Genomic DNA, 57,671 nt, shown 5'->3' on the forward strand with positions numbered 1-57,671 from the left:
GCCATGCCGGGCCTTGGGGGCAACACTTCCCTGAGCCGCTGTTCCACGGTGTGTTCCAGTTGGTCGAGCAGCGCGTGGTCGGCGAGCGTCACCTGAAAGTGGTGCTGAAAAGCGAATGCGGCTCGGTGAAACTCGACGGCATTGCGTTCGGTATCGATCGTGATATCTGGCCCAATCCGACGATTCAATGGGTAGAGCTGGCCTACAAACTCGACGTCAACGAGTTCCGCGGCAACGAGACAGTGCAACTGATGATTGCCCACATCGAACCGCGCTGAAGGTCAAAAGATCGCAGCCTTCGGCAGCTCCTACATGGCAATGCGCCCTGTAGGAGCTGCCGAAGGCTGCGATCTTTTCTTGAATTTCCCCCGATCCCCCGTTGTCGACTAGGCTCTAAGCACTGCTTGATTGGCCTTGTGACGTCTTGTCGAATTTTTTGCCCGCGGGGGCGGGTGCTGCACCTTTTCCTGTCACTCGTCGACTTTTCAAACAGAACCCTGGAGCCTGCCCACTGATTTGAGAGGTGCCCCATGAGTCTGCTGCTTGAACCTTTTACCCTTCGCCAACTGACCCTGCCCAACCGCATCGCCGTATCGCCCATGTGCCAATACTCCAGCGTCGACGGCTTGGCCAACGACTGGCATCTGGTGCACCTCGGCAGCCGCGCAGTGGGCGGCGCCGGGCTGATATTCACCGAAGCCACAGCGGTCACGGCCGACGGGCGGATCACCGCCGAAGACCTTGGCCTGTGGAACGACGACCAGATCGAAGCGCTGCAACGCATCACCCGATTCATTACCGCTCAGGGCGCGGTCGCCGGCATTCAACTGGCCCACGCCGGGCGCAAGGCCAGCACTCACCGCCCCTGGATTGGCAAACATGGCAGCGTCAAACCCGATGATGGCGGCTGGACACCGGTTGGCCCTTCACCCATTGCCTTCGACCCGCAACATACCCAACCCAAACAACTGGATGAAGGGCAAATCGCCGACGTCATTCAAGCCTTCGTGGATGCCGCCAAGCGCGCGCTGACTGCGGGTTTCAGTGTGGTCGAAGTGCATGCGGCCCACGGTTATCTGCTGCATCAGTTTCTGTCGCCGCTGAGTAATCAACGGCGGGATCAGTACGGCGGCTCATTCGAAAACCGCATTCGCCTGGTGCTGCAAGTCACCGAAGCCGTTCGCGCTGTCTGGCCGGAAGAGTTGCCAGTGTTTGTCCGCGTGTCGGCTACCGACTGGGTTGAGGATGGCTGGAACCCTGACGAAACCGTGGAGCTGGCGCGTCGCCTGCACACCCTCGGTGTGGACCTGATCGATGTTTCGTCGGGCGGCACCGCAGCCAACGCTGAGATTCCCGTTGGTCCGGGCTATCAAACCCGTTTCGCCGAACGCGTGCGCAAGGAGTCAGGCATCGCCACCGGCACTGTGGGAATGATTACCGAGCCCGCCCAGGCCGAGCATATTCTGCGCACCTGTCAGGCCGACATCATCTTCCTCGCCCGCGAACTGCTGCGTGATCCGTACTGGCCGCTGCACGCCGATGATGACCTGGGGGGGCGCAAAGCCGTATGGCCGGCGCAATATCAGCGCGCGACCCATCGTGATCAGCCGATTCACGAGTCTGATCTGCGTGACTGAGTGAACTGCCAGAAAACAAAAAGCCCCGGCCAGTGATGGTCGGGGCTTTGTTTTTTGTCTTCCGGATTCTGTAGCGCCTCGGGAGCCGCCATCGCTGGCAAGCCAGCTCCCACAGGTTTTGTGGTGAAACACACTTCACATTTCAACTTCGATCCGCGTAGGAGCTGCGGCACGCTGCGATCTTTTGATTTTGACTCAGAAAACCTACAGCAAGATCAGAAAATCGCAGCCTCCGGCAGCTCCTACATGGACCCCGTACAGTCACTAGTTGCCAATGTGAACATAGAATCCATGTGGGGCTGGCTTGCCAGCGATGAGGTCCGTTCAGACGCTATGGAACCATCAAGGGTACTTACGCTTGTCCGGCGCCGGTGGGAAGTACTGGTACAACCAGGTCTCACTCAACGTGCGGTCATTGGTACGGATGAACAACCGCAGCTCAACCGGCTCGACGCTGTCATTGGTTGGATACCAGTCGAACAGGATCCGATAGCCCTTGATGTCATCCAGCACCAGCACGCTGAAGTCCTGAACCTTGCCGTTCGAGCAGGTGATCACCGGCTCAATCCCGGTGCCCTGCGGCAGGCGGTCGAGACCGCCTCCGTTGAAGTCCACGGCGAAACGACGCGCCCAGACTGGCGGATAATGCTCGCCGGGTGCCCAGCCTTCGACGAAACCGCCCATACCGGAGCGCGTGGCGTGCACTCGCGCCAACGGCGTACTCACCGGCGGCAGGGCGCTCCAGTACAGCTTGTAGCCGTAATTCAGCGAATCCCCGGCAGCCACCGGTTTTTTCGGTGTCCAGAACGCCACAATGTTATCGAGGGTCTCGCCGGTTGTAGGAATTTCCAGCAGATCGATAGAGCCTTCGCCCCACGCGGTTGTAGGTTCTACCCACAGGCTCGGGCGCTTGCTGTACCAGTCGACGGTGTCCTGATAGTTGGCGAACTCATGGTCGGTCTGCACCAGGCCAAAGCCCTTCGGATCCGTATCGGCAAACGCGTTGAATTGCAGGGTTGCCGGGTTGTTCAGCGGGCGGCAGATCCACTCGCCGTTGCCACGCCACATCGCCAGGCGATCCGAATCGTGGATTTGCGGGTGAATGGTGTCGCACATACGGCGTTCGTGGGTGCCGCAACTGAACATACTGGTCATCGGCGAGATGCCCAACTGTTCGATGGCAGTACGCGCATTGATGTGTGCGTCGACTTCCATTACCACGCGCTCGGCCTGGCAATCGATGTCGAAACGGTAAGCGCCTGTGGCACTCGGCGAATCGAGCAAGGCGTACACCACAAAACGCGTGGCGTTCTTGTCCGGTGTCTCGAACCAGAACTTGGTGAAGTCAGGGAATTCTTCGCGTTTCTTCGCGTAAGTGTCGATCGCCAGTCCGCGCGCCGAAAGGCCATATTGGCCAGTGGCATCGACTGCACGGAAATAGCTGGCGCCGAGAAACGATAGAACGTCATGCCGATCAAGTTCCGGAGCCTTGAACAACTTGAAACCGGCAAAACCCAGGTCGCCCTTGAGCTGCTGGGTGTCGACCGAGGTGTTTTCATAGTTGAACAGCGCCGGACGGAAATGCACCTCGCGGGCGGTGCGTGTCTTGGCATCGACGCTGTACATGCGCACCGGCTGACGGAAACCCATGCCGACGTGGAAGAACTGCACGTCCAGTTGACCCTTGTTCTCCTTCCACAACGAATGCTCGCCGTCGTAGCGGATCGCGTTGAAGTTTTGCGGGGTCATGGTCGCCAGGGTCGGCGGTAGTACCTGTTTGGTGTCCTGATAGGCGTTGCCAGCGAGTTGCTTGGCTTGACGCTTCAGCGCTTCGAAATCGAAGGCCTGCGCCTCGCCATCGGCGGCGCCACCACTGGGGGCCGCCCAGGCACGACTGGCCAGCAGGCCGGTGGCCGAAAGACCGGTGTAAGCCGCAATGGCCATGGACGCTTTGAGCAAATTCCTGCGGTGCATAAATACAACCTGTCGTGTGCAATCCCGCGCCTTTCCTGGCACGTGCTGGATCATAAATAACGGTTCGGACAAGCCTTCGACCAAACGCAACGGACTATAAACAGATGCCGGATAGCTTAAACCGTTCGATTGTCGAGCAGAAATGATTGATTACAAGGCGCCATCTGGCAATGAAACAAGACATGTCTGTATTTTTTCCGACAGTGCTTTCTGATTTATACGACATATCTGCTTTTATCGACTAATTACTCTAAATAACCCTTTTCAGCACCGATTTAATTTCTATTCTATAGGCATGACCGGCTGCGAACCTTCAGACCGGTGGGGCACTCGACGCTGCTGACAGGGGCAGGGCGATGTGGTGGTTTAGCAGTTCTTTGACGTATTAGAGAAGGACATCGTCCATGGCAAAAATACAAGGCATCACCGACATGTTGGGCATCTTTCCGTGTCTGGGCAGCGGCCGCAGAAGACGCCGGCTAAGCTCCGATGAGCTGAAACTGGTGGAGCGTTATCGAGAGCTTTCGGAGAGTGATCGGATAGCGATGCGCTATCTGGTGGACGCGATGAGGAGTGTTTCGCGGTTTTGAGTTGTGAAATGAAAAAAGGGCGGACTGAACAGTCCGCCCTTTTTTTGCCTGCAGGAAATGCGAGCTAAGCGCGTAGTCACGGGGCTGGGCTTGATAGGGAGGGCGAGCAACATCTGGAAGCACACTTGTAAGTCTGTCCAGGGCACTTTCGAACTAGGCTGAGGGCCTTATAGATCCTGATAACCCCAGTTTGGAGGCGAAACATGAACACCCGTGGCTTGCTCGATCAACTTCTCAAATCCGGCCAGGATCTGTTACAGAACAAGGCCGGCGGATCGCAGAACAAATCGGCTGCCGGTGGCTTGGGCGGCTTGCTTGGCGGGTCTTCCGGCGGCGGAGGCCTCGGCGGTCTGCTCTCAGGCGCGGGTGGTGGTGCATTGGCGGCGGGCGCCATGGGCCTGCTGCTCGGCAGTAAAAAGGCGCGAAATGTCGGCGGCAAAGTGGCTGTCTACGGCGGCCTCGCCGCGCTGGGCGTGTTGGCCTACAAGGCTTACGGCAACTGGAACGCCCAGCAAGGCAAAGCTCCGCAGACAGAACCACAAACCCTCGACCGCTTGCCACCGGCGCAAGTCGAACAACACAGCCAGGCGATCCTCAAGGCTCTGGTCGCCGCCGCCAAAGCTGACGGCCATATCGACGACCGCGAACGCCAACTGATCGAAGGCGAATTCACCAAACTCGACAACGATCAGGAACTGCAACACTGGCTACACGCCGAACTCAACAAACCCCTCGACCCAGCAGACGTCGCCCGCGCCGCTAGCACCCCGGAAATGGCGGCTGAGATGTACATCGCCAGTGTGATGCTGGTGGACGAGGAGAGCTTTATGGAGAAGAGCTACCTGGATGAACTGGCGCGGCAGTTGAAGCTGGAGCCGGGGTTGAAGGTGGAGTTGGAGAAGCAGGTGCGGTTGGCTGCTGTGTAAACGGTACGAAAAAAAAATCGCAGCGTTGGGCTGCGATTTTTTTGCATTTTTGTGGCGATGAAATTACGCGCTTTGCAAATCTACCCTTCAGCGAAACTGCTTAGTAGCCGTAAATGGGGGCATAGTAAGAAAGAGGAGGGTGATTGTTTTCCCATTCTTTAGAAAGTGCGATTCCCTGTTTTATTTCTTCAGGTTGCATTTTTTTTGCAATTTCCACGAGATTCAATCTTGCATCTTCCGGTGCGATTGCTCCGCCTTTGAGGTTTGCTATTAAGTAGGTGAATCCGTAAGCCTTAACCAAATCTAAAGGAAATCCATAAGTGTCAGGAAGATGGGCGATGTTTAGTGCATACCCCCCTAGTGCGTTTATATGTCCGGATTCGGCTGTTTTTTTGAGCCAGGTTCCGATCTCTTCTTTACTGCCATTGTGTTCATATAAATAGTTTGCATACAGGTACATACCCGGGGGGTAACCTCCTTCTGCTGAAGCCTTAAACCATTTTTTAACTGCTTTCTCGCGACTGCCGGGGATCAAGAACCAGCCCTCTCCACTTTTGTAAGCACTAGCGAGTAGTTTTTGAGCATACGTATCACCCGATTCAGCGGCCCTTTCCAGCCATTCCAATCCTTGATTTGCTGTAAACAGCACAACCATTGCCTCAGTGTCACCTTTTTCGGCACGCTCACGAGCAATTCTTAAAGTTTGCTCTCTCCAGTCAATATTACCTTTCCCTGCGCAATCATCTAATAAGTTGCACAGATCCTTTTTACTACTTAGACGTAACATGGCGTATAGGTCGCCCTGATCTGCCGCAGCTACGTACCAGTTTCTGGCTTCCTCCGTCATGTATCGATTACTCAGTCGTATCGCCTCGCCCAGGAAATATTGAGACTTTTTATCGCCAGCCTCGGCCGCAGCTCGCAAAAACGGTTGCGAGGAAGTCCATGCTCCTTGTTGATAAAAAACAATTCCCTTGTCTCTGGTCTTTGCCTCGGACTCTGTCAATTGTCCAGCGGAAGCGTTGGATAAGAAAAGGAATATAAGGAAACTTAAAATTGCTCGATTGATCAATGTTAGATCCGTTGTTAATGGCTTTGAGATCGTTGTTATGGTGTTGAGGCGGGTAAAAAGGGGCAGCAAAATAGGATGGGTTTATTTAATTGTAGTTTTTATTAAATAAACCCATCTCTTTTGTGTTGTTGGTTTTTCTCTGATTGTAGCGGCATGACTAGTAACCGTAAATGGGATCAAAATAAGATAAAGGCGCGTGAGATCTTTCCCAGTCTTTAGAGAACTCCGTTGCTTTTTTTATTTCTTCAGGGCTCATTTTTTTTCTAACTCTGGGAGCAGTCTGTTCGCATCTTCAGGTGCTGTACCTGCCTCGAGTTTCGAAAGTAAAAGCGTCAAGCCATAAGCTTCAGCCAGGTTTTCTGGGTAACCTAGTTCGTTAGATGGGTCTGAAACTTTGTATGCGTAGGTGCCCACTGCATCTATGTGGCTGTGTTCCGCTGCTTTTTTGACCCAGTATGCTATATCTTCTTTACTGCCGTTATGGTCATATAAATAGTTCGCATAGAGGAACATGCCTCTTGGGTTGCCACCTTCAGATGATGCTTTAAACCATTTGATTATTGCTTTTTCTCTACTGCCCGGAATCAAGAACCATCCAGCGCCACTTTTATAAGCGCTAGCCAACAGTTGTTGGGCATAACTGTCACCCGCTTCAGCCGCTTTCTCTAGCCATGACAGACCCTGGCCGGCCGTAAATAGAACAGTCATTGCCTCTGTATCGCCTTTTTTTGCTCTTTCTTGAGCGGTAATCAGAGCATGTTCTCGCCAATCAATCCCGTTTTTATTAGCGCAAGTATCCATGCTTCCGCATAAGTCATTTTTATTGCTTAATCGAAGCATTGCGTATAAGGCTCCTTGTTCGGCTGATGCTTCATACCATTTTTTTGCTTCTGGAGTGGTGTAGCGTTGACTGAGTCTAATCGCTTCTCCCAAATAATATTGGGCGTCACGATCTCCTGCTTCTGCTGCAATTTCCAACAGAGGCTGGGAATCGTACCAGTCACTTTGATGGAAAATGGCGATACCCTTATCCCTAGCATTTTTTTGTGTTGAAGTTAGTTCAGCGCTTGCTGTTCCACACAGCGCCAATGACATGAAAACTAAAAAAGTAAGTTGCTTAATCAATGTTTGGCCCTTTGTAGGTGCTTTTGATTTTTTGGACGGGGGCGAAAGCGGGTCCTTTGTATTCTGTCTGATAACTGCAATGGCCGTTTAAGCGAGCACCCATAGTCGAAACTAGCGATCGATAACGTTTTCTCATTTCGTTTGCACCAACTTGTAAAGACAAAACGCCCTCAGCCATAAAAGTGTCCAGCTTTAGCTTATTTGCACAGTAAACGAACCCAGCCTGACTTGGCCGCGCCCCGTCTCTATTCATGCAAATGATCGCTTCTTCAAATTGAAGAGAGGCGTTAGGTTTGGCCGAAATCCAGGTTAAGCACTTCTCAATAGCTCGCTGTTGAAGAAGATACGCTTGATCTTCGTCGAAGGCTTCAGTTTGCTCTTCATCTTCAGAAGTGAAAGCCTGTGGAGCGTTGCTCAAAGTTAAAAGAAGTGGGCCCAGCGCTTGGGGTTGAAGATTGATCACCCAGTCCCGTATCACTTGCGGGTTCTTATCTCTAACTAACGTATACGCAATCTGCCCACCCCGATCCCCTTCGGTCAGCGCATCAAAAATCTCTTTAACAATTGCATACCCACGCACATACGCAAATACGACATCAATACCTGTGGCGCCAAGGAAACTCAGTTTTTCCATATAGGCTGAGGCTTCCTTATCTACCCAATCGAGATCCTTGTATTGGTTCGCGGCCATTTCCTGTCGCACCAGTTCCGTCAATGCGACGATGCTGTCGTAGCCCACTTCAAAGGTCAAATAACCTTTAACACCCGCACCCCAGACCAGTGAGCCTTTGATCGACAGCAAAAGGTGTCCGTTTTGCATGCGAAGGTGCATATCGCCCGAGATGCCTGCGCCTAGTGCAACCGCCATTTCGACTTCCAGTTTGGCCAACGGGCGCCATTGGTTGGCTAATACGCGATTGGGTACTGGGGCAGGGGGGAGGACGCTGGGTGGCGGGCACCAGAACAGTTTGCCGGTGACTTTGCATCCGGCCTGGGCGCCGGCGAATATCTCGTACTTGGCGAGGTCGCCGGATTTTTCGGCAAGGTCTACACCGACAAGGCTGGTGTAACCGGTTTTTTGATCGAGGGTGAGATCGCGCGACAGCATGAGGCTCGCACCGGCGAATCCCCAGGCCTTGGCTTCCAGATCAAGGGATAATTTGCCGAAGTTGACACTGCGAACGCTGCCGTCGTGGGCGGTGTATTGAGCGGTCCAAGGCTCGGCCTTGGCCCGTTTGGGGTACTCGAATTTCAGCAACGTCACTTCCCCTCGCCATGCAGCCACATCCAGCGCGACCTCAACGTTCGCGAGTTGGGGACTGCCACTTTTCAACGTGGGTCCTTCCATTTTGACTTCGGTCAGCAGGTTGGCACCTTCCGGAAGCAGGCAACGCACCAGTTGAGCCTGCGGGCTGTTGTCAAAAAGCATGAGGTTACGAAGCTGTTTGTCTTCGAAAACCAGGGCTTTGAGGTTTTCGCCCCAGCTTTTTTTCTTGGCTTCGGCTTTGATGCTTTCGACTTTGTAGCCTTTGGCTTCCAGCGCAGCGAAGAATTTTTCTGGCAGGAACAGGCCATGCTCATCGAACCATGGGCCTTTCTCATCGAACTGAAGTGCGCCTTCCTGATCCAGCCAATCACTGAACACACGATCGTCGTCTGCTTCTTTGGCAATCGACTTGGGCAAACTGGTCGCCAGCTCTTTAAGTTGGCCTTGGAACGCGTTGCCACCCGCTTGAGCCAGATGTTTCAGGCTGATGTGGTTAAGGATCGACGTGGAAGAAGCACTGCTGAGTTCGCGCAGGGGAATGTTGGTTTTGGCCAGGCGTTCGAGGGGTTTTGGCTTGTAGCTCTCCGCGTCCCAGAGGAACAGGCGGGGAGGTTTGAGTGCTCGAACGCGTGCTTCGGCAGTGCTCTGAATTCGCTCAGCCTCTGTGTTCAGGTCGTACCACTGCTTTTGCAAGCTGACAAAGAGCACTCCGGGTGGCGCTGACTTGCCACCGGAAGCCGAGACCCATTGGGAATAACGCGCTTCGATTTTTTTCTCAAGCTCATCGCGTTTGTTTGTCAGTTCGATAAAGGCCTGAAAATCCTCGGTACCTGCGTACTGGTCATCAGGGCTGAGTGCGAACTCGGGAACCGCCACCCCGCACTCGGCGAGTTCCACGATGGCATTGATGTATGGGGACATCAGGTCTTTCAGTGCGAGGATGTTGATCTGCACACCCTTGAGTTTCTTTTCGTCGATCTCGCCGGTTTCAATGAGTTTTTTGTGAAGCGCCTTATAGTCCTTCAGATGCTCCCACGCCGACGCAATCTTTTTACTGCCGGGATCGAACATTTTGTAGCCGTGAGCTTTTGCTTTGTCGCGCTCTTCAATGTACTTGTCGATTGCATCGCGAGCCTTTAAAGCACGCGGCGTATAAAAAACTCCGCTTTCTCGCTTGTACCCCAACTCCTTTGCGCTGGCGTCGGATACTTTTTCCAACGCTTCCATGTTCTCCTTGTTTTTATCAATGCGTTGCTGAGCTGCGAACAACTCGCGCTCAGCGTGCATCGTCGCGTCGCTGTCACCCTTGGCTTTTGCCGCGTCCCAATCCTTGCGGCATTGCGCTTTTTTCGCCGTGTCTTCGGGGATTGCCGATTTAGACGCCAGGTAACTGCTACGGTCGTCTGCTTCGAGAAAAGCCTCCGGGCTGGGCGTGAGGAAGTAGTCCATCAACCCCGCGTCGGCGATGTTGCTCATGCGCGTGGCTTTATCAGCGTTGACGGTTTTCTGTTTGAGCAGGCTGACGCTTTCCTTGAGTTTCTCGGACGTGCGCTTGGGCAACAGCCAGAAACGGCGCTGACCGGTGACGTAGATGATGTCGTCATAGCTGCTGCTGCAGCCCGGCTTCTTGTCTTTGCAGAACGTTTCCGCGTCGGCAGTCTTTTTTGGTGGATCGGCCGGAATGACAACAGGTGATTGTTCTGGCGCGGGTGTTTGTTCGGACATACCTGTCATTTCAGCCTTCCAGTTGTTGTACTTTCTCGAATGCCGGCATATCGCTGCTCAGCACGTTCATTACGTCGGCGCGTGCTCGCAACGGGCGTTGGTTCAAGTGCGGCAACAGACGCTCAAGGTGGCGGCCCTCATCTATGCCGTGATCCACCAGCAGTTGCAAATTTTCGGACACGCCCGGCAGTTGTTCATTCGGCAAACTGTTGGTCGATTCGGCTTCGCGGGCTCGAATCCAGTACCACCAGCGCACCTCATCGAACGCTATCAGCGTGTCGCCCTTCAGGTGCAGCGGATATTTTTGTTCGCCATTAGAGGCATCAACTTTTTCTGTTTGTTCCCAAACACGCCATTGTTGATCGTCTCTGTGGGCGGGCGGGGTGTAGACGCTGGCCCAAGGGCCGAACAGAGCTCGGGCGGGTACTGTCAGCGCCAGCGCGCTCCAGAATGCCGGGTCGTAGTAGCGCGCCAGCGAGTCACCATGAGACGGGTCGTTCATGCGCAGGAGGTGACGAGCATGCAATAGCGCGGTCTCCGGCTTTTCACGCGAGGTCAGCAAAATGCCGGCGCGGTTGTCGCGGCATAGCTCAATGGCTTGGGCGGCGGCGGAGCTTCCAGGTGTCAGTTGTAGCCAGATCGGACTGACATCATTCATTTCGGCAAACGGCGTGTCCTGAAACAGCTTTTCAACACCATTCAACCCGGACTGTTGGTAAAGCTTTTCCAGAGCCCGAGGCTGGCGAACGCTGTCGATGATGCCATACAGGGTGCGGTTTCCACTGCTGCCCGATGGCGTGGTGGCCACGGGTTGTTCAAGAAAGTGACTTAACCATTCAGACATGGGCAAACCTCTCGCGAGCAAGCGCCATTGGCTTGCTTTCCACAGATCGGAACAAGGGGGAGGCCTTGAACGCTTTTTCGTACAAATGGGTTGAGCATGGCAGGCACTAACACCGTACCAGCCTTATCCGCATCCGCCTGCTTCAACGGCCCCGGCAGCAACGGCGCAGCGCCCGTGCCGCTACCCGGTCCACCGCCGGAGTTCATATTGATCACCGGCCCGCTCATGGTCACGCCGCCGGCATCGATCTTGATAAAACTACCGCCGCCAATGAGCGTCAGTTCCGCCCCCGCTTCAAGCACGACTTTCATGCCGCTGCTGAGGTGGATTTCCTGGCCGGCATCAATGAACTGCCCAGTCCCAATCTTGATGTGCTGATTCACCCCAACCGTCAGGTGATCGTTGGCGCGCGCTTCGACTTTGCGATCGGCATAAACCGTGTGGTGTTCTTCGGCTTTGAATTCCGTGTAGCTGTTCTGCTCGACGGTGTCATGGCGTTCGTTGCCGACGCGGATTTTCTGGTCATGCTCGACGTTCTCGTCCCAGTCGCGTTGGGCGTGCAGGTAAATCTGTTCCTGACCTTTTTTGTCTTCGATGCGCAGTTCGTTGTAGCCGCCGCCACCCATTGAGCTGAGGGTTTTGAAGGTGCTGCGGGTTTTGTTCGCCGGCAGCGCGTACGGGACGGTGTTTTCCTTGTGGTACAGGCAGCCGCTGATCAGCGGTTGATCGGGGTCGCCTTCAAGGAAGGTGACGAGCACTTCCATGCCGATGCGTGGGATGGCGATGCCGCCGTACTGGGCACCGGCCCAGGCGCTGGAGACGCGGAGCCAGCAGCTGGTTTTGTCGTCCGCCTGGCCTTCGCGGTCCCAATGGAATTGCACTTTGACGCGGCCGTATTGGTCGCAGTGGATTTCTTCACCTTTGGGGCCGGTGACCACGGCACTCTGGCTGCCGAGGATGCGCGGTTTTGGATGGCGCAGGGGCGGGCGGTTGGGCACGTCCCACGGGGTGGCCTGGAAGCGGTTGCGGTAGCCCTGATGGAAATCGTCTTTCAGTGCGGTGGTGTCGCTGGTCACCGACTCTTCCAGCACTTGCGGCTGTTTGCCTTCGTGGAGGACTTCGGTGAGCAGCCAGAGGTCGTTCCATTTGGCTTTCGGGTGCGCGGTCAGCGCGAGGAAATGGCCGCTGACCAGCAACGGCTGATCGCTTTTGCCTTCAGCCAGTTGGAAGTCGCTGCGGTGGCGCTCGAGGGCGCGTTTGGCCAGGTGCTTGCCGCGCTCGCGATCGATGAAACGGCCCGGGTAATCGTAGTCTTCGAGGTCGGGCAGGGCATCGCCACGGTTTTCGCTTTCCAGCGTCAGGCGTGGTTTTTCGAAGTCGTAATCGCGGCGCGTGGTGCGGCTGGTGCGGGTTTCCAGGCGCAGGTCGAAGCGCTTGATCACCGGGTCGCTGGCGACCATGCCGGAGTCTTGCTGATAGGCCACAGGCTTGAGTTTCGGGAACACCGTCTGGTCATCGCCGAACACTAGTTTGTGCGCCGTGGCGCTGTGCTGGAAGTGGTAGTGGATACCTTCTTCTTCGCACAGGCGCTGGATGAAATGCAGGTCGGATTCGTCGTACTGCACGCAGTAGATGCGCTCGGGGTAGATCGAACCGGTCTTGAATTCGTAGGCGTTGCTCTGGATGCCGTGCTCTTCCAGCACTTGGCCGATGATTTTCGGCACTGTGAGGTTCTGGAAGATGCGCTGGTTGACGCGGTGCGCCAGGTACGACAGTTGCGGGCGCAGGGTCACCGAATAACGGGTCAGGCGTTTGCCTGAGTCACCTTGCGCGGCGCGATAGATCTGGCCGTGGATGCCGCTGCCGTCGGGCGACAGTTGCAGGAAGGCCGGTTTGTGCAGCAGGGTTTCGAGGTCCAGCGACGGCTGCTCACTGACCAGCTCCACCTCAAAGAGAAAAGGCTTTACCGAGAGCGGATCATGTTTTCGGTATCAAAGTAACGCATGATATAACTGACCGAGTAAACATGGTCTTTCGAGTTATAAAAGCGATAACTTCTGACATGCTTTATTTTTCCAATTAAGGAAAAAACTGATCCCATTATGTGCCACTTTTTTCTTTAAATTAGACCGGCGGTCTTGCATGCCTCAACAAACGTTGCGCCTTTTTTATCCATTGCGTTTTTTACCGCCTGATTGGCGTTTATCAATGCAGGGCTTGGTTTTGCCCATTGTTCTTTCGGCAAGGGTTGGGACCAAATATCTACTTTTTCCGGTAGAGCGCGACCTCCCTTCCGGTAGCTCCACTCGGCCAGTATGTAAGGCATTTTCCAAAAGCTCAGCACGCGCCAGATGTACCAACGACGTAATGGCCACGGTGTGCGCTTGGGGTAACCATAATGCTCACGCTCCTTGTCCGTAAGTTTGGCCCCTTCGTCGTTCGAATTGCACATCCAGCGAGCGTCATCGCGCTCGATTTCAAAAGTGTGCAGCCCTTCATATGATTTCAGGCGATCACCTGTCGGAGTAAGTCCCAAAGCAGTTAGCATTGGGTTCGGCGTATCTACTATCTGTCCGTCTTCCATGTAGTTTCGGATTGATGTCCACATCCCTAGCGCGTGTGCGTCACTGGGCTGTGGGAGAAGAAGAAACTGCACTTTGTCTTGTTCGGCATCCTCAAGAGCCATCCCAAAGGTGTATTGGCGTGTCGCGCCATAGCTGGTGATACCTTGGGTTTTTGCGACCCAAGCAACCACGCCCTCCCATGGCACCACCAGTACGCGATCAGTATTATGGTCAACGTAGCAAACTTCACGACGTTGGCGATTGAAGCGCACTGGATATTTTTTTGGAGAAAAAATTACGTCGGAAAACATTCCATATAAATAGGCTCCTATTGGTATGGCGAATAAGAGAGAAACACTAGTCGTCACCTGTAAAAAGGTAATTAGATCTGTAAGCGGCTCAGGAAAATTTTCAGGGTAAAAAATAACGCCGGCAAGGATTACTAGGCTAGGCATTATGAAGGCTGTAAACAGCGCCATCCAAATAGCCGCAGCGAGTATTTTTCCTTGCTCAACCATTCCCCAGTTGCTTCCACCTATCTCAAGGAATACGTCATTTATGTCGGAAAAGTTACGGCTAGAACCTTGTGTTTGTCCGGTGTAAACAGGTAGTGGGGCTAAGAATAAGGTTTCGTTTAATCTTCCTGTGCGAATCTCGCCCGCACAGGGTCGCTGACTTTTAATGTCCGGCGCATCTAGTGTTTCTGAAAGCTTGTCACTGCGTTTGAAAATATTTTTAAACATCGACGGTCGCCAGTTCTTCTTTCTTGAATATTTTAAACGTGCCTTTTCCCGTCCCGCTCGGCAAAGTATCAACAGGATCGAGTGTGTACTTGCCCTTGGTAGGGATTCGTACTCCATAGCTCGTGGTGATTCGTAAATCCTTTAAAACGAAGCAGGTGCGATGTATCAAATCGCGTTCTGCTTCCAATTGATAGCCAATGTTGAAGGCTAAAGCAAAGTCGGAAGTTTGCAAGGAGTCACTGATAGGGAGTTTGAGTGTCAGTGCTTCATTTCCTTTGCTGGCGACCATAAACCTTGTGGCCCAAGTGGCAGTACTTTCTTGCCAGCGTAGTGGTGGGAGATTTGGATTGTATCCCCCTCGCATTGGAGCATCACGTTTTTGCTGGTACGCAAGTAACTGTAATTGACGGCTATCCATCTCTTTCGTGCTGACACCCGGGAGGATCAGTTTCAAATAGGTCTGCTTCTCATCGCGGATGAGTTCGCAAGTGGGCTTTTGCACCACCTTTGCCAACTCGCTCCACTCATCTTGGGTACTACGATTCTTTGTCTGGTTTCCCCATGCACTGGATTGCATCCACTTCTGCAGTTCGTCTAAATTGAAATAATTATAAAGTCCTTCACCGATCAGCTGCAGAGCTGTGCCTATTAAACCAATCAAATTAGCGCGTGCACCAATTGACACCAATTCTGGGCTTGCTTCTGCCCAAGCAAATACACGCATTTCAGTCGGTGTTTTTATTACGGTTTTAACAATAGAGCCAGTATGCTTGGCTCCCCATGTACCCGCGCCGATCAATATTGCGTCGCCACTAATTTGTAGCGTTGAGGCACCCAGCCCTTTGGAATCTCCTTGGGCGAGTGCTTTCGTCCACTGGATAGAGTGTTTGCGCAAATCCAGTGAAGCAGATAACACACTAAAACCGAAAGCGCCGATGCCCGCGACACCAGCCCAGCGACCTAGTCGAGTCATAGTATTTAGCTTACCGGCCGTACTTGCCATATCCTCAATGTGCGCTTGGAAAATCGTAACTGAAAGCCCCTGTACTGTGGCAAATCCGGCGCCAGCGATACCAACAAACGCTTCAGTAAAAGACCAGGCATCGCTCGCTGACAAGGAGGTTTTGTCTTTTTTAAGTAGAGTGCTCACTGCCTCGATGAATTTCTGTCCCTGAATGATGAACAGTCCAAAAGCCAGTAAGTCTCCCTTCGACTTTAAGGCTCCGCTCAGAGGTTTATTAAAGGTTCCCATTGATCGAAAATCTCTAACTGTCCTGTCCATTTCCGCACGTAATTGTGGGTCTAAGCCATCGATGACGGTGCCAATTTGTGCGGGGCTGTTACCTCCCACTGCTAGGGCACCACTTAGCTTTTCTTCCAGAGGTATCAGTTGTAGTTTCAGTTGGTCAATTCGCTGCTGGTAAACAGCCTCACTGCCCGCTTGGGCTGAACCTGATGATTGCAGCATCAGTTCCCGATTCCGCAGTTTATAGGTCGCGCTCAATTGATCACGCAAGCTTAGTGATTGTTCGCTGGCCTGATTGTAATTAGCGATCTCCGTGGCCGTTGCTGCCCGTAAAGTTAGGCCTTTGGTGGAAAATTCGCGTAGCAACTGCAATCGTGCGGGGCTGCCGATATTTCGTATATAGGTGTTTGGGTCAATATTTTGCATTCTTTTGAATGCATCATGTGCTTTTTCCAGTTGATCAGCAGCCTTTAGTTGGGTTGCCGGGTTATACGCCTCAGTAAGCATGCTTTGCAAACCGGCGAATTGAGTGCTCAATTTTGCGTAATTGGGTAGGCGCGCAGAGACCAAACTACTGAATTGATTGCCAAGCGCGTCGGCATTTACCAAATTTTCCTTCGCTGACAAAATGCCAACAGCCAAATTGCTCAGGTCAACGAGTTTCTTAGCAATATCAATTTGATCTATCAGTCCTAACGTGTCGAGTCCAGGTACGACTGTTAACAGATTCGATTCTAAATAGGTGGCGAGCTTTTCAACTGCTTTTCTATCGGGGCACATGGCTGCCACGCAGACGAACTCGGTTTTCAAACGATGCTCGATTTGGGCATCAAGATGAAAGTCGTAATACCACGCAGCCCGGTGGAAGAGTCCGTCAGTGAACATCGTCAAGCGATCTTCGCGTATTTTTCCTAGTCGCTTGTTCCAATGTGAGAGGAGATTTTGCTGGCGAGTAACAAATGTTTCCATTTCTTCTCGGTTGACAAGATTCGCGATACCGCGCTGGCCAAGATCCTTGCCATGTAAGGCCTCCCACGTTTGCAGGCTTAGCGTATTGATTGTGCTTTGGTGCTTGCGATAAAGCGGCTGCCCCATTGCATCGGTCATATCGACAAATGCCTTCGCGTAAGGGTTGGTCAATGCTGCTTTTCGCCACTGAGACTCATCGCCATACACACCAGGGTCACGATGGTCGCGACGAGCCTTTAGGTAGTCGTAGATTTTTGACTGTTGTTGCTCGTTAGTTTCGTCTTTCAGCGCTTTGACGTCGGGATCTGTGCCGCTCAGGGCAGTCAGTCGTGAGGCATTAACATCATACAAAGACTGAATGTAGGATCCGGTAAGATACTGTGCCTGGCACTTATCGTCGGCACTCCATTTTCCAAGCCAGTCAGCTACTTTCAATTGTGCGCTGGCAAGATCTCGCATGACACCAATATCGTCGCGCAGCACCAGGAACAGATAATCATCCTTGTACGGGCCCTGTACTTTGCTGGTCAGTGTTTCTATCGCCGTATTTTGAAACAGCGGCTCATATTCCCAATTGTAGGGTTTGCTCTCTTCGGAGTCGGCACCTTCAGGCAGCGCCATGGCCCGGGTTTCGTTCTCAGCCACTTCGGCTAACCATTTTTTTGCCTGCATTTTGCTGAGCAGACTTTTACCTCCCTTCTCAGGGCAGACACTGGCCAATTCGACGGACTGCATTAAGCGCTTTCGTTCATCCTTGGATCTGAGAACTTGAGAGCACTTGAAGGCCGTCCATTGAATTTCCGAGTAACTGGCGTACAACGCATGATTGCGAGGGAAAACCAAGTGTGGTTCACCAATAGAACTGGTTCGGGTGTCGCCCGATACTTCCTGACTGTTCCACAAAAGCTTGGTGATTTGACCTCTTTCGACGCGGTATTCGTGCAGGTAGCCAGTAGAGCCGTCGATTATGTACAAGTAGCCGTCGCGTAACAGCCGGATACCCAGCGGCTGGCTTTTCGTCTGAAATGGCATGGCCAGTTCAGCCTTCGGATCGAGATACTCAACCAGTCCAAAACGCAGCGGCAGTAACTGCACTTTTTTCTTCGCCAATTGGCACTCACCCATGGGAACGCGGGTGTCCTTCGCACTCATGGCCATCGCTGCGTTATTAGCGCTGGGTTTTGGCGGTTGCTGGGTAGTCACGATGGGCTTCCTTGTCGATCAATGGCACGGTTCTCTGCTAATTCGGCCGCGCGCTCCAGACGCTTCAATGGCGCCTCTGGTGTTGACTCCGCCAGCAGGAGAAAAATATCTGGGTGTTCAGTCACAGGTTCACCGGCCAAATACCCGAAAACGTTCGCGTAAAGTGTTATTTCCTGTTCAGAGGCGAAGCCTTGCTGATACGCATCATCTGCAATTTTCTGCGCATACTGACGACGCGCAGGCCCTGCAAAGGATGACATAAAGTCTGGAAAATAAGTCTGCAGATGCTCGCTCAACCCTGAGACGAAATTACGAAACTCGACTTCGCCTAACGCCGTGAGTTCTGAATCCGTCAAACGATAGGTATCGGGTTCGGCATTTGCGGGATCGGGGCGCTGGTGTCGATGCCATTCAGCCGCCACTCCATCCGGCAGGCAGATGTGCGTAACCGGACCAAACCAACGGGCACTGCTGGCTTGCTCCGCCAGTGCGAACAGCGGGCGCATGACTGCTGGGTCGGCAATACGTGGCATGACCTCCACACCACTGGGGTGCTCTACAGTCAGCAGATGGCGCAAGTGGCTCCAGAGTTGGTGAGCATCGGCATCACTGAACAGTAAATAACCCCATTCAAGGGCCGCGTGCTCGCGGAAGTACGCCAATAGCGGATCGTTGGCGCCTTTAAGAGCAATCAAATAGGGGGAGATATCTGCCAGCTCCTGCCAGCGAGTGGACTGGTACAGGCTGTAGGCTTGGTTGTCCCACTGAAACAATTGCTGCGCGAGGTTGGGAACACTGACGCCATCCAGCAGTAGATAGGCTGGGGTTTTCCATGGCAGATCACTCGGGAGCGGCGGTAGTTCGATCATTTACTGTGCCTCCTTTTGCGCGGCTAATTTGGCGGCTTCACACACCGCACAAATCGGCTTCTTCTGCATCAACGCCTGCCGCTGGGCCGGCACCAGCAATTGCCCAGCCTTATCCGCATCCGCCTGCTTCAACGGCCCCGGCAACAACGGTGCAGCCCCCGTGCCGCTACCCGGTCCACCGCCGGAGTTCATGTTGATCACCGGCCCACTCATGGTCACGCCGCCAGCATCAATCTTGATAAAACTACCGCCGCCAATGAGCGTCAGTTCCGCCCCCGCCTCAAGCACCACTTTCATACCGCTGCTCAGGTGGATCTCCTGCCCCGCATCGATGAACTGCCCAGTCCCAATCTTGATGTGCTGATTGACGCCCACGGTGAGGTGATCATTCGCCCGCGCCTCAACTTTGCGATCGGCATAAACCGTGTGGTGTTCTTCAGCCTTGAACTCGCTGTAGCTGTTCTTCTCCACGGTGTCGTGTCGTTCGTTGCCAACCCTAATCTTCTGGTCATGCTCGACGTTCTCGTCCCAGTCGCGCTGGGCGTGCAGGTAAATCTGTTCCTGACCTTTCTTGTCTTCGATGCGCAGTTCGTTGTAGCCGCCGCCACCCATGGAGCTGAGGGTTTTGAAGGTGCTGCGGGTTTTGTTCGCCGGCAGCGCGTACGGGACGGTGTTTTCCTTGTGGTACAGGCAGCCGCTGATCAGCGGTTGATCAGGGTCGCCTTCAAGGAAGGTGACGAGCACTTCCATGCCGATCCGCGGGATGGCGATGCCGCCGTACTGGGCGCCGGCCCAGGCGCTGGAGACGCGTAGCCAGCAACTGGTTTTGTCGTCGGCCTGGCCTTCGCGGTCCCAGTGGAACTGGACTTTGACGCGGCCGTACTGGTCGCAGTGGATTTCTTCACCTTTGGGGCCAGTGACCACGGCGCTCTGGCTGCCGAGAATGCGCGGTTTCGGGTGGCGCAGGGGCGGGCGATTCGGCACGTCCCACGGGGTGGCCTGGAAGCGGTTGCGGTAGCCCTGATGGAAATCGTCTTTGAGCGCGGTGGTGTCGCTGGTCACCGACTCTTCGAGCACTTGCGGCTGTTTGCCTTCGTGGAGGACTTCGGTGAGCAGCCAGAGGTCGTTCCATTTGGCTTTCGGGTGCGCGGTCAGCGCGAGGAAGTGGCCGCTGACCAGCAACGGCTGATCGCTCTTGCCTTCAGCCAGTTGGAAGTCGCTGCGGTGGCGTTCGAGGGCGCGTTTGGCCAGGTGTTTGCCGCGCTCGCGGTCGATGAAACGGCCCGGGTAATCGTAGTCTTCGAGGTCGGGCAGGGCGTCGCCACGGTTTTCGCTTTCCAGCGTCAGGCGTGGTTTTTCGAAGTCGTAATCGCGGCGCGTGGTGCGGCTGGTGCGGGTTTCCAGGCGCAGGTCGAAGCGCTTGATCACCGGGTCGCTGGCGACCATGCCGGAGTCTTGCTGATAGGCCACAGGCTTGAGTTTCGGGAACACCGTCTGGTCATCGCCGAACACCAGTTTGTGCGCCGTGGCGCTGTGCTGGAAGTGGTAGTGGATACCTTCTTCCTCGCACAGGCGCTGGATGAAATGCAGGTCGGATTCGTCGTATTGCACGCAGTAGATGCGCTCGGGGTAGATCGAACCGGTCTTGAATTCGTAAGCGTTGCTCTGGATGCCGTGCTCTTCCAGCACTTGGCCGATGATTTTCGGCACTGTGAGGTTCTGGAAGATGCGCTGGTTGACGCGGTGCGCCAGGTACGACAGTTGCGGGCGCAGGGTCACCGAATAACGGGTCAGGCGTTTGCCTGAGTCACCTTGCGCGGCGCGGTAGATCTGGCCATGAATGCCGCTGCCGTCGGGCGACAGTTGCAGGAAGGCCGGTTTGTGCAGCAGGGTTTCGAGGTCCAGCGACGGCTGCTCACTGACCAGCTCCACCTCGAACACAAAAGGCTGGCTGATGGCTTCCCGACCTTGCAGGGTAAACACCTGGAAATCAGCGGAAAGACCTTCGATGGTCAGGGCAAAGTGGGTTTCATTGGCCGGCGCGAACATCCCTTGTTCCTCGTGCTGTGCAGCGGCGCTCGTCGACGCCCGCAAAAGCGGGTCAACGTACGCTAAATTCTGGAGGGGCGTAAACAACATCGACCAGCAGAGCTGGCCGATGCTTGTAACGATCAGCCGTAATTAAACGACTGGAGCACGCCAGTCATCGGAACCCGAAGTACCGGATACTTCGTGGGTCCAGGTGATTTTGCGGTAGGTGAACTGCACTTCTTCCAGGTGGGTGAAGTGCGAGTTGCCTGGATCCTGGCAGTTGTGCATTTTGTTGTTGATGGCGACGATGATCGCGTCTTCCAGTTTGGTGGTGTAGTAGTGCTCTTGAGTACCTTGAGCCGAAGTACGGAACCACTGGATAACGATTTCGCTCATGCGCTCGCCGGAAGTCAGAGCGGCTTGCAGCAGTGGCGAAGCCTTGTCGTAGACCTTGGTGATCACAACTGGCTTGTGTACGCGCTGACCGGTTGGCTGACCGGATTGCGGGTCACGCGGGATGATCACGTCGTGGCTGAAAGCCTGAACCATGACCTGGTCTTCGTGGCCTTCCTGGTAGGTGTTGCCAACGGAGTCAGCGGTGAATGCGCCTGCAGTGATCAGGCCTTGTTTTTCGCCGGTAACCGACATGTACGCTGGTGTTGCCATGGGGTGCTCTCCTTGCGGATAAATTTAAGGTGCCCGGGAGGCGAAATCGCCCGGTGGGTGCCTGACTGTTATCAAGGAGCGTGCCAGGTTTTGCCAAGTCCCCGGAGGGCGGGGGGCAAAGTGCTCTGGACTGCGGTTGCGAGGGTTTTTTACACGGAATCGAAGGCGAAAGTGCGCAAGAAGTTGCGCAGTACTGCGCAACTTCTTGCGCACTTGGCTGCAGGCCTCGTGAAGCATGGGCTGCAGCGATTTTAAAGGCAAAATATTATGACCATGTGCGCAACTTCTTGCGCAGTATGGCCAAGTGATGGCGCTGCCCGGAAATTGCTGGTTTTGAACAAATGACCAATCCCGCGCCATTTTTTGCCGTTCCGTCACTGGTCAGCCATCTTCCGGTTACTGGAAAGTCCCAAGCCAGAGCCTGTTGTGCTTAACGCCGACAGGTCAGGGGGTTAAAAAGCGTCTTATTAATGAGACACCGCCCTCGGCTATACTCCCCGCATTTCGACCTAGGCACGAGGAATCACTGTGAAGAACTGGACGTTGCGCCAACGCATTTTGGCGAGCTTTGCGGTGATTATCGCCATCATGTTTCTGATGGTGGTTCTCTCGTATTCGCGGCTGTTGAAAATCGAAGCCAGTGAAAACAGCGTCCGCGATGATGCGATCCCCGGGGTTTATTACAGCTCGATGATTCGCGGTGCCTGGGTCGACAGCTATTTGCAGACGCAGGAGTTGCTCGGGTTAAAGGGCGGGCAGGGGATTTCCAGCGAGGATGCGGCGGATTACAAGGCGTTCGAAAACCGCCTGCAAGAACAAATGGCCAACTACCGCAAAACCATGGCCACCGACCAGGACCGTACCGAGTTCGCTGCGTTCGAGAAGTACCACGACGCCTATATGAAAATTCAGGATCAGGTGCTGGACCTGCACGGACGCAACCTGGAGGCCGATGCGCTCAAGTTGTTCAACGAGAAGCTGACCCCGGCGTGGTACAGCGGACGGATGAAGCTCAACGATATCATCGGCGAGAACAAGACCGTCGCCGATCAGGCCATGGCCAATATCGACGAGGCAGTAGCGGCTGCCAAGGTCAGCATGCTCGTCTCGTTGCTGGTGGCTGTGCTGGCGGCCGGTGCCTGCGGTTTCCTGTTGATGCGTGCGATCATGGCGCCGATGAACCGCATCGTGAAAATCCTCGAAATCATGCGTACCGGCGATTTGAGCGGCCGTTTGAATCTCGACCGCAAAGACGAGTTCGGTGCAGTGGAAACCGGCTTCAACGACATGATGACCGAGCTGACTGCGTTGGTTTCCCAGGCCCAACGTTCGTCGGTGCAGGTGACCACGTCGGTGACAGAGATTGCCGCCACCTCCAAGCAACAACAAGCCACCGCCACCGAAACCGCTGCCACGACAACGGAAATCGGCGCAACGTCCCGTGAAATTGCCGCGACCTCGCGCGATCTGGTGCGCACCATGACTGAAGTGTCGACCTCTGCCGATCAGGCCTCGGTGGCCGCCGGTTCCGGTCAGCAGGGTCTGGCCCGCATGGAAGACACCATGCACTCGGTCATGGGCGCTGCTGATCTGGTCAACGCCAAACTGGCGATCCTCAATGAGAAGGCTGGCAACATCAATCAGGTGGTGGTGACCATCGTCAAGGTCGCTGATCAGACCAACCTGCTGTCGCTCAACGCCGCCATTGAAGCGGAGAAGGCCGGTGAATACGGTCGCGGTTTTGCCGTGGTCGCCACCGAAGTGCGTCGTCTGGCGGATCAAACTGCTGTAGCCACTTATGACATCGAACAAATGGTTCGTGAGATCCAGTCGGCGGTGTCTGCCGGGGTGATGGGCATGGACAAGTTCTCCGAGGAGGTGCGCCGCGGCATGTCCGAGGTGCAGCAGGTCGGCGAGCAGCTGTCGCAGATCATCCATCAGGTGCAGGCGCTGGCGCCACGGGTGTTGATGGTCAATGAAGGCATGCAGGCTCAGGCCACCGGCGCCGAGCAGATCAACCATGCGCTGGTGCAGTTGGGTGATGCCAGCAGCCAGACCGTCGAGTCGCTGCGTCAGGCCAGTTTCGCCATCGACGAACTGAGCCAGGTAGCCGTCGGGCTGCGCAGCGGCGTTTCGCGATTCAAAGTCTGATGAGCGAAATCATCGCCAAACGCAGCGCTGCGCAGGTGGCGAAGCAGGCGTTGTTCCTGCTGTTTCGCATTGGCAGCGAGCGCTACGCATTGCGCGCCACCGAAGTGGCGGAAGTGCTGCCGCGCCTGCCATTGAAACCGATTGCCCACGCGCCGCATTGGGTTGCCGGGGTGGTCGCTTACCGCGGCGCGGTGGTACCGGTGATTGACCTCAGCGCGCTGACGTTTGGCAAACCCGCCGAGGCGCGAACCAGTACGCGACTGGTGCTGGTTCACTATCGCCCGGATGAGTCGCACCCAGAGCTACGGCTTGGGCTGATTCTTGAACAGGCCACCGATACCCTGCGCTGCAATCCGGAAGATTTTCAGCCCTACGGCCTCGACAACCGTGAGGCGCCCTACCTCGGCCCGGTGCGTGAAGATGCCCAGGGGCTGGTGCAGTGGGTGAAGGTCAATGACTTGCTCGATGACGCCGTGCGCACGTTGCTGTTTCCCTCGCCGCCGCGTGATCCGGCGCAACTTGAGGCGCAGCCATGAGTAGCGATCAGCGTTTTTTCGACTTCCTCAAGGAGCGTATTGGCCTCGATGTCACCTCGGTGGGCCCGGCGATCATTGAGCGCGCGGTGCGCCAGCGCACGACGCTTTCGCAAGCGGCGCACGCCGACGAGTACTGGCAACTGCTGCAAGGCTCGCGGGACGAGCAACAGGCACTGATCGAGGCGGTAATCGTTCCCGAAACCTGGTTTTTCCGTTATCCGGAATCCTTCGCCACACTCGGCAAACTCGCGCGCCAGCGTCTCGCCGAGCTGAACAACATGCGCGCATTGCGCATTCTCAGCCTGCCGTGCTCTACCGGCGAAGAACCTTATTCGATTGCCATGGCGTTGCTCGATGCCGGGCTTAAACCGCATCAGTTCAAGGTCGACGGCATGGACGTCAGCCCGCTGTCGGTGGATAAGGCGCGGCGGGCGCTGTACGGCAAGAACTCGTTTCGCGGGCAGGATCTGGACTATCGTGACCGTCACTTCAGCGCTGAGCAGGACGGTCATCGCGTCAACGAAACCGTACGCGAGCAAGTGCGCTTGCAGGTCGGCAATGTGCTCGATCCGACGCTGTTGGCCACCGAGCCAGCCTTCGATTTCGTGTTCTGTCGCAACTTGCTGATCTATTTCGATCAGCCGACCCAGCAGCAAGTCTTCGAAGTGCTCAAGCGCCTGACCCACGTCGACGGCGTGCTGTTTATCGGTCCGGCCGAGGGCAGCTTGCTTGGGCGTCTGGGCATGCGTTCGATCGGCATTGCGCAGTCGTTTGCGTTCAGTCGCCACAGCGACCCGCAGCCAGAGCCATTGCCGGTTGCCAGGCCCGTTGCTCTACCGGTCAGCCAACCGATACGCAGCACGCCGCCACCGCCGGTGCGCAATCGACCGTTTGCTGCAGTGACACCGTTGCCAGTAACGAGAAAAAGCGCGAACCCGGACGCGGCCACCTTGCTGGCGAACATCGCCGCGCTGGCCAACGAAGGCAAAAGTGCTGAGGCCCGCGCCGCGTGCGATCAATACTTGCGCAGCCACGAACCCGTGGCGCAGGTGTTCTATTGGCTTGGCCTGCTCAGCGATGTCGCCGGCCTGACGCTCGAAGCCCAGGGTTTCTATCGCAAAGCCTTGTACCTCGAACCGCAACATTCCGAAGCGTTGATGCACCTGGCCGCACTGTTGCAGGCTCAGGGCGACAGCGTCGGTGCCAGACGATTGCAGGAACGCGCCGCCCGCAGCGGCCGCACCGCCGACAGTGAGCGTAAACGATGATCGCCGACACCTTGAACGTCACCCATGAAGACGCCCGGGCCATCGATGATTGCTGGAACCGCATCGGCATCCACGGTGACAAGTCGTGCCCGCTGCTGGAAGAACACATCCATTGCCGCAATTGCTCGGTGTATTCCGCCGCCGCCACACGCCTGCTCGATCGTTATGCCTTGCAGCAGGACGAGCGCGACCCGGTGGCGGCAGTGGTCGAAACCGACCTGAAGACCCGATCGCTGCTGATGTTCCGTCTCGGTGAAGAGTGGCTGGGACTGGCCACGCGCAGCCTCGTTGAAGTGGCGCCGATGCAGGCGATTCACTCGCTGCCGCATCAGCGTTCGCGCGCCTTGCTCGGCGTGGCGAATGTGCGCGGTGCACTGGTGGCCTGCTTGTCGCTGGTCGAATTGCTGGATCTGGATGGCAGCGCCGCGCCGGCGCCCGGCGCGCGGATCATGCCGCGCATGCTGATCATCGCCGCCGATGGCGGGCCGGTGGTCGTGCCGGTGGATGAAGTCGACGGCATTCATGCCATTGACGAGCGAATTCTTGATGCCGCCTCGCAGTCCGGTGCTCAAGCCAGTGCCAAATTCACCCGTGGCGTGCTGCAATTACGGGGTCGCAGCCTGCGTTGGTTGAATGAAGAACAGCTGTTGTCCGCCGTGACCCGGAGCCTCACATGACCCCCGAGCAAATGCGCGACGCCTCGCTGCTTGAGCTGTTCAGCCTTGAAGCCGAAGCCCAGACGCAGGTCCTCAGCGCAGGGCTGTTGGCGCTGGAACGCAACCCGACCCAGGCCGATCACCTCGAGTCATGCATGCGCGCGGCGCACTCGCTCAAAGGCGCGGCGCGGATCGTCGGCGTCGACAGCGGCGTCAGCGTTGCCCATGTGATGGAGGATTGCCTGGTCAGCGCCCAAGAGGGGCGGTTACTGCTGCGCCCGGAACACATCGACGCGTTATTGCAGGGCACCGATTTGCTGATGCGCATTGCGACGCCAGCGAGTGCGCCGCAACCGGCAGACATCGAGGCGTATGTGGCGTTGATGGGGCAACTGCTTGACCCATCGGCCGCGCCAATCCCTGTCGCCGCAACTGTCATGGCCGAGTTGCAAATGGCGGCGCCGACAGCGGTTGAACCCACTTCAGCGCCTTCTATAGAAGCCCCGGTTGAAACATCCGACCCCGTACCCCGCAAAAACAGGCGTACTACTGAGGGGGGCGAGCGCGTATTGCGCGTCACTGCCGAGCGCCTGAACAGCCTGCTCGATCTGTCGAGCAAATCGCTGGTGGAAACCCAGCGCCTCAAACCGCATCTGGCCACCATGCAGCGTCTCAAGCGCATGCAGAACAATGGCCTGCGCGCGCTGGAAAACCTCAATGTCCATCTCAAGGAGCATGCCCTTAGCCTTGAGGCGCTGGAAGCGTTGGAGGATGCGCGGCGCCTGCTTTCCGAGTCGCAACAACTGCTGGCCGAAAAGAACGCCGAACTCGATGAGTTCGCCTGGCAAGCCAGCCAGCGTGCACAAGTGCTCTACGACACGGCACTGGCCTGTCGCATGCGCCCCTTTGCTGACGTGCTCAGCGGTCAGGCGCGGATGGTGCGTGATCTGGGCCGCAGCCTCGGCAAGCAGGTGCGACTGGAAATCGAAGGCGAGAAAACCCAGGTCGACCGCGATGTGCTGGAAAAACTCGAAGCACCGCTTACCCATCTGCTGCGCAACGCGGTCGACCATGGCATCGAAACCCCTGAACAGCGCTTGCTCAAGGGCAAACCCGAGGAAGGCCTGATCCGTCTGCGCGCCTCGCATCAGGCTGGATTGCTGGTGCTGGAATTGAGCGATGACGGCAACGGCGTCGATCTGGAAAAAGTCCGCCGCAGCATCGTCGCGCGCCAATTGTCCCCGGCCGAAACGGCGGCGCAATTGAGTGAAGAGGAGCTGCTGACGTTCCTGTTCCTGCCCGGTTTCAGCCTGCGCGATACGGTGACCGAAGTGTCGGGCCGTGGCGTCGGCCTCGACGCCGTGCAGCACATGGTGCGCCAGTTGCGCGGTGCGGTAGAGCTGGAGCAGACGGCGGGCGAGGGCAGCCGTTTTCATCTCGAAGTGCCGCTGACCTTGTCGGTGGTGCGCAGCCTGGTGGTGGAGGTCGGTGAAGAAGCGTACGCGTTCCCGCTGGCGCACATTGAACGCATGTGCGACCTGGAGCGCGATGACATCGTTCAGGTCGAAGGTCGTCAGCATTTCTGGCACGAAGGCCGGCATGTCGGGTTGGTCGCTGCCAGTCAGTTGTTGAACCGCCCGGCCAGCCAGAGCAGCAGCGAAACCCTGAAGGTCGTGGTGATTCGTGAGCGCGAAGCGATTTACGGCGTGGCTGTCGAACGCTTCGTTGGCGAGCGCACGTTGGTCGTACTGCCACTGGACGAGCGTCTGGGCAAAATCCAGGACATCTCCGCCGGTGCCTTGCTCGATGACGGTTCGGTGGTGCTGATCGTCGATGTCGAAGACATGCTGCGTTCGGTCGACAAACTGCTCAATACCGGTCGCCTGGAGCGCATCGCCCGCCATGGCAATCAAGCCGCAGAAGCCGCGCGCAAGCGGGTGCTGGTGGTCGACGACTCGCTGACCGTGCGCGAATTGCAACGCAAGCTGCTGCTCAATCGCGGCTACGACGTGGCCGTCGCGGTGGACGGTATGGACGGTTGGAACGCGCTGCGTTCGGAGGATTTCGATTTGCTGATTACCGACATCGACATGCCACGCATGGACGGTATCGAACTGGTGACCTTGTTGCGCCGCGACAACCGTTTGCAATCGCTGCCGGTGATGGTCGTTTCGTACAAGGATCGCGAAGAGGATCGCCGCCGTGGACTGGACGCCGGCGCCGACTATTATTTAGCCAAAGCCAGTTTTCATGACGACGCCCTGCTTGATGCAGTGGTCGAGCTCATCGGAGGAGCGCGGGCATGAAAATCGCAATCGTCAACGACATGCCAATGGCGGTGGAGGCCTTGCGCCGGGCGGTGGCCTTCGAGCCGGCGCATCAGGTGGTCTGGGTCGCTTACAACGGCGCCGAGGCGGTGCGTCTGTGCGCGGAAAATACGCCGGATCTGATCCTGATGGACTTGATCATGCCGGTGATGGACGGCGTCGAAGCCACTCGGCGGATCATGGCCGAGACGCCGTGCGCCATCGTCATTGTGACGGTCGACCGCCAGCAGAACGTGCACCGGGTCTTCGAAGCGATGGGGCATGGCGCGCTGGATGTGGTCGATACGCCGGCCATTGGCGCAGGCAATGCGCAGGAAGCGGCGGCACCGTTGCTGCGCAAGATCCTCAACATCGGCTGGCTGATCGGCGAGAAAACGCCGCGCGCGCGTCCGGCGCCTACGCCCCAGCGCAGTTCGGCCTCGCGCCAGCGGCTGGTGGCGATCGGCTCGTCCGCTGGCGGGCCGGCGGCGCTGGAGGTGCTGCTCAAAGGCTTGCCCAAGGATTTCTCGGCGGCCATTGTGCTGGTGCAGCATGTCGATCAGGTGTTCGCTGCCGGCATGGCCGAATGGCTCGCCAGCGCCAGTGGCCTGGACGTGCGTCTGGCGCGTGAAGGCGAACCGCCGCAGGCCGGCGTCGTGCTGTTGGCCGGCACCAACCACCATATTCGCTTATTGAAAAACGGCACGCTGGCCTACACCGCCGAGCCGGTCAACGAGATCTACCGACCTTCGATCGACGTGTTTTTCGAGAGCGTTGTCAGCTATTGGAACGGCGATGCGGTCGGGGTTTTGTTGACCGGGATGGGGCGAGATGGCGCGCAAGGGCTTAAGCTCATGCGCCAACAGGGTTATTTGACCATCGCCCAGGATCAGCAAAGCAGTGCGGTGTACGGCATGCCCAAGGCTGCCGCGGCGATTGATGCCGCCGTAGAAATCCGCCCACTGGAAAAGATAGCGCCACGATTGCTGGAGATTTTCCCCAAATGAACAGTTTTATCCGCAATCCTGGCCCCCGCAGTAATCAGGTGACAGCCCATGAATGATTTACAGATCGACGACATTAAAACCGACGAAAACGCCGCCATGGTGTTGTTGGTAGACGATCAGGCGATGATCGGCGAAGCCGTGCGCCGTGGGCTGTCGAACGAAGAAAACATCGACTTCCACTTCTGTTCCGACCCGCATCAGGCCATTGCGCAAGCGGTGCGGATCAAGCCGACGGTCATTCTCCAGGACCTGGTGATGCCCGGTCTTGACGGCCTGAGCCTGGTGCGCGAGTACCGCAATCACCCGGCGACCAAGGACATTCCGATCATTGTCCTGTCGACCAAGGAAGACCCGCTGATCAAGAGCGCGGCGTTCTCCGCGGGTGCCAACGATTATCTGGTGAAGCTGCCGGACACCATCGAACTGGTGGCGCGCATCCGCTATCACTCGCGCTCCTACATGACGTTACTGCAACGAGACGCGGCCTACCGTGCCCTGCGCGTCAGTCAGCAGCAGTTGCTCGACACTAACCTGGTGCTGCAACGCCTGATGAACTCCGATGGCCTGACCGGGCTGTCGAACCGCCGCCACTTCGACGAATACCTGGAGCTGGAATGGCGCCGCTCGTTGCGCGACCAGAGCCAGTTGTCGTTGCTGATGATCGACGTCGATTACTTCAAGTCCTATAACGACACGTTCGGCCATGTCGAAGGCGATGAAGCATTGCGCAAGGTCGCCACGGCCATTCGCGATGCCAGTGCGCGCCCCTCGGACTTGCCGGCGCGTTACGGTGGTGAGGAATTTGCGCTGGTGCTGCCGAATACTTCGCCGGGCGGCGCACGACTGGTGGCGGAAAAACTGCGCCAGACCGTGGCTTCACTGAAGATTCCACACATTGCGCCCAGCGAAGGGACGAGCCTGACTATCAGCATTGGTCTGGCGACCATGGTGCCGCAGGCGGGCAGCGATTGCCGGTTGCTGATATCGGCGGCCGATCGTGGGTTGTACTTGGCCAAGAACAACGGGCGTAATCAGGTCGGGATCGAGTAACCCGACTCCCACGACAAATGCAAAACCCTGTAGGAGCTGCCGAAGGCTGCGATCTTTTGATCTTTAAAAAATCAAAAGATCGCAGCCTTCGGCAGCTCCTACAGTTCATTAATGCTCGATTCGCCCCGCCAGACGGGCTGCCGTTACAGCCCGATTACGTTATACTCGCCGGCTTTCAAAAGTTCGCCAACGAGTGCTGCCCGCCATGGAAATCAACCCGATCCTGAACACCATCAAGGACCTGTCCGAGCGCTCCGAAACTATTCGGGGGTATCTTTGACTACGATCAAAAGCATGAGCGTCTGACTGAAGTCAATCGCGAGCTTGAAGATCCGAGTGTCTGGAACAAACCTGAATACGCCCAGGAACTGGGCCGCGAGCGCTCTGCGCTGGCGCAAATCGTCGATACCCTCGACGAATTGAACGGCGGTCTGGCCGATTGCCGCGACCTGCTCGACATGGCTGTCGAAGAAAACGACGAAGGCGCAGTGGGCGATGTCGTCGCTGAACTGGCCCGTCTCGAGGCCAACCTGGCCAAGCTCGAATTCCGCCGTATGTTCAGCCATGAAATGGACCCGAACAACGCCTACCTGGACATCCAGGCCGGTTCCGGCGGCACCGAAGCGCAGGACTGGGCCAACATCCTGCTGCGCATGTACCTGCGCTGGGCTGACAAACGCGGTTTCGACGCGACCATCATGGAACTGTCCGCCGGTGAAGTCGCCGGGATCAAGGGCGCGACCGTGCACATCAAGGGTGAATACGCCTTTGGCTGGCTGCGGACCGAGATTGGCGTGCACCGCCTGGTGCGCAAGAGCCCGTTTGACTCCGGCAACCGTCGCCACACCTCGTTCTCCGCGGTTTTCGTCTCGCCAGAGATCGATGACAAAGTGGAAATCGAAATCAACCCGGCAGACCTGCGGATCGACACCTATCGTTCCTCGGGTGCCGGTGGTCAGCACGTAAACACCACCGACTCGGCCGTACGTATTACTCACGTACCGACCAACACCGTGGTCAGCTGCCAGAACGAACGTTCCCAGCACGCCAACAAGGACACCGCCATGAAAATGCTGCGGGCCAAGTTGTACGAGCAGGAAATGCAGAAGCGCAACGCCGCTTCCCAGGCGCTGGAAGACACCAAGTCCGACATCGGCTGGGGTCACCAGATTCGCTCTTACGTGCTCGACGCGTCGCGAATCAAAGACCTGCGGACCAACATCGAACGCAGCGACTGCGACAAGGTGCTCGATGGCGACATCGATGAATACCTGGAAGCCAGCCTGAAATCAGGGCTGTAAAAGACGCAATACAGGGTCGGCTGATTCAACGCGATCCCTGTAGGAGCCAGCCCTGCTGGCGATCCCCGGGCTGCAAGGCCCGGGGGCAACGAACCTGATGGAATATCTAAAGACATGAGCGACCAACAACTCGATCCGCAAGCCCTGCAACAGGAAGAAAACTCCCTGATCGCCCTGCGCAAGGAAAAGCTTGCTGCCGAGCGCGCCAAGGGCAATGCCTTCCCGAACGACTTCCGCCGCGACAACTACTGCGATGCGTTGCAGAAACAGTACGCGGACAAGACCAAGGAAGAGCTGGCAGAGGCTGCAATCCCGGTCAAGGTTGCCGGTCGCATCATGCTCAACCGTGGCTCGTTCATGGTGATCCAGGACATGACCGGTCGCATTCAGGTCTACGTCAACCGCAAGACCCTGTCCGAAGAAACCCTGGCCGCGGTGAAAACCTGGGACATGGGCGACATCATTGCTGCCGAAGGCACCCTGGCCCGTTCCGGCAAAGGCGACCTGTACGTTGAAATGACCACCGTGCGCCTGCTGACCAAGTCGCTGCGCCCGCTGCCGGACAAGCACCACGGCCTGACCGACACCGAACAACGCTACCGTCAGCGTTACGTTGACCTGATCGTCAACGAAGAAGTGCGCCAGACGTTCCGCGTGCGTTCGCAAGTGATTGCGCACATCCGCAGCTTCCTGATGCAGCGCGACTTCCTCGAAGTCGAAACACCAATGCTGCAAACCATTCCCGGCGGCGCTGCGGCCAAGCCGTTCGAAACCCACCACAATGCGCTGGACATGGAAATGTTCCTGCGTATCGCGCCTGAGTTGTACCTCAAGCGTCTGGTGGTTGGCGGTTTCGAGAAGGTTTTCGAGATCAACCGCAACTTCCGTAACGAAGGCGTCTCGACCCGTCACAACCCTGAATTCACCATGTTGGAGTTCTACCAGGCTTACGCCGACTACGAAGACAACATGGACCTGACCGAAGAGTTGTTCCGTGAACTGGCGCAGCTGGTTCTGGGCAGCACCGACGTGCCGTACGGCGACAAGGTGTTCCACTTCGGCGAGCCGTTCGTGCGCCTGTCGGTGTTCGACTCGATCCTCAAGTACAACCCTGAGCTGACCGCCGATGATCTGAACGACATCGACAAGGCTCGCGCCATCGCCAAGAAGGCCGGCGCCAAGGTGCTGGGCTTCGAAGGTCTGGGCAAGCTGCAAGTGATGATTTTCGAAGAACTGGTCGAGCACAAGCTGGAGCAGCCGCACTTCATCACTCAGTACCCGTTCGAAGTGTCGCCGCTGGCTCGTCGCAATGACGACAACCCGAACGTCACTGACCGTTTCGAGCTGTTCATCGGTGGCCGTGAAATCGCCAACGCCTATTCCGAGTTGAACGACGCGGAAGACCAGGCCGAGCGCTTCATGGCGCAGGTGGCCGACAAGGACGCCGGCGACGACGAAGCCATGCACTACGACGCCGACTTCGTTCGTGCGCTGGAGTACGGCATGCCGCCAACGGCCGGTGAAGGTATCGGCATCGACCGTCTGGTGATGTTGCTGACCAACTCGCCGTCGATTCGCGATGTGATCCTGTTCCCGCACATGCGACCGCAAGCGTAAACGTTTCAGTTAAAAAGCCGCCTAAAACAGGCGGCTTTTTATTGCCTGTCTGGTACAAATGTATCGTTTGGTTACTTTTGAAATAACAGAGGAATGCCTGTCGTGATGGTTGCAATCGCTCAAGAAGGTGCAGCGGGTATCGCCACTGCGGTCGCTGAAAGTGTTCAGTACCAGGGTCGCAAGGCCAGCCGACAGGGCAGTGAGCAGCGTCGTCAGGACATTCTCGACGCGGCAATGCGCATTGTCGTGCGTGATGGCGTGCGCGCCGTACGCCACCGTGCAGTGGCTGCGGAAGCGGCGGTGCCGCTCTCGGCCACCACTTACTACTTCAAGGACATCGATGACCTGCTCACCGATACCTTTGCCCAATACGTTGAACGCAGTGCCGAATACATGGCCAAGCTGTGGATCAACAATGAAGGGCTGCTGCGCGATATGGTCGTCAGCGGTGACGGCAGCCCCGAGTCGCGCTCGCAACTGGCCGATGATATTGCCCGGTTGATGGCCGATTACGTGCAGCGACAGCTGCTCAACCGTCGCGAGCATTTGATGGCCGAGCAGGCATTCCGTCAGGAAGCGCTGCTCAACCCGCGCCTGGCGATTCTGGTGCGCTCGCATCAGCAGATTTTGCTGCAGGGTACCTGCCAGTTGTTTCAGGTCTTGGGCTCGCGTGAGCCGCAGCAAGATGCCAAGGTGTTGACGGCGATTATCGGACGGATGGAATATCAGGGCCTGCTCAACGACGCCGAGCCTTTGGCGGAGGAAGAGATGCTGGGGATTCTGACGCGGTATATGCATTTGGTCCTCGCGTCGGTGTAACGCAATGTGGTCCGCCTGACGCCGGTCCCAATGTAGGAGCTGCCGAAGGCTGCGATCTTTTGATCTTGCTTTTAGAAATCAGGATCAAAAGATCGCAGCCTTCGGCAGCTCCTGCAGAGAAAGGTGATTCAGGTTCATAGGGAGTATCGAATGAAAGCCTGGCGTGGCGTGCTGATCGCCTTGTCGTTCCTGCTGCTCAGTGGCTGTCTGGTGACGTTCAAATCGCCGCTGTCCACCCATGAACCGGCGCCCAAGGGTCTGCTCGGCAAGTGGTCGAGCGTCAATGCCTGGGGCGAGCCGATGAACCTTGAGCTGACCCGTCTGGGCAACAACCGCTATCAGGCCGTCACCTATTTCAAAGCCAAACCCCGCGAGCGCGAAGCCTATCCGTTCACCGTCTCGCATCGTGGCAATCGCTGGTACCTGTCGGCGAAAGTGCCGGCGCAGTTCGGTGGCCACTACACCATCGCCGGTTTCGAACTTACCGACAAACATGAGCTGGTGGTGTACAACCTCGATCTCGAGCAGATCAATCAGGCAATCCAACACAAAGCCCTCGACGGTCAGGCCTTCCAGACCGACGACGGCGATGGCGTTCTGGTCGACAGCAACCTCGACAAAGTCTTCGCTTACCTCGACGATCCGGCCAATTCCGATGTCTTTGTCGAAGCGGCGCGCTATCAGCGTCGGGCCGGCGCCAAATAATTCAAAACATCAGGTTTTTTACAGGAGTTTCGGGTGGACGATTACCAGCAGTCGATACGCATATTGTCCGATCGCATTGTGCTGGCGCAGACGCCAATCCGTGTTCTTGACGCGGTCAAGTGGGACGAAAGCATCCGCAAGGGTTTTCTCAAGGCCAAGGGCAAGGAAATGCCGGCGGTGGATCGCGACTATTACCTGAACCGGCCGCTGGCGTTCGATTCGAGCAAGGTCAAACTGGAATTCCAGAACATCGAGCGCGACATCACTCGCCAGCTCGGCCAGTTCAACCCGGTCGGGCAGATCATGCGGCGCATGTGCAAGGAATATCGCATGGTGGTGCGTATGCTCGAAGCGCGCGGCACCGAAGATTTCGGTCTGATCTCCCAAGAATTGTACGGCGCTGCGTCCGACGCATTCCACGCCGGTGACCCGACCTTGGCCGACCTCGGCCTGATGATGTCCGACTATCTGAACAACATCGATGGCCGTGGCGACCTGAAGGACGAGCCGAAAACCCTCACCGCCAAAGACGCCGTGCACCTGTTGCAAACCCGTCTGAACAAAGTGTTCGGCGAGGCTGAGGAAACCATTCGCGTGTTCGAGTCCGACGGTATCGTTGCCGATGCGGCGGCGGGCGCCGACTACATCAAGATCCGCACTGACGCGATGTTCAACGACCGCGACGTGCGCGCACTGGAAGTTCACGAGGGTCTGGTGCACGTCGGCACCACGCTCAACGGTTTGAACCAGCCGATCTGCACCTTTCTGTCCAAGGGCCCGCCGTCGTCAACGGTGACTCAGGAAGGTCTGGCGATCCTGATGGAAATCATCACCTTCGCCTCCTACCCGAGCCGTCTGCGCAAACTGACCAACCGTACCCGCGCCATTCACATGGTCGAGGAGGGCGCGGACTTCTTGCAGGTGTTCGAGTTTTTCCGTGAGCAGGGCTTTGAAATGGCGGAAAGCTATGGCAACGCCAGTCGGGTTTTCCGCGGGTCGACGCCGACCGGTCTGCCATTCACCAAAGACTTGTCCTACCTCAAGGGCTTTATCATGGTTTACAACTACATTCAGTTGGCCGTGCGTAAGGGCAAGCTTGAGCAGATTCCACTGTTGTTCTGCGGCAAGACCACTCTGGAAGACATGCGTACCTTGCGCCAATTGGTGGATGAGGGGCTGGTGGTGGCGCCGAAATATCTGCCTGACCAGTTCCGTGATCTGAATGCGCTGTCGGCGTGGATGTGCTTCTCCAACTTCCTCAACCATTTGAGTCTGGATCGGATCGAGGCGGACTATTCCAATATCCTTTAGACCCTACACAACCCCCTGTGGGAGCTGGCTCGCCAGCGATGGCGGCGGGTCAGCCAACATCAAAATTGACTGACAGAATGCAATCGCTGGCAAGCCAGCTCCCACAGGGTTCAGGATTGCCACAATTATTGTGTTCCAACCCGAATATTCGCGAGGTTTCACCGGATGAGAATCCTCGGCATCTTTTGCCTGCTCCTGACCCTCGGCGGTTGCAGTTCACTGTTGTTCTACCCAGAGCCTGGCCAGATCTTCACCCCGGAAAAAGCCAAACTCGAATACCGCACCGTCACCCTCACCACCGCCGACGGCCTTAAGCTGAACGCCTGGTGGCTGCCGGCCAAACCGGGTGTCGAGGTTAAAGGCACCGTCCTGCACCTGCATGGCAACGGCGGCAACTTGCCGATGCATTTGGGCGGAAGTTGGTGGTTGCCGAAAAACGGCTATCAAGTGTTGTTGGTGGACTATCGCGGCTATGGCTTGTCCGAGGGCGAACCGAGCCTGCCGGCGATCTATCAGGACATCGACGCGGCGTTCGCCTGGTTGGACAAGGCGCCCGAAATCAAAGGCAAGCCGCTGATCCTCCTCGGCCAAAGCCTCGGCGGCTCGATGGCCGTGCATTGGCTGGTGCAGCATCCCGAGCGGCAGAAACAGCTCAAGGCGCTGGTGCTCGACGGCGTGCCCGCCAGTTATCGCAGCGTCGGCCAATACGCCCTCAGCACATCGTGGCTGACCTGGCCGTTTCAGGTACCGCTGTCGTGGCTGGTGCCGGATGGCGACAGCGCGATCAATTCAATGCCGCAACTCAGCGGCGTGCCGAAACTGATCTTCCACAGCATCGACGATCCGCTGGTGCCTCTATCCAACGGCATCCGCCTGTATCAAGCTGCGCCGCCGCCGCGCGTATTGCAGTTGACTCGCGGCGGCCATGTACAGACTTTCGGCGACCCGGTCTGGCGTCAGGTGATGCTGCGCTATCTCGACGATCCCGAGCACTTCAACGGCCTGCGCCGCCTCGGCGAAATCCCCAATTACCCGCAACCCCCGAATTCTGAAGATGAGAGTCCGCAATGAGTGAAGAACGTAATGCCATCCCGCTGATCATCACGGGTATCTGCAGCATCCTCGGCACCGTTGGCGCCCTGTGGTACTACGGCTACCTGCACTTCGCCAAACCCGAGGATGCGCTGCTACTCAATGAATTCACCATGCTCAAGACCGTGCCGGGCGAAGACTACAAACTCTCGCTGAGCCCGGCACCGCAAGTGGCGCAGTGCATTGATGGCGTGCTGGTGCTGTTTGATACCGAGCAGAAAGGTCTGACCGGCGTGCTGATCAATGCCCAGAAAAAAGCCGTGCGCTGCATGGGCGAAGAGACGCCGCAGAAGCTGGAGCCCTAAAAATCAAAAGATCGCAGCCTTCGGCAGCTCCTACATGGGATTTCATTTCACCTGTATGAGTTGCCGAAGGCTGCGATCTTTTGATCAACAAAAAAGCCCCGCCTGATCACTCAGGCGGGGCTTTTGCGTTACAGCGTGAAGCTTAGTTCGAGCTGACAGCCGAACGTGGCATCACTGGCTGGTTGTCGTTGGAAATGGTCACTTCCACGCGACGGTTCATCGCACGACCGGAAACGCTGCCGTTCTCGGCAACCGGATATTCCTTGCCGTAACCCTGAGCGACGATGCGCGCTGGATCAACGCCCATTTTCACCAGTGCAGTGCGCACGGAATTGGCACGACGCTCGGACAGCGTCTGGTTGTGGCTGGCGGTACCGGTGCTGTCGGTGTAGCCCTCGACGATCACTTTGCGATCCGGGTTCTCCTGGAGGAACTGCGCCAGTTTATTGATGTTCACCAGACCGCTGGATTTCAGGTCTGCGCGGTCGGTAGCGAACAGCACATCACCAAAAGTCACCAGCGTACCGCGATCGGTCTGCTTGGCATTCAGGCTGTCCTGCAACTGCTTGATCTGTTGATCGCGAGCGTCCAGACGTGCCTGGGCGCGTTGGGCGGAGGCGTTCTTCAGATTGTTTTCAGCAGTGCGCAGGGCAATGGTCTGCTTGGCCACTTCAACACGCTGGTTGGTCAGGTAAGCCAGTTGGTCAACCTTGGCCGCGTCTTGCTTGTCCAGGTAGGCCTTGTCGGCCTTGTCCAGGTACTCACTGGCATCTTTGGTTTCCAGCGCCGCGACTTTGCTCGCCTGCGGGTTGGCTTGCAGGCCGGCGTAGTTGGTGCGTGCGTTCTCCAGGTTCGGATTAGGCGGGGTGGAGCAGGCAGCCAAGGCAACGCTTGCGGCCAGAAGAGCGGGAATCATCAGTTGCTTACGCATAATTTGTCGTCCTTTCTATCGGTAAGAGTTTCAGCTTTGCGGTCGGGATGCGCGCTTACTTCACGGTGCGCTGACTTTCCTGACGCAGTTCCTGAACACCTTTCTGGGAATCCTTCACAGCCAGTTCAGCCTTGGCGGCCTGAGCCTTGCGTTCTGCTACGCGAGCGTCCCACTCGGCTTGCTCGGACAGCGTACGAGCTTCTTCGTACTTCTTGTCGTGCATGGCGATTTCGGCTTGCTTGAGTTTGTCCTGCGCCTGCTTCATTTCAACGGCAGCAAACTCGGTACCACCGGCGCTGACGGCGCTGTTGACCGCAGATTGGGTCACGGCGTACTGCTCGGTCGGTGGATTACCGGCGCAACCGGCCAGTACGAAGCTGGTGCCGATTGCCAGGGCGGCCAGTTTCAGACCGCGCAGGTGGGTAAACGAGGTTTGGTTTTTCATGGTCTTCAACTCCATTAGGCATCTCCTGAATACATCTGAATCCATCCTGGTCGAGGAGCCTTAAGCGTCTTGTACAGCGCGTTTTTGAAACGCTCGTTCCAGGAGTGGTTACAGGGTCCGACCGGCGGCTGTTTTCAAAAGTTCAGAAAAGATGGCCTATCGCCTAAATAATTTTTGACCGAATGGACAAGGCTCTAGGACGGGAACTTTGGTGGGCTGGAGTGGTACGCGCGGCTTAAGAAATGAGCAAAAGCGACACAGCATTGAAGGACAAATGTATTCAATGTGGGAGCTGGCTTGCCAGCGATGAGGTCATCAGATTCAGTATGTCAGTGACTGAACTGACGCCATCGCTGGCAAGCCAGCTCCCACAGGTTTTGTGTTGTTCAGTCAGTGTTTCTGCTTGTTTTCAGCAGATGACAAATCCTGCAAATGCCGCCGTGACAGCGCCAGAAAACGCGGCGTTGGCCCGACGTCTTCATACAGCGGATCACCTTCCTCATCCGTCGCAACCACCGTCGAGCCTTTCACATAGGGCAGGCTCGCTTCGAACTCTTCAAGGGCTGCGCCGATCAGTTCGCCGAGCAGTTCTTCGGGGTGGCGTTTGGGGTACATCTCGGCAATCGCTGCCAGACGCGCAGCGGCCTCGACGTCCAGATGAATCGTGTAGCCAGTGTCGGTCAGGCGACCCTTGGCGTTTTCTTCCCAATGCTGGGCGAGTTCACGGATTTTCATGATGACCTCATGTCGCACCTGCTGTAGCAGGCTTGGGTGAGTGTCCGGCGGGGCCGGCGGCAAGCCTTTATGCGGCTTACTGTTGAGACTAGCTTTCGGCCACAAGGTTTAAAGTCCCTTCGTCGCCTGCTTGTAAGAAGCGCCGTAGAGCGGCACTCTCTGCGTCATGCACTCGTTTCTAGGCCGCCCGGATTACCGCTGGAGAACTGCTGATGACCGATATTGATGCACGCTTGCGCGAGGATGTTCACCTGCTCGGAGAGCTGTTGGGCAATACCATTCGAGACCAGTACGGCGAGGAATTTCTCGACAAGATCGAGCAGATTCGCAAGGGCGCCAAGGCCGACCGCCGAGGCTCGATGGATGCAGAACTGAGCGCCAGCCTCAATCAATTGAGCGAAGACGAATTGCTGCCGGTGGCGCGGGCGTTCAACCAGTTTCTCAATCTGGCGAACATCGCCGAACAGTATCAGTTGATCCATCGTCGCGAAGAGTCGCAGCCCGCGCCGTTCGAATCCCGGGTGCTCCCCGAATTGCTCGCCCGCCTGCGCAATGAAGGTCACAGCGCCGAATCCCTCGCCCGACAACTCGGGCGACTGGAAATCGAACTGGTGCTGACCGCGCACCCGACCGAAGTGGCGCGGCGCACGCTGATCCAGAAGTACGACGCCATCGCCGCGCAACTCGCCGCACAGGATCATCGCGACCTGACCAGCGCCGAGCGCGAGCAGATTCAAAACACCCTGCAAAGGCTGATCGCCGAAGCCTGGCACACCGAAGAAATCCGCCGCACCCGCCCAACCCCGGTGGACGAGGCCAAGTGGGGGTTCGCAGTCATCGAACACTCGCTGTGGCAGGCGATTCCCAACCATATGCGCAAGGCCGACAAGGCTTTGTACGAGGCCACGGGCCTGCGTCTGCCGCTGGAGGCTGCGCCGATTCGCTTCGCCTCGTGGATGGGCGGCGACCGTGACGGCAACCCGAATGTCACCGCTGCGGTGACTCGGGAAGTGTTGCTGCTGGCGCGCTGGATGGCCGCTGATTTGTACTTGCGCGATATCGATCATCTGGCTGCCGAGTTGTCGATGCAGCAGGCCAGCGACGCACTCAAGGCCCAGGCGGGTGACAGCGCCGAACCGTATCGTGCGGTACTCAAGCAATTGCGCGAACGCCTGCGCTCCACGCGCAACTGGGCGCATGCAGCGCTGACCGCACCGACGCCGGCGCCAGCGGATGTGCTGCAAAACAATCGTGATCTGCTTGATCCGCTGGAGCTGTGTTTCAACTCGTTGCACGAATGCGGCATGGGCGTGATCGCCGACGGCCCATTGCTTGATTGTCTGCGCCGGGCGGTGACGTTCGGCTTGTTCCTGGTGCGCCTCGACGTGCGTCAGGACTCCGCGCGGCACAGTTCGGCAATGACCGAAATTACTGATTACCTGGGCCTCGGTCGCTACGAGGACTGGGACGAAGAGCAACGCATTACCTTTCTGACCCGTGAACTGAGCAATCGTCGGCCGTTGCTGCCGGCGCATTTCAAGCCGTCCGCCGACACCGCTGAAGTGCTCAACACCTGCAAGGAAATCGCCGCCGCGCCCGGCGCTTCGCTCGGTTCCTACGTGATCTCGATGGCAGGCGCCGCTTCCGATGTGCTTGCCGTGCAGTTGCTGCTGAAAGAGTCCGGCGTACTGCGGCCGATGCGTGTGGTGCCATTGTTTGAAACCCTCGCCGACCTCGACAACGCCGGCCCGGTGATGGAGCGTCTGTTGCTGCTGCCGGGTTACCGCGCACGGTTGCAAGGTCCGCAGGAAGTGATGATCGGCTATTCGGACTCGGCCAAGGATGCGGGCACCACCGCAGCGGCGTGGGCGCAATATCGCGCCCAGGAACGGCTGGTGGAAATCTGCCGTGAACAGCAAGTCGAACTGCTGTTGTTCCATGGTCGCGGTGGCACTGTCGGCCGTGGCGGTGGTCCGGCGCACGCGGCGATTCTGTCGCAGCCGCCGGGATCGGTAGCGGGGCGGTTCCGCACCACCGAGCAGGGAGAAATGATTCGTTTCAAATTCGGCCTGCCGGACATCGCCGAGCAAAACCTCAATCTGTACCTGGCGGCGGTGCTCGAAGCGACGCTGTTGCCACCGCCGCCGCCAACAACGGAATGGCGCCACCTGATGGACGAATTGGCCGCTGATGGTGTCAGCGCCTATCGCCAGGTCGTGCGGGAAAATCCGCAATTCGTCGAGTATTTCCGCCAGTCCACTCCGGAGCAGGAACTGGGGCGCTTGCCATTGGGCAGTCGTCCGGCCAAGCGCCGCGCGGGTGGCATCGAAAGTCTGCGGGCGATCCCGTGGATCTTCGGCTGGACGCAAACGCGGCTGATGCTGCCGGCCTGGCTCGGCTGGGAATCGGCGCTGAGCAAAGCGCTGGAGCGCGGCGAAGGCGAATTGCTCGGGCAGATGCGCGAACAATGGCCGTTCTTTCGCACGCGCATCGACATGCTGGAAATGGTTCTGGCCAAGGCTGACGCCGATATTGCGTTGTCTTACGACCAGCGCCTGGTCGAGCCGGATTTGCTGCCGTTGGGCGCGCAGTTACGCGACCTATTGTCGCAGGCGTGCGCCGTGGTGCTTGGGCTGACCGGGCAGTCGCAGCTACTGGCGCATAGTCCGGACACCCTGGAATTCATCCGCCTGCGCAACACCTACCTCGACCCGCTTCATCTATTGCAGGCCGAGCTGCTCGCCCGCTCGCGACAACAGAATGTCGAGCAGGGCAGCCCGGTGGAGCAAGCGTTGCTGGTGTCTGTGGCGGGGATTGCCGCCGGTTTGCGTAATACCGGCTAAGGTTTTTTCGGCGGGGCAGGGCACCCGGTGCATGTGTCGGGTGCCGCTGGATATCTACTGGAAATGTTTCGCCAAGCGACAGTTAATGATGGGGTTGCGACTTGGGTCACCGCGTCCCGAAGTCGCGGCGGGCGTCGGTTTCTCCGACTTTTGGCGTCTTGTGTGGGCGCAGCCTGCTGTGTATCTTGATCAGCCTTTGGCCGTTTGTGCGGCCACGACCCGTATTTTTCAGGATTCGTCCCAAGAGGCGAGGCCTTTGTTTTGTAAAAGCTTTTTATAAAAAAATTGAGGAGCACATCTAATGCGCGTCATTCTGCTGGGAGCTCCCGGGGCCGGTAAAGGTACTCAGGCTAAGTTCATCACCGAGAAATTCGGCATTCCACAAATTTCCACTGGCGACATGCTGCGTGCAGCGGTCAAGGCCGGTACTCCGCTGGGCGTTCAAGCCAAGAGCATCATGGATGCCGGCGGCCTGGTGTCGGATGACCTGATCATCGCACTGGTTCAAGACCGCATCGCTCAACCTGATTGCGCCAACGGCTTCCTGTTCGACGGCTTCCCGCGCACCATTCCGCAGGCTGAAGCGCTGGTTACTGCCGGTGTCGAGCTGGACGCCGTGGTTGAAATCGCCGTTGAAGACGAAGAAATCGTTCAACGCATCGCCGGTCGTCGTGTTCACGAGGCCAGCGGCCGCGTTTACCACATCGTCTACAACCCGCCGAAAATTGCCGGCAAAGACGACATCACCGGTGACGAACTGGTACAGCGCAAGGACGACACCGAAGAAACCGTGCGTCATCGCCTGTCGGTCTACCACTCGCAGACCAAGCCACTGGTGGACTTCTACCAGAAGCTGTCCGCTGCCAACGGCAAGCCGAAGTACAGCCACATCCCGGGCGTTGGTTCGGTTGAGGCAATCACCGCCAAGGTACTCGAAGCGCTGAGCTGAAAAGTCTGAGCGGCGGCAACATCCACGGCCCGCTTGCGGGCCGTAGTTGTTTATACTGACGCACTTTTTTCCCACCTGTTTTGGAAACATCGATGAGCACCTTGCTGGCCCTGGACACCGCGACTGAAGCTTGCTCCGTTGCCTTGCTGCATGACGGCAAGGTCACGAGCCATTACGAGGTGATCCCGCGCCTGCACGCGCAGAAGCTGCTGCCGATGATCCAGCAACTGCTGGCCGACGCCGGCACCACGTTGCAAGCGGTTGACGCGATTGCGTTCGGTCGCGGCCCGGGTGCGTTTACCGGTGTGCGCATAGCCATTGGCGTGGTGCAGGGGCTGGCGTTCGCGCTGGACCGTCCGGTGTTGCCGGTGTCCAACCTTGCCGTGCTGGCGCAACGTGCATTGCGTGAGCATGGCGTGAGCCAAGTGGCCGCGGCCATCGATGCGCGGATGGATGAAGTGTATTGGGGCTGCTACCGCGAAACGGCGGGCGAGATGCGTCTGGTCGGTGCTGAAGCGGTGTTGCCGCCGCAAGTCGCGGCACTGCCGGCCGATGCCAGCGGCGACTGGTTCGGTGCGGGCACCGGTTGGAGTTACGCCGAGCGTATCGCGGTCAATCTGAACGGTTCTGATGCCGGCATGCTGCCCCACGCCGAAGACCTGCTGACGCTGGCACGATTTGCCTGGGAGCGCGGTGAGGCGATCCCGGCAGATGATGCTCAGCCTGTTTACCTGCGCGACAAAGTCGCCACCCCAAAAGCCCGTTAAGCCTTTAAAAGATCGCAGCCTTCGGCAGCTCCTACAGGGATCGTATTCCAATTGTAGGAGCTGCGATCTTTTGATCTTCCAGACGCCAATCGTCAGTTTCTGACCCCGCGTTTTAAACCTTTTGCGCTTTATGTGTTCTAGTTATCACTCGGCGGTTTGCTAAGTCGGTCAAGTGCCGCTAAATTGCCATCATTGATACCGAGCATGACTTTATGCGTATAGACGGCGTTTCCACTCAGTCCTACCCTATCAAGCGCAAGCCTCGCAAAGGCAATCCGGCGCTGGATGAATCCGTCGACGATATCGACGGCGAGCTGGAATTCCCGACTGAGGAGCAACTGGCCGCCCGCGCTGCCAAAGCCTCCGCGCAACGCCTGGCCAATCTGCCCGCCCGTCAGCAAGACATGATCTACCACCGCACGATGAAGAAAAGCGTAGCGATGGCCCTGGCCAGCTACCTGAGCACCGCCGGTTTTGTGGATTGGGACGCGGACGTGCTGGGCCTCGATCTGTACATCTGATGGATCTGCCTTACTACCTCGGTTGCCCGTCCTGGAGCGAAAACGCCTGGCGCGAGTATCTTTACCCGGTAGACGCAAAAACCTCCGACTTCCTCAGCCTCTATTCCCAAGTGTTCAACGCGGTGGAAGGCAATACGACTTTCTACGCCAGCCCGTCGCCCGCCACCGTGCAGCGTTGGGCCGAAACCATGCCTGCGCACTTTCGCTTCACTGCCAAGTTCCCCGGCGACATCAGTCACGGCGGCGACTTGCGTGAGCAACTGACCGCCGCCGAAATCTTCCTGCAATTACTCAAACCCCTCGGCGAGCGTGTATCGCCGCTGTGGCTGCAACTGTCGAAAAGCTTCGCACCGCATCGGCTGCCGGAACTGGCGGTATTCATTGATGCGCTGGACTGCCCGCTGGCGGTGGAAGTGCGCCACGAGCAGTTCTTCGCCAAGGGCGAGAGTGAGCGATTGCTCAATCGTCTGCTACTTGATCGGGGCGTGGAGCGTATCTGCCTCGATCCGCGTGCGCTGTTCAGTTGCCTGTCGACCGACTCTTCAGTCATCCACGCACAATCGAAAAAACCACGAGTACCGACGCGTCCGGCGGCGTTCACGCAGTTCCCGCAAGTGCGCTTCATTGGCCATCCGGAACTGGAAGCCAACGATCCGTTTCTTGTACCGTGGGTGGCGAAAATTGCCGAGTGGATTGAAGAGGGCCGCACGCCGTACATCTTCCTGCACACCGCCGATAACCTGTTGGCGGCAAAGCTCGCGCAACGTTTTCACGCACAACTGATGCAACGTTTGCCTGGCCTGCCATCTCTGCCTGAGCTATACAGAGAGCCCGCCGCGGAGCAACTTGGCCTGCTCTGAGGCAGATTCGTTTCCTGCCCTGGAGCCAGTCGATGGACGTGCAAGCCCTTACCGAACAAGCCCGTAAAGCCCAAGCCTTCAAAGCCCTGCATGAGCGTCCGGGGATTTTCGTCATTCCCAATCCGTGGGATGCCGGCTCGGCGAAGATGCTCGCAAGCCTTGGCTATCAGGCATTGGCCACCACCAGCGCAGGTTATGCGTTTTCCCAGGGCAAAGCCGATGGCGCCTTGAGCCTGGATGACACCTTGGCCAACGTCCGGGCGATAGTCGCATCGACCGATTTGCCGGTGGCGGTGGATCTGGAAAACGGTTTTGCCGACGACCCGGTCGAGTCCGCGAAAAGCCTGTTGCGTGCAGCAGAGGCGGGCGCGGTGGGCGGATCGATCGAGGACGCCACGGGCCGCGCAGACGCGCCGATCTATTGCTTCGAACACGCTGTGGCGCGCATCGAAGCCGCTGTCGCCGCTGTGCGCACGCTGCCGTTTCCCTTTCTCCTGACAGCGCGGGCGGAAAACTATCTGCACGGCAATCCCGACATCAACGACACCATCCGCCGCTTGCAGGCCTTTGCCGAGGCGGGCGCCGACGTGCTTTATGCGCCGGGTTTGCGCACCGCCGAAGAAGTGATTGCAGTGGTGCGCGCAGTGGCGCCGAAACCGGTCAACGTGTTGATGTCCGGCGGCTTGAAACTCACTGTGCAGCAACTCGAAGAAATGGGCGTGCGCCGGATCAGCACCGGTTCGGCGCTGGCATTGGCGGCGTTCGGCGAGTTCTTCCGCGCGGCTGAAGAAATTCAGCAGTCCGGCACCTTCGGCTTCACTTCGCAGTCGATGCCGTACGCCAAAGCCAATCAGTTTTTCAAAGGCTGAGCATGGGGCGTTGGTTTGCGCTGTTTATTCTGCTGAGCATCGGCGGCGCTGCGATCAGTGTCTGGCGTGGTTGGCTAGAGGTGCCGGCGCAATTCAATCCGTGGGCGCCGCTGGACGTCAAAGCCACGCCTAACTGGCTGACCGGCTACAAGCTGATGCGTTTGCGCGGCGATCCCGAACTCTGCGCCCAGGCACTGCGCAGTTCTGCACTGCGCGTCACGCCGCAGTCCGACAGCCCCGGTGCCAAATGCCCGCTGATCGGCGCTTTGCGCGTGCAGGGCGGCGAGGTGGCGCTGAGCAGCAGTTTCCTCGCCAGTTGTCCGCTGGCAGTCGCGTACGCGATGTTTGAGCGGCACTCGCTGCAACCCGCGGCACAGGCCATTTACGGCCAGAACGTCGCGCGTCTCGATCACCTCGGCAGCTTTGCCTGTCGAAATATCTATAACCGCGAGAGTGGTGCGCTCAGCCGCCATGCCAGTGCCGATGCGCTGGATATCGCCGGTTTTCGGCTGGCCGATGGCCGGACCGTCAGCGTGCTCAGAGACTGGCCCAAGAAAAATCAGGACGCACAGTTTCTGCGTCAGGTGCGCGACGGCGCCTGCGAGGCGTTCAGTGTGGTGTTGAGCCCTGATTACAACGCCGCCCATCGCAATCACTTTCATGTCGATGTCGGGCGCTGGAGCGTGTGTCGCTGAGATTCAAGCGGCGATGCGCAGGTTCTGCAGAACAATCGGGCGTGCCCAGCCGTTATCGAAGTCCAGGGCTTTCTGCTGCTCGACGATTTCTTCCGGCGGGAATGGCGGGTAAGGCTTTTGCAGCAGGTCCAGGTCGAACTCGGCAATCGGCAAATACAGCGGACGCTTCTGCGGCGCGGCACCCGGTTCCGGAATCGGTTGACCGTTGTTGATCACGATCGGGCGAACCCAACTGCTGTCGAAGTCCTGTTGCCCTTGCTGAGCCTTGATTTCTTCTGGCGGGAACGGTGGGAACGGTTTGTCCAGCAGCTCCATTTCGAACTCGGCGATCGGCAAAAACAGCGGCTCTGGCGGACGCACCTGGGTTTCAACTACATCGCATTCGCGCTGGCTGATGATGTGTGCGTGCAGTTCGCTGCCGACGGTCGGTTCTTCCGGGCTGGTCAGGTCAACCGGGGGAAACGTGCCGCAGGCCGGCACCACATCACTCGTCTGTTCGGCCATCGCCTGGGCAAAGAAATCCTGCCACAGGTGGCTGACGCCGCTCAGTGCTTGAGTGTTATGACGGCTGAAATCGCCATGGGGCGAGATGTAGCCAATCGATGTGGGAAGAATGCCTGACATTTTTTTCGGTTGACGCTCAGCTCTGGCAAAATGCGCGTTGAATGAGTTATCGGCGGTTTTTGCCGATCCTTAAATTTTTGAGCGTGTTTTCCAATGATTGAGCAACCCGCGGCCTGCCGCATCCATGTCGAAGCCCTCGGCCCGACGTTCGCTGTGCAAGCCGAGCACTGGGCCGAGCGCCTGGGCCTGCCGCTTGAGGTGGTCGACGGCGAGTTTGCCTTGCAGGTCGGCGAACAGGGTTTGCAATTGCAGCAACTGGGGCCGGACGCGCCGGGGCCGGTGCGCGTGGACTTCGTCGAGGGTGGCGCGGCGCATCGTCGGTTATACGGCGGCGGCAGCGGGCAGATGATCGCCAAGGCTGTCGGCGTCGCTCAAGGCGTGCGCCCGCGGGTGCTGGATGCGACGGCGGGTCTGGGCAAGGATGCGTTCGTGCTGGCGAGTCTGGGTTGCGAGATGAGCCTGATCGAGCGTCAGCCGCTGATCGGCGCATTGCTGGAGGATGGTCTGGCGCGGGCGGCGGAAGATTTCGATGTGGCGCCGATCGTGGCGCGGATGAAGTTGCTCAAGGGCAACTCCATCGAGGTCATGCGCAACTGGGAAGGCGAGCCGCCGCAGGTGATCTACCTCGACCCGATGTTTCCGCATCGCGAGAAAACCGCGCTGGTGAAGAAGGAAATGCGCCTGTTCCGGCCACTGGTTGGTGATGATCCGGATGCCCCGGCGTTGCTCGAAGCGGCGCTGGCGCTGGCGACGCACCGGGTGGTGGTCAAACGCCCGCGCAAGGCACCTTGCATTGAGGGGCCCAAACCGAGTCATGCGCTGGATGGCAAGTCCAGTCGGTATGACATCTATCCGAAGAAGGCGCTCAAGGCCTGATACCGAGTCGCCTCCATCGCTGGCAAGCCAGCTCCCACAGGTTTTCGTGGTGTGCACACAATTTGTGATCACACTCCAATCCCTGTGGGAGCTGGCTTGCCAGCGATAGCGGCAGTGCAGACAAGGCAGAAGCTAAGGTCTGTAAGCCCGCATAAACAACCCCACAACTTCCCGCACATGGCTCTCTGAAGCCTCTTCGCCCAACGGCTCACCACAGCCATACAACAAGCGGAAATTCCCCGCGCCCTTGATCAGGCAGAAAAAATGCTCCGCCGCATTGCGTGGCAGATCAATGCTCAGCGCGCCGCTGTCATGGATCTGCGTCAACAACCGCTCCATGCCCTGCACCATGCGCTGCGGGCCTGCCTCGAAGAAGATCAGCGACAGCTTCGGATCCTGACTGCCCAGCGCCATGATCAGGCGATGCAGATTCACCGATTCATCGCTGTTGATCAGTTGATGAAAGCCTCGGGCAATGTTCAGCAACACCTTTTCCACAGCGATGCCTGCCGGTAATTCGAAGAACAGCGGCGGCAATTGCTCCTCGCATTTGGCCATCACGGCGGCAGAGAACAGCGTCTCCTTGTCGTTGAAATGGCTGTAAACCGTCAGTTTAGACACCCCCGCCTCGGCGGCGACCGCGTCCATGCTGGTGTTGGCGTAGCCATGACTCAGAAACAGAATTTTCGCCGCATCGAGGATGGCCTGGCGCTTGGCCAGATCCTTGGGGCGGCCCGGGCCGTTTGGAGCTGAAAGATTGTTCGACATTCTTCGCTTTTATTACTGGACTGGTGAGTTTGCTATTAATAACATACCCGCCAGTATAATTATTCCAAGCACCATTAGCGAAAGGTCCGTCATCATGTTCCGCCATGCACTGCACCTCACGTGGCCATTTGCATTGCCAGTCAGTCTGGTTTTTTTATTGTCCGCGTGCGGCCAGGAAGAGGTGACGCAAGTCACCGTACGACCGGCCATGGTGGTGCAGCCTGAGCCTTCGGCGCAGGCGATGGAAAGTTATCCGGGCGAGGTGCGTGCCCGCTACGAACCCGATCTGGCGTTTCGCATAGGGGGCAAAGTCAGCCGACGACTGGTCGACGAAGGTCAGCGCGTGAAGGCAGACCAACCCCTCGCCGAACTCGATCCGCAGGACGTGCGCCTGCAACTGGAAGCCACCCGCGCTCAGGTTTCCGCCGCTGAAGCCAATCTCAACCTCGTCCGTGCCGAGCGCGACCGCTACAAAACCCTGATGGATCGGCAGATGGTCAGCCGCTCCGCGTACGACAACGCCGAAAACCTCTATCGCTCCGGCGAAGCCCGCCTCAAGCAGATCAAAGCCGAATTCAACGTCTCGACCAACCAGGCCAGTTACGCCGTGCTGCGCGCGCCACAGGATGGCGTGGTGGCCAAGCGTTCGGTCGAAGTCGGGCAAGTGGTCGCGGCCGGGCAAACCGTGTTCACCCTCGCCACCGATGGCGAACGTGAAGTGCTGATCGGCCTGCCGGAGCAGAGTTTCGGACGCTTCAAGGTTGGGCAACCGGTGACGGTCGAACTCTGGACCCAGCAGAACCAGCGCTTCGCCGGGCAGATTCGTGAGCTGTCGCCGTCTGCCGATCCGAAATCGCGCACCTTCGCCGCGCGAATTTCTTTTACCAGCGGCAAGGTCCCGGCCGAACTGGGCCAGAGCGCCCGGGTGTTCGTGCAATCGGCCGATGCCGTGTCGCTGTCGGTGCCGCTCTCGGCGCTGACCGCTGAAAATGGCGCGACCTACGTCTGGGTCGTTGGTGCCAACAACACATTGAAGAAAACTCCGGTGCGTGTCGGCCCGTTCGGCGAGAAAGTCGTGCCGGTGCTCGAAGGCTTGAACGCCAGTGATTGGGTGGTCGCCGCAGGCGTGCATGTCCTGCTCGAAGGGCAGCAGGTGCGCCCCGTGGATCGCTCCAATCGTGTGGTCAATCTGGCGGACAAGGAGTAAGCCCCGATGCGCTTCAACCTTTCCGAATGGGCGCTGCGTAATCGCCAGATCGTACTGTTCCTGATGCTTTTGCTGGCCATCGTCGGTGCGTTGTCCTACACCAAGCTCGGCCAGAGCGAAGACCCGCCGTTCACCTTCAAAGCCATGGTCATCCAGACCCGCTGGCCGGGCGCCACGGCAGAGGAGGTTTCGCGTCAGGTGACCGAGCGCATCGAAAAGAAACTGATGGAAACCGGCGAGTACGAACGCATCGTTTCCTTCTCGCGTCCCGGCGAATCTCAGGTCACGTTCATTGCTCGCGATTCGATGCATTCCAAAGACATTCCAGATCTCTGGTATCAGGTGCGCAAAAAGGTCAGCGACATTCGTCAGACGTTGCCGCCGGGGATTCAGGGGCCGTTCTTCAACGATGAATTTGGCACGACCTTCGGCAATATCTACGCACTGACCGGCGACGGTTTCGACTACGCCGTGCTCAAGGATTACGCCGACCGCATCCAGATTCAACTGCAGCGGGTCAAGGATGTCGGCAAGGTCGACTTGCTTGGTTTGCAGGACGAAAAGATCTGGGTCGAGCTGTCCAACGTCAAACTCGCTACCCTCGGTTTGCCGCTGGCGGCGGTGCAACAGGCGCTGGAAGAGCAGAACGCGGTGTCCACCGCTGGCTTCTTCGAGACGGGCAGCGAGCGCTTGCAGCTACGGGTCACGGGGAATTTTCAGACAGTCGAGGAGATCAAGAACTTCCCGATCCGCGTCGGCGACCGGACCTTCCGTATCTCCGATGTTGCCGACGTGCGTCGCGGTTTCAACGATCCGCCGGCGCCGCGCATGCGCTTCATGGCTGAAGACGCGATTGGTCTGGCCGTGGCGATGAAGGACGGCGGCGACATTTTGGTGCTCGGCAAGGCACTGGAAGGCGAGTTCTCGCGGATCCAGAAAAACCTTCCGGCCGGCATGCAATTGCGCAAAGTCTCCGACCAGCCAGCAGCGGTGAAAACCGGGGTCGGCGAGTTTGTTCAAGTGTTGGTCGAGGCGCTGGCGATCGTGTTGCTGGTGAGTTTCTTCTCCCTTGGCGTGCGCACCGGCATGGTCGTGGCGCTGACCATTCCGCTGGTGCTGGCGATGACCTTCGCCTGCATGTATTACCTCGGCATCGGCCTGCACAAAATCTCCCTCGGTGCGCTGGTGCTGGCGTTGGGGCTGCTGGTGGATGACGCGATCATTGCCGTGGAAATGATGGCGATCAAAATGGAGCAGGGCTTCGATCGAATTCGCGCGGCCAGCTACGCCTGGACCAGCACCGCGTTCCCGATGCTCACCGGTACGCTGATCACCGCTGCAGGCTTCCTGCCGATTGCCACTGCGCAGTCCGGTACGGGTGAATACACCCGCTCGATCTTTCAGGTCGTGACGATTGCGTTGCTCGCTTCATGGGTGGCGGCGGTGGTGTTCGTGCCGTATCTGGGGGAAAAACTCCTGCCGGATCTGGCGAAAATTCATGCGGCCAAACACGGCACTGCCGATGGTCAGGCGGACCCGTATGGCACACCGTTTTATCAGCGGGTTCGGCGTTTGGTGGAGTGGTGCGTGTCGCATCGCAAAACCGTGATCGTGTTGACGGTCGGGCTGTTTATCGCCTCGGTGGTGCTGTTCCGTTTCGTGCCGCAGCAGTTCTTCCCGGCCTCCAATCGGCTGGAATTGATGGTCGATCTGAAACTGGCCGAGGGTGCGTCGCTGGCCAATACCACCGGCGAAGTCAAACGCCTGGAAGCGATGCTCAAGGAGCACGCCGGTATCGACAACTATGTGGCATATGTCGGCACCGGATCACCGCGTTTCTACTTGCCACTGGATCAGCAACTGCCGGCGGCGAGCTTCGCCCAGTTTGTCGTGTTGGCAAAAAATATCGAGGAGCGTGAAGCGCTGCGGGGCTGGCTGATCAGCACGCTCAACGAGCAATTCCCGGCACTGCGTTCGCGAGTCACGCGTCTGGAAAACGGCCCGCCGGTTGGCTATCCGGTGCAGTTCCGCATCACCGGTGAACACATCGAAGAAGTCCGCGCACTGGCGCGCAAAGTGGCGGCCAAGGTTCGCGAAAACCCGCATGTGGCCAATGTGCATCTGGATTGGGAGGAGCCGAGCAAGGTTGTGTACCTGAATATTGATCAGGATCGCGCTCGGGCACTTGGGGTGAGCACCGCCAATCTGGCGAAATTCCTGCAGAGTTCGTTGACCGGATCGAGTGTCAGTCAGTATCGCGAAGACAACGAATTGATCGAGATTCTGCTGCGCGGCACGGTGCATGAGCGCACTGAGTTGTCGTTGTTGCCGAGCCTGGCGGTGCCGACTGATAACGGTCGCAGCGTGGCGTTGTCGCAGGTCGCCACGCTCGAATATGGTTTTGAAGAAGGCATCATCTGGCACCGTAATCGTCTGCCGAACGTGACCGTGCGTGCGGACATTTATGGCAAGGAGCAGCCGGCGACGCTGGTGAAGCAGATCATGCCGACGCTTGATCCGATTCGCGCTGAATTGCCGGACGGTTATCTGTTGGATGTCGGCGGTACTGTGGAGGACTCGGCGCGCGGGCAGGCGTCGGTGAACGCCGGGGTGCCGATGTTTATTGTCGTGGTGCTGACCTTGCTGATGGTGCAACTGCGTAGCTTCTCGCGCACGGCGATGGTGTTTTTGACGGCGCCGTTGGGGTTGATCGGGGTGGTGCTGTTTCTAATGGTGTTCCGTCAGCCGTTCGGGTTTGTGGCGATGCTGGGGACGATCGCGCTGTCGGGGATGATCATGCGCAATTCGGTGATTCTGGTGGATCAGATCGAGCAGGATATCGCCTCGGGGCTGAGGCCTTGGCAGGCGATTATCGAGGCGACGGTGCGGCGTTTTCGGCCGATTGTGCTGACGGCGTTGGCGGCGGTGCTGGCGATGATTCCGTTGTCGCGCAGTGTGTTTTTTGGGCCGATGGCGGTGGCGATCATGGGCGGGTTGATTGTGGCTACGGCGTTGACGCTTTTGTTTTTGCCTGCTTTGTATGCGGCTTGGTTCAGGGTTCGTCGGGAGGGGTGATCTTCTTGGGGCTTGGCGGCCTTTGAGCCGACCATGCTCTGGGGGTTTTGGGTGAATATCCGTTTCTGCGGGTGTTGCCGCTGGCGGTTTCGCTCTTACAGCGAGTCCCTTTGGCAAACGCCCCAAAGGAACCAAAGGTCTGGGCCCCGGCGTTCGGCCCGCTCGCTGGGGCTCGGGGTTCCTTCGCTCCGGAATTGATCCGGGGGCATCGCTTCCGGTTTGCTGCGCTGCACCTCCTTTCGATGTATTCGACTTCGTCGAACGGCGCTTCGCGCCCACCCCCGGATCAATCCCTCCACTCAGCCTGCCGAAGGGGCCGGTACGGCAAGATCAAGAGCTGCAGCCGAGCTAACGCTCATCCTGTTGAGTGGTGAGAAGCGAAGCGGGTGCTTTTTTGCTTTTGCTTTCCTGTGGGAGTGAGCCTGCTCGCGAAGGCGGCCTGACTGCGGACGTGTTTCTTTCAGACGTACGCGATCCAACTGTAGGAGTGAGCCTGCTCGCGATGACGGCCTGACTGCCGACGTGTTTCTTTCAGACGTATGCGATCCAACTGTAGGAGTGAGCCTGCTCGCGAAGGCGGCCTGACTGCGGACGTGTTTCTTTCAGACGTACGCGATCCAACTGTAGGAGTGAGCCTGCTCGCGATGACACCCTCACAGCCACCCAATCTCTGCCTGAGTGCACGCGCCGAAATTGTGGGAGCTGGCTTGCCAGCGATGGCGTCCGCCAGCCGCTCAATCTCCACGTGATGTACTCAATCCACTGTGGGAGCGAGCCTGCTCGCGAAGGCGGTTTCGCAGCGTTCGCTACATTGCGATCAGTCTGTTATTGCGAAATACGCCGGTGAAGGATGGGCGTTGTTATCTGCATACCGAGGACTTCGAGCGTTGGCATCCTCGCAGTGGCGGTTTGCCAGGTAACCAAACTATCGCGGATGTATTGACTCCTCTGTAGGAGCTGCCGAAGGCTGCGATCTTTTGACTTTGAGTTTCTGAAAGTTAAAACCCAGATCAAAAGATCGCAGCCTTCGGCAGCTCCTACATGGGTGCGATATCAACCATAAAAAAGCCCGCTGGACCTGTGAAGGTCAGCGGGCTTTTTGTTGGGAGGGGAGTTTAGAGCGTCCCGAACACCTTCTTCGCCAGCCCCGTCGCCGCAGCAGCCGGGTTCTTGCGAATGGTTTCTTCCTGCTTGCCGATCATTTCGAACAAGCCGTTGAGCGCTTGCTCGGTGACGTAGTTTTCGACGTTGGCACTTTTCGCGTCGACAACGCCGAAAGTCGCGGCCTGGCCGGCGAAGGCGTTGTATTTCTGTGCCACGCCAACTTTGTCGGTGGCTTGTTTGACGATGGGCAGGAATTTGGCGCGGATCTGTTCGCGGCTGGATTTGTCCAGGTACTGGGTGGCCGAGTCGGTGCCGCCGCTGAGGATGCCTTTGGCGTCGGCGACGCTCATTTTCTTCACGGCGTCGACGAGGATCGGCTGGGCCTGGGTTACGGCAGTTTCCGCGGCTTTGTTCATGGCGGTTTCCAGCTCTTCGACCTGGGCGCCCATGCCGAAGGCTTTCATCTTGCTGGCGGCTTTGCCGAGTTTGCCCGGCAGTTCGATTTTCACGTCAGGGTTGTTGCTGAAACCGCCAGGGGTACCGAGTTGTTTGACGGCCAGTTGCGCGCCTTGGGTCAGGGCGTCCTTGAGGCCGCCGGTGGCGTCTTTCTGCGACAGGTCGGCGAGCGACAGCGCCAGTACGTTGGCGGAGATCATCAGGCCCGCGCACAGGCCGGCGAAGCGAAGGGTAGGGCGGAACATGGCAGCTTCCTTGGTAGGCAATTAGCGAATGGCGTCGACGCGGATTTTCAGCGGCTGCGGATCGTTGCCGTCGAGTTGCACGGCGTGGTTTTCGGTGGTGATGAACATCAGTTCACCGTTGACCTCGATGCGTGCGCTGACCGAATAGCGGTGGCCGGGTTTGACTTGCGCCGGATCGTAGGTCAAGTGAAAAGGCAGTGGCACCTGACCCTTGACCGCGCCTTTCTGTTCATCGAGCACCACGGCCGGGGCGTCGGCCAGCGATACGTCTTGCAGGCTCACGCTCAGGGTCGCGCTCGGTGGCAGGGCGATGCGTTGCAGGTAGAACACCTCACCGTCGAGGCTGGCCTTGCCGGCGGGTGTGGTTGATTGGCAGGCGCTGAGCAGCGTGGCGGCTGCGAGAATGGTCAGTTTTTTCATGGTGTTCTCCTTTCAATTGTAGGAGCGAGCCTGCTCGCGATAGCGGTGTGTCAGACGACAGTGACGGCGACTGACACGACGCCTTCGCGAGCAGGCTCACTCCTACAGGCTTTCATCAGGCTTCGGGCTGAGTGGTGGTCTGGTCGGCCGCATCTTCACTGCGATGCAGCGCCACCTGACGGATCGACAAGCGAATCTCCGCCGGCAACACGCGTTTGGCCGCGCCTTCGGCCAGTTCGCCGAGCAGTTCGTGGTAGCTCAGTTTGCCGGCTTCGTCGCGACGCAAAACGTCGAGGTCGAGCAGGGTCTGGATGAAATGGCGGAACAGGCTCTTGTCGAAGAATTCCGGGGCATTGAGGCCGTGCAGGATCGACAGGCGCTGGGCCATGACGGTGCACAGGTCTTCCAGTTCTTCGGCGCTGATGGTGTTTTGCCCGGCGTTGAGCAGCAGCGAAACCGTCATGTAGAAACGTTGCAGCGTCTGCGCGATGCTTTTCGACAGCAGGGTCAGCAACACGAAGTGCCGCGAACTTGGCGCCGGGCGCATGTACACGTCTTTCTCGAAGCGCAGCAGACCTTGTTCGACAAACGCTTCCAGCCACTGATCGACCACGGCGTCGAGTTCGTCCAGCGTCCAGCGGATGAACAACTCCGATTGCAGGTACGGATACAGGGCACGGGTGTAGCGCAGGATCTGTTCGCGGCTCATGCGCGAGGTGCTCTGGAAGAAGCTCGCCAGCAGCGACGGCAGCGCGAAGATGTGCAGCACGTTGTTGCGGTAGTAGGTCATCAGGACGGCATTTTGCTCGTCGAGATAGAGAATCTTGCCCAGCGCATCGTTCTGCTCGGACAGCAGGTCCATGTCCTTCACATGTTCGATCAGCGCGCGGCCATCGCCTTCGGGCAACGTGGTGTGCGGCGAGTAGGGAACCTTGCGCAGCAGCGCCAGATACAGATCCAGCACGCGCGCCATGGCCCGATCGTCCAGCGCCAGGCGTGTGGTCGACAGAAGGGCGAGCGCGACCAGATTTACCGGGTTGATCGCCGCCGCTTCGTTCAGATGCTGCGCGACTTTTTCGCCGAGGCGATTGGTGGTTTCGTTGAGCCACGCCGGTTTGAATTGCGGACCGAGTTCCTGCTGGCGCCAGTCCGGCTGCTCGCTGTCGAGGAATTCCGCCAGTTTGATCGGTTCGCCGAAGTTGACGGCGACCTGACCGAAGCGCTGCTTGAGTGCGCCGATGACTTTGAAGATGTCGAAAATCGACTCTTTCTTCTTGCTCGCGCCACGCAGTTCGCCGAGGTAGGTGCGACCTTCCAGCACCCGCTCGTAACCGATGTACACCGGCACGAACACAATTGGCATGCGCGATGAGCGCAGGAAACTGCGCATCGTGATCGCGAGCATCCCGGTTTTCGGTTGCAGCATGCGCCCCGTGCGCGAGCGGCCGCCCTCGACGAAGTACTCGACCGGGAAACCCTTGGTGAACAGCGTGTGCAGGTATTCGTTGAACACCGAGGTGTACAGCGGATTGCCCTTGAATGTGCGGCGCATGAAGAACGCGCCGCCACGACGCAGCAGGCTGCCGATCACCGGCATGTTCAGGTTGATCCCGGCGGCGATGTGCGGCGGGGTCAGGCCGTTGCGGAACAGCAAGTACGACAGCAGCAAGTAGTCGATGTGGCTGCGGTGGCACGGCACGTAGATC

Annotated in this window: 46 protein-coding genes and 1 pseudogene (2 of these 47 running past the window's edge); 28 read left to right on the forward strand and 19 right to left on the reverse strand. The window is 57.9% G+C overall.

Translation table 11 applies throughout. The annotated features are described in order from the left end of the window. On the forward strand, positions 1–278 hold the final stretch of the coding sequence (gene recJ, locus ACA061_RS05030) for a single-stranded-DNA-specific exonuclease RecJ (RefSeq protein WP_210554589.1). 1,432 nt of this gene lie to the left of the window's left edge; only the last 278 of its 1,710 coding nucleotides appear in the window; its start codon lies off the left edge, out of view; it ends in the stop codon at positions 276–278. A 252-nt stretch (positions 279–530) separates the two neighbouring features. Continuing rightward, positions 531–1,637, forward strand: coding sequence for an NADH:flavin oxidoreductase/NADH oxidase (locus ACA061_RS05035; protein WP_150617241.1), 1,107 nt, complete (start codon positions 531–533; stop codon positions 1,635–1,637). Between the two features lie 342 nt (positions 1,638–1,979). Here the strand turns inward: ACA061_RS05035 and ACA061_RS05040 are convergent, their stop codons facing one another. Then, entirely contained in the window at positions 1,980–3,611 is a 1,632-nt protein-coding gene (locus ACA061_RS05040) for a glucan biosynthesis protein D (RefSeq protein ID WP_150603778.1), read from the reverse strand. 404 nt (positions 3,612–4,015) lie between these two features. Here ACA061_RS05040 and ACA061_RS05045 point away from each other — a divergent pair, with 404 nt between their 5' ends. Both ACA061_RS05045 and ACA061_RS05050 read left to right on the forward strand, forming a co-directional pair. Then, entirely contained in the window at positions 4,016–4,201 is a 186-nt protein-coding gene (locus ACA061_RS05045) for a hypothetical protein (RefSeq protein ID WP_102357616.1), read from the forward strand. Positions 4,202–4,404: 203 nt separating this feature from the next. Beyond that, positions 4,405–5,127: a tellurite resistance TerB family protein gene (locus ACA061_RS05050; protein WP_150603779.1), complete on the forward strand. Its 723-nt coding sequence runs from the start codon at positions 4,405–4,407 to the stop codon at positions 5,125–5,127. 100 nt (positions 5,128–5,227) lie between these two features. Here the strand turns inward: ACA061_RS05050 and ACA061_RS05055 are convergent, their stop codons facing one another. The 10 genes and pseudogenes from ACA061_RS05055 to ACA061_RS05100 form a co-directional block, all read right to left on the reverse strand. Beyond that, entirely contained in the window at positions 5,228–6,199 is a 972-nt protein-coding gene (locus ACA061_RS05055) for a tetratricopeptide repeat protein (protein ID WP_497300743.1), read from the reverse strand. A 252-nt stretch (positions 6,200–6,451) separates the two neighbouring features. Next, positions 6,452–7,324 carry a tetratricopeptide repeat protein gene (locus ACA061_RS05060; RefSeq protein ID WP_497300744.1) on the reverse strand — a complete coding sequence of 291 codons (873 nt, stop codon included), beginning with the start codon at positions 7,322–7,324 and terminating at the stop codon, positions 6,452–6,454. Further along, complete coding sequence (locus ACA061_RS05065; protein WP_497300745.1) at positions 7,317–10,325, reverse strand: type II toxin-antitoxin system RelE/ParE family toxin; 3,009 nt, start codon at positions 10,323–10,325, stop codon at positions 7,317–7,319. Before ACA061_RS05065 ends, ACA061_RS05060 begins: the two co-directional genes overlap by 8 nt. Position 10,326: 1 nt before the next feature. Further along, the gene (locus tag ACA061_RS05070; RefSeq protein WP_497300746.1) at positions 10,327–11,124 is read right to left on the reverse strand and encodes a DUF4123 domain-containing protein; all 798 of its coding nucleotides are present in this window, start codon (positions 11,122–11,124) and stop codon (positions 10,327–10,329) included. A gap of 20 nt (positions 11,125–11,144) precedes the next feature. Next, positions 11,145–13,124 (reverse strand): annotated as a pseudogene (locus ACA061_RS05075) (type VI secretion system Vgr family protein); the annotation flags it as partial. A 155-nt stretch (positions 13,125–13,279) separates the two neighbouring features. Further along, positions 13,280–14,467 carry a DUF6708 domain-containing protein gene (locus tag ACA061_RS05080; RefSeq protein WP_228734218.1) on the reverse strand — a complete coding sequence of 396 codons (1,188 nt, stop codon included), beginning with the start codon at positions 14,465–14,467 and terminating at the stop codon, positions 13,280–13,282. After that, the gene (locus ACA061_RS05085) at positions 14,460–17,885 is read right to left on the reverse strand and encodes a toxin VasX (RefSeq protein ID WP_497300747.1); all 3,426 of its coding nucleotides are present in this window, start codon (positions 17,883–17,885) and stop codon (positions 14,460–14,462) included. The genes ACA061_RS05080 and ACA061_RS05085 overlap by 8 nt, the downstream gene beginning before the upstream one ends. Then, positions 17,882–18,754, reverse strand: coding sequence for a DUF4123 domain-containing protein (locus ACA061_RS05090; RefSeq protein ID WP_210701773.1), 873 nt, complete (start codon positions 18,752–18,754; stop codon positions 17,882–17,884). The genes ACA061_RS05085 and ACA061_RS05090 overlap by 4 nt, the downstream gene beginning before the upstream one ends. Beyond that, complete coding sequence (locus tag ACA061_RS05095) at positions 18,755–20,803, reverse strand: type VI secretion system Vgr family protein (RefSeq protein ID WP_497300748.1); 2,049 nt, start codon at positions 20,801–20,803, stop codon at positions 18,755–18,757. Between the two features lie 132 nt (positions 20,804–20,935). Next, positions 20,936–21,451 (reverse strand): Hcp family type VI secretion system effector, encoded by a 516-nt coding sequence (locus tag ACA061_RS05100; RefSeq protein ID WP_007919523.1) that lies wholly within the window; start codon positions 21,449–21,451, stop codon positions 20,936–20,938. A 528-nt stretch (positions 21,452–21,979) separates the two neighbouring features. Here ACA061_RS05100 and ACA061_RS05105 point away from each other — a divergent pair. The 14 genes from ACA061_RS05105 to ACA061_RS05170 all read left to right on the forward strand — a co-directional run bounded on the left by ACA061_RS05105 (position 21,980) and on the right by ACA061_RS05170 (position 37,575). Continuing rightward, a complete protein-coding gene (locus ACA061_RS05105) occupies positions 21,980–23,602 on the forward strand; it encodes a methyl-accepting chemotaxis protein (protein ID WP_497300749.1) in 1,623 nt (540 codons plus the stop codon). Beyond that, a complete protein-coding gene (locus ACA061_RS05110) occupies positions 23,602–24,138 on the forward strand; it encodes a chemotaxis protein CheW (protein WP_497300750.1) in 537 nt (178 codons plus the stop codon). Before ACA061_RS05105 ends, ACA061_RS05110 begins: the two co-directional genes overlap by 1 nt. Further along, entirely contained in the window at positions 24,135–25,406 is a 1,272-nt protein-coding gene (locus ACA061_RS05115; protein WP_150618133.1) for a CheR family methyltransferase, read from the forward strand. Before ACA061_RS05110 ends, ACA061_RS05115 begins: the two co-directional genes overlap by 4 nt. Continuing rightward, positions 25,403–26,083 (forward strand): chemotaxis protein CheW, encoded by a 681-nt coding sequence (locus ACA061_RS05120; protein ID WP_210553905.1) that lies wholly within the window; start codon positions 25,403–25,405, stop codon positions 26,081–26,083. The genes ACA061_RS05115 and ACA061_RS05120 overlap by 4 nt, the downstream gene beginning before the upstream one ends. Beyond that, complete coding sequence (locus ACA061_RS05125; protein ID WP_210701084.1) at positions 26,080–28,368, forward strand: hybrid sensor histidine kinase/response regulator; 2,289 nt, start codon at positions 26,080–26,082, stop codon at positions 28,366–28,368. The genes ACA061_RS05120 and ACA061_RS05125 overlap by 4 nt, the downstream gene beginning before the upstream one ends. Then, entirely contained in the window at positions 28,365–29,375 is a 1,011-nt protein-coding gene (locus ACA061_RS05130; RefSeq protein ID WP_150603789.1) for a chemotaxis response regulator protein-glutamate methylesterase, read from the forward strand. The genes ACA061_RS05125 and ACA061_RS05130 overlap by 4 nt, the downstream gene beginning before the upstream one ends. Positions 29,376–29,423: 48 nt before the next feature. Next, the gene (locus ACA061_RS05135; protein ID WP_042560882.1) at positions 29,424–30,425 is read left to right on the forward strand and encodes a response regulator; all 1,002 of its coding nucleotides are present in this window, start codon (positions 29,424–29,426) and stop codon (positions 30,423–30,425) included. A gap of 205 nt (positions 30,426–30,630) precedes the next feature. Beyond that, a protein-coding gene (gene prfB / locus ACA061_RS05140) for a peptide chain release factor 2 (RefSeq protein WP_150594562.1) occupies positions 30,631–31,726 on the forward strand; the annotation gives its coding sequence in 2 pieces (ribosomal slippage) (positions 30,631–30,702 and positions 30,704–31,726; 1,095 coding nt in all). A gap of 114 nt (positions 31,727–31,840) precedes the next feature. After that, positions 31,841–33,343, forward strand: a complete 1,503-nt coding sequence (gene lysS / locus ACA061_RS05145) for a lysine--tRNA ligase (protein WP_047299888.1) — start codon at positions 31,841–31,843, stop codon at positions 33,341–33,343. A 105-nt stretch (positions 33,344–33,448) separates the two neighbouring features. After that, positions 33,449–34,162: a TetR/AcrR family transcriptional regulator gene (locus ACA061_RS05150; RefSeq protein ID WP_150604741.1), complete on the forward strand. Its 714-nt coding sequence runs from the start codon at positions 33,449–33,451 to the stop codon at positions 34,160–34,162. 150 nt (positions 34,163–34,312) lie between these two features. After that, on the forward strand, positions 34,313–34,867 hold the full coding sequence (locus ACA061_RS05155; RefSeq protein WP_210553903.1) for a hypothetical protein: 555 nt from the start codon (positions 34,313–34,315) through the stop codon (positions 34,865–34,867). Between the two features lie 33 nt (positions 34,868–34,900). Continuing rightward, complete coding sequence (locus ACA061_RS05160; RefSeq protein WP_042560877.1) at positions 34,901–36,178, forward strand: flavohemoglobin expression-modulating QEGLA motif protein; 1,278 nt, start codon at positions 34,901–34,903, stop codon at positions 36,176–36,178. Between the two features lie 165 nt (positions 36,179–36,343). Then, positions 36,344–37,249, forward strand: coding sequence for an alpha/beta hydrolase (locus ACA061_RS05165; RefSeq protein ID WP_150618128.1), 906 nt, complete (start codon positions 36,344–36,346; stop codon positions 37,247–37,249). Then, positions 37,246–37,575, forward strand: coding sequence for a PA3694 family proteiin (locus ACA061_RS05170; protein WP_150604737.1), 330 nt, complete (start codon positions 37,246–37,248; stop codon positions 37,573–37,575). The genes ACA061_RS05165 and ACA061_RS05170 overlap by 4 nt, the downstream gene beginning before the upstream one ends. Positions 37,576–37,717: 142 nt before the next feature. Here the strand turns inward: ACA061_RS05170 and lptF are convergent, their stop codons facing one another. From lptF to ACA061_RS05185, 3 genes are all read right to left on the reverse strand, one after another. Next, positions 37,718–38,506, reverse strand: a complete 789-nt coding sequence (lptF, locus tag ACA061_RS05175) for a lipotoxin F family OmpA-related lipoprotein LptF (RefSeq protein ID WP_150604736.1) — start codon at positions 38,504–38,506, stop codon at positions 37,718–37,720. A gap of 55 nt (positions 38,507–38,561) precedes the next feature. Then, positions 38,562–38,966 carry a DUF4398 domain-containing protein gene (locus ACA061_RS05180; protein WP_042560872.1) on the reverse strand — a complete coding sequence of 135 codons (405 nt, stop codon included), beginning with the start codon at positions 38,964–38,966 and terminating at the stop codon, positions 38,562–38,564. A gap of 375 nt (positions 38,967–39,341) precedes the next feature. Next, on the reverse strand, positions 39,342–39,686 hold the full coding sequence (locus tag ACA061_RS05185) for a hypothetical protein (RefSeq protein ID WP_047299892.1): 345 nt from the start codon (positions 39,684–39,686) through the stop codon (positions 39,342–39,344). A 212-nt stretch (positions 39,687–39,898) separates the two neighbouring features. Here ACA061_RS05185 and ppc point away from each other — a divergent pair, with 212 nt between their 5' ends. From ppc to ACA061_RS05220, 7 genes are all read left to right on the forward strand, one after another. Continuing rightward, complete coding sequence (gene ppc / locus ACA061_RS05190) at positions 39,899–42,529, forward strand: phosphoenolpyruvate carboxylase (RefSeq protein WP_497300753.1); 2,631 nt, start codon at positions 39,899–39,901, stop codon at positions 42,527–42,529. 301 nt (positions 42,530–42,830) lie between these two features. Then, positions 42,831–43,478: an adenylate kinase gene (gene adk / locus ACA061_RS05195; protein ID WP_103303063.1), complete on the forward strand. Its 648-nt coding sequence runs from the start codon at positions 42,831–42,833 to the stop codon at positions 43,476–43,478. Positions 43,479–43,570: 92 nt separating this feature from the next. Continuing rightward, complete coding sequence (tsaB, locus tag ACA061_RS05200; RefSeq protein ID WP_150604734.1) at positions 43,571–44,245, forward strand: tRNA (adenosine(37)-N6)-threonylcarbamoyltransferase complex dimerization subunit type 1 TsaB; 675 nt, start codon at positions 43,571–43,573, stop codon at positions 44,243–44,245. A 212-nt stretch (positions 44,246–44,457) separates the two neighbouring features. Further along, on the forward strand, positions 44,458–44,766 hold the full coding sequence (locus ACA061_RS05205) for a hypothetical protein (protein WP_042560798.1): 309 nt from the start codon (positions 44,458–44,460) through the stop codon (positions 44,764–44,766). Further along, a complete protein-coding gene (locus ACA061_RS05210) occupies positions 44,766–45,626 on the forward strand; it encodes a DUF72 domain-containing protein (protein WP_497300754.1) in 861 nt (286 codons plus the stop codon). Before ACA061_RS05205 ends, ACA061_RS05210 begins: the two co-directional genes overlap by 1 nt. Before the next feature lie 32 nt (positions 45,627–45,658). Further along, positions 45,659–46,495 (forward strand): isocitrate lyase/PEP mutase family protein, encoded by an 837-nt coding sequence (locus tag ACA061_RS05215; RefSeq protein WP_210701079.1) that lies wholly within the window; start codon positions 45,659–45,661, stop codon positions 46,493–46,495. Between the two features lie 2 nt (positions 46,496–46,497). Further along, positions 46,498–47,190, forward strand: coding sequence for an extensin-like domain-containing protein (locus tag ACA061_RS05220; RefSeq protein ID WP_210701078.1), 693 nt, complete (start codon positions 46,498–46,500; stop codon positions 47,188–47,190). Between the two features lie 3 nt (positions 47,191–47,193). Here ACA061_RS05220 and ACA061_RS05225 read toward each other — a convergent pair whose 3' ends face one another. After that, positions 47,194–47,814: a hypothetical protein gene (locus tag ACA061_RS05225; RefSeq protein ID WP_042560794.1), complete on the reverse strand. Its 621-nt coding sequence runs from the start codon at positions 47,812–47,814 to the stop codon at positions 47,194–47,196. Between the two features lie 93 nt (positions 47,815–47,907). Between ACA061_RS05225 and ACA061_RS05230 the strand changes: the two genes are divergently transcribed. Next, positions 47,908–48,690 carry a class I SAM-dependent methyltransferase gene (locus ACA061_RS05230; protein WP_497300756.1) on the forward strand — a complete coding sequence of 261 codons (783 nt, stop codon included), beginning with the start codon at positions 47,908–47,910 and terminating at the stop codon, positions 48,688–48,690. Positions 48,691–48,822: 132 nt separating this feature from the next. Here ACA061_RS05230 and ACA061_RS05235 read toward each other — a convergent pair whose 3' ends face one another. After that, complete coding sequence (locus ACA061_RS05235; protein ID WP_150594546.1) at positions 48,823–49,458, reverse strand: TetR/AcrR family transcriptional regulator; 636 nt, start codon at positions 49,456–49,458, stop codon at positions 48,823–48,825. Between the two features lie 94 nt (positions 49,459–49,552). Between ACA061_RS05235 and ACA061_RS05240 the strand changes: the two genes are divergently transcribed. Continuing rightward, positions 49,553–50,665 (forward strand): efflux RND transporter periplasmic adaptor subunit, encoded by a 1,113-nt coding sequence (locus tag ACA061_RS05240; protein ID WP_210701077.1) that lies wholly within the window; start codon positions 49,553–49,555, stop codon positions 50,663–50,665. 6 nt (positions 50,666–50,671) lie between these two features. Beyond that, a complete protein-coding gene (locus tag ACA061_RS05245; RefSeq protein WP_497300757.1) occupies positions 50,672–53,740 on the forward strand; it encodes an efflux RND transporter permease subunit in 3,069 nt (1,022 codons plus the stop codon). 1,115 nt (positions 53,741–54,855) lie between these two features. Here the strand turns inward: ACA061_RS05245 and ACA061_RS05250 are convergent. The 3 genes from ACA061_RS05250 to plsB form a co-directional block, all read right to left on the reverse strand. Then, positions 54,856–55,545 (reverse strand): DUF4197 domain-containing protein, encoded by a 690-nt coding sequence (locus ACA061_RS05250; RefSeq protein ID WP_497300758.1) that lies wholly within the window; start codon positions 55,543–55,545, stop codon positions 54,856–54,858. Between the two features lie 21 nt (positions 55,546–55,566). Further along, positions 55,567–55,965, reverse strand: coding sequence for a YbaY family lipoprotein (locus tag ACA061_RS05255; RefSeq protein WP_150597616.1), 399 nt, complete (start codon positions 55,963–55,965; stop codon positions 55,567–55,569). Positions 55,966–56,080: 115 nt separating this feature from the next. After that, on the reverse strand, positions 56,081–57,671 hold the 3' portion of the coding sequence (gene plsB, locus ACA061_RS05260) for a glycerol-3-phosphate 1-O-acyltransferase PlsB (protein WP_497300759.1). 911 nt of this gene lie beyond the right edge of the window; 1,591 of the gene's 2,502 nt are visible here — the last part of the coding sequence; the start codon falls outside the window, past its right edge — the gene reads right to left on this strand; it ends in the stop codon at positions 56,081–56,083.

It is taken from the genome of Pseudomonas sp. LBUM1668, assembly GCF_059695715.1.

Coding starts and splice junctions, on each gene's coding strand:
- ACA061_RS05035 (WP_150617241.1), top strand. CDS start 531: ATGAGTCTGCTGCTTGAACCTTTTACCCTTCGCCAACTGACCCTGCCC.
- ACA061_RS05040 (WP_150603778.1), bottom strand. CDS start 3,611: ATGCACCGCAGGAATTTGCTCAAAGCGTCCATGGCCATTGCGGCTTAC.
- ACA061_RS05045 (WP_102357616.1), top strand. CDS start 4,016: ATGGCAAAAATACAAGGCATCACCGACATGTTGGGCATCTTTCCGTGT.
- ACA061_RS05050 (WP_150603779.1), top strand. CDS start 4,405: ATGAACACCCGTGGCTTGCTCGATCAACTTCTCAAATCCGGCCAGGAT.
- ACA061_RS05065 (WP_497300745.1), bottom strand. CDS start 10,325: ATGACAGGTATGTCCGAACAAACACCCGCGCCAGAACAATCACCTGTT.
- ACA061_RS05080 (WP_228734218.1), bottom strand. CDS start 14,467: ATGTTTAAAAATATTTTCAAACGCAGTGACAAGCTTTCAGAAACACTA.
- ACA061_RS05090 (WP_210701773.1), bottom strand. CDS start 18,754: ATGATCGAACTACCGCCGCTCCCGAGTGATCTGCCATGGAAAACCCCA.
- ACA061_RS05095 (WP_497300748.1), bottom strand. CDS start 20,803: ATGTTCGCGCCGGCCAATGAAACCCACTTTGCCCTGACCATCGAAGGT.
- ACA061_RS05100 (WP_007919523.1), bottom strand. CDS start 21,451: ATGGCAACACCAGCGTACATGTCGGTTACCGGCGAAAAACAAGGCCTG.
- ACA061_RS05110 (WP_497300750.1), top strand. CDS start 23,602: ATGAGCGAAATCATCGCCAAACGCAGCGCTGCGCAGGTGGCGAAGCAG.
- ACA061_RS05115 (WP_150618133.1), top strand. CDS start 24,135: ATGAGTAGCGATCAGCGTTTTTTCGACTTCCTCAAGGAGCGTATTGGC.
- ACA061_RS05120 (WP_210553905.1), top strand. CDS start 25,403: ATGATCGCCGACACCTTGAACGTCACCCATGAAGACGCCCGGGCCATC.
- ACA061_RS05125 (WP_210701084.1), top strand. CDS start 26,080: ATGACCCCCGAGCAAATGCGCGACGCCTCGCTGCTTGAGCTGTTCAGC.
- ACA061_RS05130 (WP_150603789.1), top strand. CDS start 28,365: ATGAAAATCGCAATCGTCAACGACATGCCAATGGCGGTGGAGGCCTTG.
- ACA061_RS05135 (WP_042560882.1), top strand. CDS start 29,424: ATGAATGATTTACAGATCGACGACATTAAAACCGACGAAAACGCCGCC.
- lysS (WP_047299888.1), top strand. CDS start 31,841: ATGAGCGACCAACAACTCGATCCGCAAGCCCTGCAACAGGAAGAAAAC.
- ACA061_RS05150 (WP_150604741.1), top strand. CDS start 33,449: ATGGTTGCAATCGCTCAAGAAGGTGCAGCGGGTATCGCCACTGCGGTC.
- ACA061_RS05155 (WP_210553903.1), top strand. CDS start 34,313: ATGAAAGCCTGGCGTGGCGTGCTGATCGCCTTGTCGTTCCTGCTGCTC.
- ACA061_RS05165 (WP_150618128.1), top strand. CDS start 36,344: ATGAGAATCCTCGGCATCTTTTGCCTGCTCCTGACCCTCGGCGGTTGC.
- ACA061_RS05170 (WP_150604737.1), top strand. CDS start 37,246: ATGAGTGAAGAACGTAATGCCATCCCGCTGATCATCACGGGTATCTGC.
- lptF (WP_150604736.1), bottom strand. CDS start 38,506: ATGCGTAAGCAACTGATGATTCCCGCTCTTCTGGCCGCAAGCGTTGCC.
- ACA061_RS05180 (WP_042560872.1), bottom strand. CDS start 38,966: ATGGAGTTGAAGACCATGAAAAACCAAACCTCGTTTACCCACCTGCGC.
- ACA061_RS05185 (WP_047299892.1), bottom strand. CDS start 39,686: ATGAAAATCCGTGAACTCGCCCAGCATTGGGAAGAAAACGCCAAGGGT.
- ppc (WP_497300753.1), top strand. CDS start 39,899: ATGACCGATATTGATGCACGCTTGCGCGAGGATGTTCACCTGCTCGGA.
- adk (WP_103303063.1), top strand. CDS start 42,831: ATGCGCGTCATTCTGCTGGGAGCTCCCGGGGCCGGTAAAGGTACTCAG.
- tsaB (WP_150604734.1), top strand. CDS start 43,571: ATGAGCACCTTGCTGGCCCTGGACACCGCGACTGAAGCTTGCTCCGTT.
- ACA061_RS05205 (WP_042560798.1), top strand. CDS start 44,458: ATGCGTATAGACGGCGTTTCCACTCAGTCCTACCCTATCAAGCGCAAG.
- ACA061_RS05210 (WP_497300754.1), top strand. CDS start 44,766: ATGGATCTGCCTTACTACCTCGGTTGCCCGTCCTGGAGCGAAAACGCC.
- ACA061_RS05215 (WP_210701079.1), top strand. CDS start 45,659: ATGGACGTGCAAGCCCTTACCGAACAAGCCCGTAAAGCCCAAGCCTTC.
- ACA061_RS05220 (WP_210701078.1), top strand. CDS start 46,498: ATGGGGCGTTGGTTTGCGCTGTTTATTCTGCTGAGCATCGGCGGCGCT.
- ACA061_RS05225 (WP_042560794.1), bottom strand. CDS start 47,814: ATGTCAGGCATTCTTCCCACATCGATTGGCTACATCTCGCCCCATGGC.
- ACA061_RS05230 (WP_497300756.1), top strand. CDS start 47,908: ATGATTGAGCAACCCGCGGCCTGCCGCATCCATGTCGAAGCCCTCGGC.
- ACA061_RS05235 (WP_150594546.1), bottom strand. CDS start 49,458: ATGTCGAACAATCTTTCAGCTCCAAACGGCCCGGGCCGCCCCAAGGAT.
- ACA061_RS05240 (WP_210701077.1), top strand. CDS start 49,553: ATGTTCCGCCATGCACTGCACCTCACGTGGCCATTTGCATTGCCAGTC.
- ACA061_RS05245 (WP_497300757.1), top strand. CDS start 50,672: ATGCGCTTCAACCTTTCCGAATGGGCGCTGCGTAATCGCCAGATCGTA.
- ACA061_RS05250 (WP_497300758.1), bottom strand. CDS start 55,545: ATGTTCCGCCCTACCCTTCGCTTCGCCGGCCTGTGCGCGGGCCTGATG.
- ACA061_RS05255 (WP_150597616.1), bottom strand. CDS start 55,965: ATGAAAAAACTGACCATTCTCGCAGCCGCCACGCTGCTCAGCGCCTGC.